The organism is Vibrio pelagius (assembly GCF_024347575.1).
Classification (GTDB): Bacteria; Pseudomonadota; Gammaproteobacteria; order Enterobacterales; family Vibrionaceae; genus Vibrio; species Vibrio pelagius.
In genome coordinates, this window is sequence record NZ_AP025504.1 from 1,326,443 (window position 1) to 1,381,362 (window position 54,920).

Here is a 54,920-nt window from a genome sequence, read left to right on the forward strand (position 1 = left end):
AAGTGTCTGAAGCTGAAGTTTTCGACCAAGAGCGTTGGACAGATGTCGATATGCGATTCCATAGCCTGATCTTTAACGCAACAGGTAATGATTTCTATCTTCCATTCGGCAATATCTTAACAACGATGTTTGTTAACTTTATTGTCCACTCTTCGGAAGAGGGTAGCACTTGTATCAATGAACACCGTCAGATCTACGATGCGATCATGGCTGGTAACAGTGAAAAAGCACGTGCTGCTTCTGCAAATCATCTACAAGAGTCGAAACACAGGTTGCCAGCAGCGAGTTAAGCTTCGTTCCCCACCTAATTAAATACAAATAACAGAGCCAGCATACAATGAATTTTATTCATAATGCTGGCTCTGTTTTTTTGTTTCAAGCTTTATATAGGTGACAAGCTTCGGACAAATTAGAAGCTGTAGCTAACACCAACGCGGCTACGTAGCTGGCGGTCGCTGCCGTCTTGTACGTTACCGAATTCTACATACGGACGCCAATTCCAGTCAGCCTCTTTGTAACCGACTTTGATGTTGTAGTCCCATTCGTAGTCTGCCCCGCCGCCAGCGGTCCATTTATTATTGGCAAAATCTTCTGCGTAGTTTGCTTCAAAGCCAAACTGGAACGCATTCCAGTTGTAATCTAGGTTACCGGTGATTTTACTACGGTTGAGATTCTCTTTTAAGGAATCAGATGTGTAGTCGCGGAACTCATGACGGTAGCGTAGCTTCGCCTTCAAACCCGAATCGAACGAGTATTGAACACGAACTTGAGGTTTATAAGTGATGCTTTCAGAACCAAAAGTTACTGGCATACTTGGTTGGATCATCCATTGATCATTCAATTTGATTTGGTAGCCGTATTCAAACTCATTGTCAGCAGCTTCCCAGTCTGAGAATGGCTTCCCTTTTTGCTTCATTTCAGCGCCGAAGAAGTGGTTGTCTACTGAACCACTCATTTTGATGCGGCTCGCCCACTCTTCTGAACCGTGCTTGTACTCTTGACGAGCATCTAATGAAGCAGCTGAAAGGCTGCCAGCAAAAAGAGTTGCTGTAATCGCTAAAGCAATTTTATTTTTAGAAATCATAATGTTGTTCCACTTAATTCAAGTTGTCATGGGGGGATTCACCCACCGTAGGGGACTTATAGCTTGGGTTTAAAATAATACAAATATGCTATCTCATTATTTTCAATGTGATCTGTGAATTAGATCAACTTGTGATGACAAAATGGGCGGTAACAAACCGTTACACTCTGAAATAAATATGCTAAGCATCTGTTTTATAGGGTGTTGGTGAGTTTGCCAGAAGTTTAATTGGCAAATAGATATTTAAGAATTGTGCGTTCAATCATGGAAATTAGAATAACCGCTTTATTTTTATTTGTAATACATTAATATTATTACAGCTGACGCGGAGAAGCATTTGGCAACGGTATGTTGTAGTTTGATTGATTCGCTTTGGCTATCGGATCTTAGGCATTGATTGAAATGCCTTACACCGGTATTTCAATTCTTGCTCCCAACTATACTAATGACGACTTCTGTTGAACTTTGTTGATATAGAAGAAGGTGGTGGCAATGCTGCCTTTGCGCCCATGTTGATACAGGCTACATGGGCGTTTTTTTTGCTTAATTGAACCCCCTAATTAAGCTAAACACTCCTTAAGTCTTCGTTTTTCAGCTCGTGTATTAAGAAACATCCAGGTGTCAATTGGATACTAATAGACTTATTAGTATTACTTAATCTTGGTCATTATGAGTGGCAGGTTCCTAATGTAATGAATCGATTAGACCGTTTTAGATGAGTAATCTTACTTGATATTTCAAATTCGAATATTGGCTTTCAAGTATGATATCGATATTTTATATGATTTATCTGTGAAGATTCACAATTTTTATCTTCAATTGACATCTGAAAAGCTTTTATTTTCTCTATCGTCTGATGAATTTGAGCTCGATCACTCAACACGTGTTTACTTGTCCAAATTTAAGATTTGAATCACGCATTTGAAGTATTGTAGTACAAATGTTGGTTGTCTATATCTATAGTCGAGGCAACAAAAAAACAAATAGAAGGTCTCCACGATGGAACTCAATACATTAATAGTAGGTATCTACTTTCTCTTCTTAATTGCAATAGGGTGGATGTTTAGAACGTTTACTAGTACGACAAGTGACTACTTCCGAGGAGGGGGTAGCATGCTTTGGTGGATGGTTGGTGCTACTGCTTTCATGACTCAGTTTAGTGCTTGGACCTTTACCGGTGCTGCGGGCAAAGCGTTTACCGATGGCTTTGCTGTTGCGATCATCTTTATCGCTAATGCGTTCGGCTACTTAATGAACTACTTATACTTTGCACCAAAATTCAGACAGTTACGTGTGGTGACTGTTATTGAAGCAATTCGTATGCGTTTTGGTAAGGTCAATGAGCAGGTATTTACTTGGTCTGGTATGCCTAACAGTGTTATCTCTGCCGGTATCTGGTTGAATGGTCTTGCAATCATTGCATCAGGCATCTTCGGTTTCGATATGACAACAACCATCATTCTTACTGGTTTGGTTGTATTGGTGATGTCAGTAACGGGTGGCTCTTGGGCGGTTATCGCATCTGACTTCATGCAGATGGTCATCATTATGGCTGTAACGGTCACTTGTGCTGTTGTTGCAATGTACCACGGTGGTGGTGTAACCAATATCGTTAATAACTTCCCAACGGATTCGTTCATTACCGGTGATAACCTTAACTACCTGAGCATCTTTAGTATTTGGGCTGTGTTCATTTTCCTAAAACAGTTCAGCATTACCAACAACATGTTGAACTCTTACCGTTACCTTGCGGCTAAAGACTCGAACAACGCGCGTAAAGCTGCACTGCTGGCTTGTGTGTTAATGACGCTTGGTCCAATCATCTGGTTCATGCCTTCTTGGTTCATTGCAGGTCAAGGTGTCGATTTAGCATCTCAATACCCAGAAGCAGGTAGCAAAGCGGCTGACTTCGCTTATCTATACTTTGTACAGGAGTACATGCCTGTAGGTATGGTGGGCTTATTGATTGCAGCGATGTTTGCGGCAACTATGTCTTCAATGGACTCTGGTCTAAACCGTAATTCAGGTATTTTTGTTAAGAACTTCTACGAGCCGATTTTACGTCCAAATGCGAATGAAAAAGAGTTGGTGATTGTTTCTAAGCTAACGTCTACTTTCTTCGGTATCTCTATCATCCTTGTTGCTTTGTTCATTAACTCGCTGAAGGGTCTGAGCCTATTCGATACGATGATGTATGTCGGTGCCTTGATTGGCTTCCCTATGACTATTCCAGCATTCTGTGGCTTCTTTATTCGTAAGACACCAGACTGGGCTGGTTGGGGTACATTGGTTGTTGGTGGTTTCGTATCATACTTCGTCGGTTTTGTTATCACAGCGGAGATGATTGAAGGCTGGTTTGGTTTGAACGAACTTACTGGTCGTGAGTGGGCCGATCTTAAAGTGGCTATTGGTCTGATTGGTCACATCGTGTTTACTGCTGGTTTCTTCGTACTATCAACGCTGTTCTACAAGCCTCTTGCTGAACATCGTGAGAAAGACGTAGACAAGTTCTTCGACAACCTAGCAACGCCATTGGTTGCAGAGAGCACTGAGCAGAAGAAACTAGATAATAAACAACGTCGTATGTTGGGTTCACTTATTGCGGTTGCGGGTGTTGGTGTTATGACGATGTTTGTATTGCCAAACCCAATGTGGGGACGTTTAGTCTTCGTACTGTGTGGACTTATCGTTTTCTTAGTAGGCTTACTTCTAGTCAAAGCTGTTGACGACACAGTTGAAAGTGCGCAACAAGAAACCACTGCTTAATACGAGCCAGTAAAATCATCAGGCCGCTCAATTCAAATTGAGCGGCTTTTTTACGTTTCGAAAACGGAGAGGCGCTGGAGTAAATAGCACCAATGACAGGTTCATAAAGGAAGTAACCAGGACTTTGCATCTTTCTAAAAGGCGTCTAAATTGTGACCTGTACTTACTAAATCGCTGGTTGAATTATTTATGAACTTACAAACTGTCGATGAAGGTCTGCTTAATCAGGTCAATCACAGTGTCGTATCGACGTGGTAGGGTACGGTTTCTCTTCTGTACTAAGTAGAGTGCCTCTTCCACTTTGACCTTGGGTGGAACTACGTGCAGTTGATCTTTATGCGGGAAGTTTTCGACTGCGCCTTCAGGCAGCACTGTAAAACCAAGTCCTTTGGAGACGGGTAGTAGAATTTGATGAAGCTGGTTTATGTATCCCGTCTTAGGAAGTTCGTTAATATTGAGCTTTTTCACCGCATCATCACCACATAAATCGAAATACAGAGAGAGATAATGGGTTGAGTCAGGGTGAGCTATTAGGCCCAACTCGTGGAGCTTCTCTGGAGTAATCTCGACGTTTTCCAAGCTCTTGTGAGTAATCAGACACAAGGCTTCCTTACCAATCATTTCTGTTTGATAGACTCGATCGTTCGGTAGTTGAGTCACGATGCCTACATCAATCGTTCCTTGTAACACATCATTGAATATTCGTTGGTTGGGTGAAGCCTCGACGTGAATGCTGAGTTCTGGATGCTCGGCTTGCAGTTCGAGAAAGTCGGGGTAAAGCTGAAGAGCAAGGGTACCAGAGCACGACAGGTTGCATTGGCCTGCGAAAGGATTATCAAACCGCAGAGATTCAAACAACTCTTCTTGTTCCTTGTTTAGCTTAAGCGCGTAGCGATAGATAATTCGACCTTGCTCGGTCAACTCAAAGGTTTTGTTTTCGCGAGAAAGTAGGGAACAGTTGCAGGCTTGTTCTAGCTTCTTTATGTGTTGGCTGACTCCGGGTTGAGTCATATAGAGCTTTTCTGCCGTTTGAGTGAAGTGACCCACTTCCACAAGTGTTTTAAAGGTGTTGAGCCATAGTGGATTAATCATTACCAGCCTATATAACAAATCATTATCACAATCTCTAATTATCATAAGTCATAGTGGTCAGAATTGATAAGGATATCGTTATAAGTGTCAGCGATTAAAGGGTTGCAACTTTGTTGTTGATTTGTTGTAGTTGCCACCTGATGCATAAAAGGTGGCAAAATGAACAGGAACGTTTGGATACTCTCCCTCTGTCAGGCTCTATTGATGACTGGCAATATTCTTCTTATCTCTGTGATTGGTTTGATCGGAAAACAGATCGCGCCGAGTCAAAGTATGATCACTTTGCCTGTGGCACTGCAATTTCTTGGTCTAATGGCGGCGACCATTCCTGCGTCTCTCATCTCTGGGAAGTTGGGGCGCAAGCGAGGCTTTAGTATCGGTAATATAGTCGGTATCTCTGGTGCGAGCTTAGCGACCTTCGCGCTCTCAACTCACCACTTTTACCTGTTCTGCTTTGCGACCTTTTTACTCGGTATAGGGATCGGCTTTGGTACTTTGTATCGATTTGCTGCGATTGAAGTGTGTAGCGAAGATGCGCGCCATCGTGCAATATCCATTTCAATGGCGGGTGGGGTTTTGGCTGCCGTATTGGGGCCTAACTTGGCGGTAATGTCTCAGCAGTGGTCACAAGATGGTCTCTATATTGGTGCTTTCGCATCACTAATCGGGTTGAACGTGCTGGCATTGATTATTCTCCAGACAGTTCAGTTTCCTAAGTTCAACCTAACAACTCAACAAGTTCAGCCAGACCCAGTGCGCACCATGATAAAAGCACCTAACTTCGTTGGCGCTGTGTTTGCTGCTATGGTCTCTTATGCGGTGATGAACATTTTAATGACGGCGACTCCGCTTGCGATGATTGGATGTGGCTTTGATTTTACCAAAGCAGCTGGCGTGATTGAGTGGCATGTATTAGGTATGTTCGTTCCTGCATTCTTTACGGGTGGGCTAATCGAGAAGTTTGGCGCTAAACGTATGATTTTAGCTGGCGCAGTACTGTTTTTATTGTGTATTGCTATCAATATACACGGCGAGTCAATTTGGCACTTCAGATCGGCGCTTGTGTTGCTCGGGGTTGGTTGGAACTTTATGTTTATTGCGGCGACAGGGTTATTTAGCCAATCTTACCAAGCGAAGAATAAATCTAAAGCGCAGGCTTTGAATGAGTTTGTGGTCTTTAGCTGTGTTAGTGTTACGGCACTTCTCTCAGGTTGGCTTGAATCTACGGTTGGTTGGCAAATGCTTAACATCTACGTATTGCCGTTTGTGTTGCTGGTGATCATGGTGTTTGCATTCAGCGCAAAGAAAGCAAGCAGCCCATCAGTAACGCAGTAAACATCAAGCTTTTAAGCGAAGTGCTCACTCGGTTTGGACGAGCACTTTGATTGTGATTTTTTATCGTGACCTATCTGATATAGAGCCAAAAGTTCATAATTTCTACATATTGTATTGGATGTGTAGGTTGCAGTTTCCTATTCGATAGTTTCTTTACATAGCTTTATTCGATATTTACTTTTTTTTCATGAATCGTATGTATAATTACGCTGCTTTTATTCAAGGAGGCGTAATGAAAGTAGTAGATCGTCCAAAGTTAACGTTGTCTTTGTTGTTGCCAAAATATTGGTGTGTCTGGTTTGGTTTTGGCTTTTTAGCTTTATTAGTAAATCTTCTACCTTATCGAGTCTTGGTCTTTATCGGAGAGGGCGTTGGTCAGCTTGCAAGGTTGATTATCAGCAAGCGTGCGAAGGTGGCACGACGTAACTTTGAATTAGCATTTCCTGAGTTGTCTGCTCAAGAAGTTGAGAAATTAGTTCGACGAAACTTTGAATACGCAGGAATGGCTTTGATTGAAACCGGCATGGCTTGGTTCTGGCCTGATTGGCGAGTGAAGCGTCACATGCGTGTAGTGGGGAAAGACCTCATTCTTGAGCAAGAAGAGAATGGGCGCGGTGTGCTGGTGGCATGTGGTCATTTTCTTAATCTAGAAATGACTGCCCGAATTTTTAGCCTATTTGCACCGGGTTACGGTGTATATCGACCGCACAGTAATGCTGCCTATGAGTTTATTCAGCATTATGGTAGAACGCGTAAAGGGCATAAAATGATCGATCGTTCTGATTTAAAAGGTATGCTCAAAGTGCTTAAATCAGGCAATCGCTTATGGTATCTACCTGACCATGATTATGGAGCAAACGCTTCTGTGTTTGTGCCATTCTTTGGTGTCGATAAAGCTTCAACGACAGCGGGCACAGGGTTTTTAATTGATGCAACTAAGTGCGCAGTAATGTCAGGAGTTAGTGTCAGAAAAGGTGGTGTCTATGAGCTACAGATCAGCGAAGATTTCAGCCATAAATTCCCACGTAAGCAGCCAGAAGTTGCAGCGCAAGTTATGAACCAAGAAATCGAACGCATAATCCTAAAAGACATCTGTGCTTGGATGTGGTTACACAGAAGGTACAAGACGCTGCCTGAAGATCATCTTGGTCCTTGTCGTTATGCATAGTCTATTTGTGTAATAAAGTCACAACGCAGAGTCCTATGATCATTTCTATTAAGCCTCGGGTTGAATCTGAGGCTTTGTTGTATTTGTGAGCGATTGCGGTAAGAAACGAATAAAGTCCCGTCATTTATCTAAAATGTGACGTTCATATTTTGTCATAATTTCAATAATTGTTTATATTCGCCTGCTAAAATTATAAATACTAATAAGCAACGGATAATGACTGCCAGCCTCTCTTCTCAACAACGGGAAACACTTTTAAACGATACTGATCAGTTGGTATCGACGACCGACCTAAAAGGCGTGATTACTTATAGCAATGAGGCATTTTGTCGCATTGCAGAATACGAACAAGATGAACTTTTGGGCCAAAATCATAATATTGTTCGTCATGATGAAATGCCCAAAGCCGCGTTTGCCGACATGTGGGTCAACCTTAAACAAGGTAAGGCATGGCGTGGTATTGTTAAGAATAAAACCAAGTCTGGAGGGTATTACTGGGTAGATGCTTACGTAACGCCGATCTACGATGATGGTGTAATTAGTGGTTACCAGTCGGTTCGTGTGAAGCCTAAAGCTCAATGGGTACAAGTTGCAGATAAAGCTTACCAAGGTTTATTAAAGGCTGAGAAGAGTGGTCGCCAGTGGTCATTACAAATCAGTGACAGTGTTCGCTATGCGATTCTTCTAGGCTCGCTTTCGGCTCCAGTACTATCGAACATGATGGAGGATCTAGGTCAGGCAGCACAGTGGTTGTGTAGCTTGCTACCTGTTTCTGCACTCGCATTGTTATTTAGACAAGAACTTATCGATACACCGCGCGAGCTTAAAAAGCTTCAATCTAAGTTTGATAGTGTTAGCCGTTTAGTGTACTCAGGCAATAGCCAGTTTTCGGTTGCCGATTTCCACCTTAAGTTGGCTTCGGCTCGTATCCGTACTGTATTAGGTCGAATGACCGATTCAGCGAAGCCAATTCAAGATTTGGCAGATAACTTGAGCGCGACTTCTTATCAAGTAACGGAAGCGCTTGATCAACAAACCAGAGACATCCTTGAAGTGCGTGAAGCGACGGCCGAAGTAGAAATGACGGCGAATGAAGTGTCATCGACAACTCAAGAAGCGCACCAGATCGTAGATATCACCTTCAAGACATGTGCAAGTGCAAAAGAGAGCATCGACCAAACGCACAGCAACCTTGATAGTTTGAATGTACAGGCTGAAAAGGCGACTCAAACGACTTATCAGTTAAGCGACCAAGCTCAGAACGTCAGTAAAATGATGGAAGAGATTGGTGGTATTGCTGAACAGACTAACTTGTTGGCTTTGAACGCTGCCATTGAAGCGGCGCGTGCGGGCGAGCAGGGGCGTGGTTTCGCTGTGGTAGCCGATGAAGTTCGTGCGCTCTCAGGTCGCACTTCTAAAGCGACGGTACAGATCAAAGAGAGCATTGAAACTATGCTACACACCATTGAAGGGTGGCAGCGTGATATCTTGGATAACCAAGCGCAAACCGCAAAATGTGGTGAATCTGCACAGGTAAGCTCTGAGCGACTCTCTGAGGTTGAGACGTTAATGGGACAGATGAATCAATTGATGCAGTCTGTTGAGAACGCAGCTAACCAACAGCGTCAGCTTACTAGCGATGTGAACCTGCATATTCAGTCTATTGCTTCGACGGCGGAACAAAACCAAGCGGCGACACATTCAGTTAAAGAGAACTCAGATGATCTTAAGAATCAAGTAGGGGAGTTCCACATGCTTGCGCAGCGTTTTGAAGAGAAGTAACAATAGCTCAGTTTGGCATCCATAGAATATCAAGCCCCGCACTCGCGGGGCTTTTCTTTAGTCAGGTCGACTTTTGATTAACTATTGAGGCTCTTGTAGAGATACTTTTCACACGTCAGTGTCGACCAAAACCGTCAAGTTCAGTACTGAAGTCAATGTTGAAGAGATTCAATAAAAAACGCCCCGCTAACTGTAGCGGGGCGTTTTAGTATCCAGATGTAGAGATTAAGCTAGAAGCTCTTTCGCTGTGTTTACTACGTTTTCAGTAGTGAAACCGAACATCTTGAATAGCTCACCTGCTGGTGCAGATTCGCCGAATGTTGTCATACCAATGATCTTGCCACCGAAGCCAACGTACTTGTACCAGAAGTCAGCGATGCCAGCTTCTACAGCGATACGAGCTGTTACGTCAGATGGAAGTACAGATTCACGGTACTGCGCGTCTTGCTTGTCGAATGCGTCAGTTGCAGGCATAGATACTACACGTACCTTCTTACCTTCAGCTGTCAGTTCAGCCGCAGCGTTAACCGCTAGCTCAACTTCAGAACCTGTAGCGATAAGGATAAGCTCTGGCTTGCCTGCACAATCTTTCAGGATGTAACCACCCTTCGCGATGTTAGCTACTTGCTCTTCGCTACGCTCTTGCTGTGCAAGGTTTTGACGAGAGAAGATTAGAGACGTTGGGCCGTCTTTACGCTCGATAGCCAGTTTCCAAGCGACTGCAGACTCAACTTGGTCACATGGGCGCCATGTGCTCATGTTTGGAGTTAGACGTAGAGAAGCCATTTGCTCAACTGGTTGGTGAGTTGGGCCATCTTCGCCAAGACCGATAGAATCGTGCGTGTAAACTTGAATGTTCTGAACTTTCATCAGAGCAGCCATGCGCATTGCGTTACGAGCGTATTCCATGAACATTAGGAAAGTAGCGCCGTATGGTACGAAACCACCGTGCAGAGCGATACCGTTCATGATCGCCGTCATACCGAATTCACGTACACCGTAGTGGATGTAGTTACCCGCTGGATCTTCAGCAGAAACAGACTTAGAACCAGACCACATAGTTAGGTTAGATGGTGCAAGGTCAGCAGAGCCGCCTAGGAATTCAGGTAGCATAGCACCGAACGCTTCTAGTGCGTTTTGAGATGCTTTACGTGATGCGATGTTTGCAGGATTTGCTTGAAGATCAGCAATGATTTGGTTTGCTTTCTCTTCCCACTGTGCTGGAAGTTCACCGTTTACGCGGCGTTTGAATTCAGCTGCCAGCTCAGGGTATGCTGCTTCATAAGCTGCAAGTTTCTCGTTCCACGCTGCTTCCTTAGCTGCGCCTGCTTCTTTCGCATCCCATTCTGCGTAGACTTCCGACGGAATTTCAAAAGGACCGTGCTCCCAACCAAGTTCTTTACGTGTAGCTGCAATTTCTTCAGCGCCTAGTGGTGCACCGTGACAGTCGTGTGAACCAGATTTGTTTGGAGAACCAAAACCGATGATAGTCTTAGTACAGATTAGAGTAGGGCGTGGATCTGCTTTTGCTGCAATGATTGCTGCGTTGATTGCTTCAGCATCGTGGCCATCTACTGCTGGGATTACGTGCCAGCCGTATGCTTCAAAACGCTTAGGTGTATCATCAGAGAACCAGCCTTCAACGTGACCATCGATGGAGATACCGTTGTCATCCCAGAAAGCGATCAGCTTACCAAGACCTAGCGTACCTGCTAGAGAACATGCTTCGTGAGAGATACCTTCCATCAGACAGCCGTCACCCATGAATGCATAAGTGAAGTGGTCAACGATGTCGTGGCCTTCTTTGTTGAATTGTGCTGCTAGAGTTTTCTCAGCAAGCGCCATACCAACAGCGTTAGTGATACCTTGACCTAGAGGGCCAGTAGTTGTTTCGATACCTGGTGCGTAACCGTACTCTGGGTGACCTGGAGTCTTAGAGTGCAGTTGACGGAAGTTCTTAAGATCTTCGATTGATAGCTCGTAGCCTGCTAGGTGAAGCAGAGAGTAAATCAGCATAGAGCCGTGGCCGTTTGAAAGAACGAAACGGTCGCGGTCTGCCCACTCTGGGTTTGATGGGTTGTGGTTTAGGTGATCACGCCAAAGAACTTCAGCAATGTCAGCCATACCCATAGGTGCGCCAGGGTGACCAGAGTTTGCTTGTTGTACGCCGTCCATGCTAAGAGCACGAATAGCATTAGCTAAATGTTTACGATCCATAATAACTACCAGTGTTTAAATATTGAAATTGGAAATTGAAAGGGGAACGCAAACGTTCCCCTTTTTTAATTCTGTGTGATTACAGCTTAGCTGCGATCATGTCTTCAAGTTTGCCTTGGTCAACAGCGAAGTTGCGGATACCTTCTGCAACTTTCTCAACTGCCATAGCGTCTAGGTTGTGCTCCCATAGGAACTCAGCGTGAGTCATTGGAGCTGGACGCTCTTTAGAGCCTTTAGAGTCAACTAGCTTCTCTACAACTTCACCTTCAGCGGCTTCTAGTTCAGCTAGAAGAGCAGGAGCGATAGTTAGACGGTCACAACCAGCAAGTTCTAGGATCTCGCCGATGTTACGGAAGCTTGCGCCCATAACAACAGTGTTGTAGCCGTAGTCTTTGTAGTAGTTGTAGATATCAGTTACTGAGATTACACCTGGATCTTCTTGAGCTTCAAAGTCACGACCTTCTTTCGCTTTGTACCAATCCATGATACGACCAACGAATGGCGAGATTAGGAATACGCCAGCTTCAGCACAAGCACGAGCCTGAGCGAATGAGAATAGAAGAGTAAGGTTACAGTTGATGCCTTCTTTCTCTAGGATTTCAGCAGCGCGGATACCTTCCCAAGTAGAAGCCAGTTTGATTAGGATACGATCGTTAGTGATGCCAGCATCGTTGTACATTTTTACTAGCTGACGAGCTTTCGCTACGCTGCCTTCAGTGTCGTAAGAAAGGCGCGCATCAACTTCTGTAGAGATACGGCCTGGGATTGTTTTCAGGATTTCTTTACCGATGTTTACTGCAAGCATGTCACAAGTGTCTTGAACTTGTTGTGCTTTATCTGAGCTTTGTGCTTTAGCGTATTCAATTGAAGCATCGATAAGCGGTGCATACTCTGCGATTTGAGCCGCTTTAAGAATCAGAGAAGGGTTAGTGGTTGCGTCTTCTGGTTGATACTTTTTGATTGCGTCAATTTCACCAGTGTCTGCTACTACTGTCGTTAGTTTACGAAGTTGCTCTAATTTGTTGCTCATTTTGATCATCCTATCTATCGCATAACATCTCGTGAGAGGGGAGATGTGGGCATTTGCAAGCTAGCTAATAAACGACTCATCACCAAATCATTGGTTCAGTTGTTCATTAATTTTAAAATTTCGAGCTGACGAACATTTGCTTCGAACATATGTTCGTTGGCTGAGTAAATGATGAAGCCATATTTATCCGATCTCGCGCTAAAGTCAATGGGAAGTAGTGCAGTAAAGTGACTTTAATCAAATATAATTTACTCCAATAAACACGGGGTCTGAAAGCAAACGTTTAATGCTTGTGTGTTAAGCCGTTTAATGACTCTTTGATGACAAAGTTCTATGTGATCATTTGTTTTCTACCATTACAAATGTTCATGATGTAAACTGATGCGACAGTTGCTTTGCTATCGGGCATTTGCTGCTTATTTAGGTGAATAAATTGTTAAATACTTGTTGGGTGGTATATGAGTAAGAATATTCAAGATGTGTCGGAAGAAAATACTGATCTTCTCACTGAAGTGGCGGTTGCCTACTATCAAGACGGTGCGACACAAGAAGAGATATCGAAAAAGTTCTCAATCTCTCGTGCAAAGGTTGGTCGAATGCTCAAGCAAGCGCGAGACGAAGGTATCGTAGAAATTACGGTAAAGTACCACCCGGTGTTTAGTGCCAAAATTGAGCAGCGCTTAATTGAGCGCTTTGGTGTTAAGCGCGCACTTGTTGCGCTGGATCAACCGAATGAAGAGCAACAACGACAACAAGTCGCAGGTTTAGTATCTAATTACCTAACCAGTACCTTAAAAAACGGCATGGTAGTGACAGTAGGCCAGGGGCGTAACGTATCGTCTGTGGCGCACTACACTGGTGTAATTACGCCACGTGATTGTAAGTTCGTATGTGGTATCGGAGGTATTCACCCAAGAGGGGGGATGTTTAATGCCGACCACATTTGCCGTCAGCTAGCGAAAAAGTACGGTGGTTCGTCGGAAACCTTGTATGCCCCGGCTTATGCCGAGAATAAAGCGCAAAAAACTGCCTTTATGGAAAATAGTACCGTTAAGCAAACTCTCGACCTTGCCCGAAAAGCTGATGTAGCATTAGTCGGCATTGGTGATATGAGTGAAAACAGCTACATGGTGGATCTAGGCTGGTTTACGGCGGGTGAGGTGGTTCAATCTCGTTTGCTACAAGGTGTCGTTGGTGATTTTGCAGGTTATGATTTCTTCGATGTACACGGTAAAGCAGCTAATACGGTAATGAGTGACCGTGTTATCGGCTTGGGTTTGGAAGAGTTTCGCCCGATTGCTGAGGTGATTGCTATTGCTGCTGAGAATAGTAAGCCGCTTGCACTGCTTGGTGCACTTCGTACTGGGGTTGTGGATGTGATTGCAACCAGCGTAAGCAACGCATTGACTGTTCTCAACTTGGATGAGCAGATGAAATATGCAGAAAAGGGTGGAAGTGCTAAGTAACTCATTTGTGGGTTTATTTAGTTAGCGACATTCGATCAGACTTACTTGGGTAAAATAAACAAAAATGGAAGCGTCGGCTTCCATTTTTTATGCTTCGCACTCTTCCTCAACTGAAGGTGTATATCGCTTTAGGTATTGGCTAAGCTCTTCATATGGTATTGGTTTAGCAAAGTAATAGCCTTGCATTAAGTCACAGTGGCAAGCCTTCAAGACATCGAAGTGCTCTTTGGTCTCGACGCCTTCTGCCAGTACCACCATGCCAAAGTTTTTACCAATAGCGATGATGTTTTGAACCATCGTCAGAGATTGGGTATCGCAGTTAATGTTCTCAATAAAGCTCTTATCGATCTTCAATTCATAGATAGGTAATGCCTTCAACATGCTCAGAGAAGAGTACCCCGTACCAAAATCATCCAGTGAGATCTTAATGCCTTTATCATAGAGTGATTCAAATATAGGGCGTACTTGTTGTACATCTTCTATGAATAAGTTCTCGGTGATCTCCAGCGTGAGATAGTCACTAGGGAACTGGTATTTTTCAAGCGTCGCTAATAGGTGTTCTGTAAATGAAGCGTGCATAAACTGGCGCACAGAAATATTGATTGACAAACCCAGCTTCAACTTTTCGATCCGATGCAGGTGTGCAATCTGCTGAATACTGGATTCAATGATGAACTCACCCAATTTAGGCATTAACCCCGTTTTTTCAGCGATGGGAATGAAGACGTCAGGTGGCACAAATCCTAGCTCATCATCGATCCAGCGCACCAGTGCTTCAACGCCATGAACAGTGCCATCTGCTCGTAGAAGCGGCTGGAACACCATAAAGAGGGTCTGCTTCTCAACAGCAACTCTCAGTTTTTGCTCAACCTTCATTTTGTATAGGTGAGTTTCCTGCATCTCCGCAGTGAACATGCTGTACGAGTTTTGCTGCTGTTTCGCTTTATACATTGAGATATCAGCCGAACGCAGAAGACTATCTAGATCTGTGCCGTGCTGTGGGAACTGAGCGATCCCGATACTGCAACTTAACAGGAACTGTGATTCGTCTACGTCATAAGGTTTCGATAACACCTCAATAATTCGTTCCGCCAAGCGTTGCAACTCTCTCTCATTGGAAAGAGGGGTTAAGAATAAGAACTCATCACTTGCGTCTCTTATTACGAGGCTTAAGCGTGATTGGAAGCGACTAAGGCGTAGGGCGATTTGTTTGAGAATCTTATCGCCGAAATCATGCCCATGCGTGTCATTCACACTCTTAAAATTGTCGATATCGATAAATAGCAAAGTAAACGGATGTTTTTCATCATCAAGCCACTTGCTGATATTTTGACGCATATAGAATCGATTGGGTAAAGAGGTCAGCGGATCGTGATTCGCTTGGTAGATAAGTTGCTTGCGTGTGCGAAGCTCACTCTTTGAAATCGATTTTACCAATACATAAAAGCCAGCGTGTAGCAGCAAGAAAACGGCAATGTAGATACTAAATTCTTCCCAAAATACCAGATCGACATGAGCAAGTTCTGTTGTACCGATAACCCAAAGTTTGTAATCGTTTAGGTACCTCTTGGTTACGATGCTATTGTTGCCTTGTTGCTCCACGATTGTTGAATAAATTTTTCCACTTTCCTTGGCATCTTGGATCGTGATTTTGTGCGACTTGGTAAAGCTATTGTTGATATGCTCGACCATATTCCGATCAACGGGGGTCGAGTAGGGTCTCAGCGAAACCACATCTTTTGAGTAGAATTGTTGATATAGATCGTCACGTAGTAGGCTTAAACTATTGTATTCAGCCGTATTAACGTTCTTTTTAAATAGGATAGTGCTATTGAGCTTTAACCCAGCCGTCATTACCGCGGCTACATCAGTGCCGTTGATGGAAATTGACTTACGAATAGGGATAACCAGCGTACCTAAGGAGTCTTGAAAGTAGGTTCGGCCTAGCACCATTTTTTGGCTTTCAATCGCTTCCAAAAATGAGTCGCGTGTGTAGTCATAGTTGAGAAGATTGGGTTGTTCAGCCAGCAGCAAATTCGAGCTAACGGCTAAATATTCTCCTCGAGGATTGATCAAGCCGAAGGCGGCGATGGCTGGGTGAGTGTCAAGTAGCTTGTCCAAGATAGGACGGATCTGGAGTGCGGCTGTACGAGTAAAATCGGATTGTTGGAGTAGTTGATGGCCGACGACTTCCAGTAGCGCTTCTTGGCTAGTAAGAAGAGATTCGATAGAGTTCGAAAACAGTTCTAGTTGCATATGCTGCTGGCGCGTAAAGTCGTCTCGGTTAGTTTGCCATTTGATAATCCCAAACGCAGAAAAAAGTATCAAAGTCAGCAGTACGATTAATACGTACAACGTCCAGATATTTTTTTTGAATACAGCCATACAACGCCTTTGGATCTAGATAACACTCATGTAACGGCCAATTTTGAGAAACCTTGAATCGAAATTATAAAAAAGAGCACCGTACCTGTTCTGTTGTATAGTAACAAAACACATATTGATTGAGTATAATTTCGATCAAAATCATCTGTTATTTGGTTGAGTAGGATGACCTTTTGAGCTGACGTTTATGATTTGGTCACTTCGATCGGCAGGTTTTCATTGGATCCCCATTCTGTCCATGAACCGTCGTAAACACTCATGGGATTGTGGTATCCCGCCATTTTCGCAGCGAGCAAAATAATACAAGCTGTAACCCCGGAACCACAGCTAAAGACCATGGGTAACTGTTGGTGAATGTCTAAATCGCTGAAGACCGTTTTGAGTTCCTGCTCTGATTTTAAACGCCCTTGCTCCATGACTTGAGAAAATGGGAGACAAACAGAGTGTGGAATGTGACCGCTTCTTAGTCCCGGACGAGGCTCTGGTACTTTTGAGTCGAAACGAGCTTGAGAGCGTGCATCAAGAATATTGGCTTGTTGCGTTTTCGAGTAGTCGTTTACTTGATCAGCATCGATGAAGTACTGTTCGTCTAAGGTGCCTTCAAAGTCACCCAAAGTGTCGGCACTTGTGTAGTTTGAAACGGTCTCGAAGCCGCTCTCTATCCATGCAGGTAAACCACCGTCTAGAATCAGAGTATTGGTATGGCCCATAGCTAAGAACATCCACCAAGCGCGTGGTGAGGCAAACGTACCTGCATTGTCATACACCACAACGGTACTGTTATTGTTTATACCAAGCGCTCGAGCACGTTCGTTGAAGTGTTTCTCGGTAGGGAACATGTGCGGAAGCAAGGTGTGTTTATGACAGAAGTCTTTGTCGTAGTCGAATCTCACTGAGCCCGGAATAAACTGGTCCGTAATTTTTTTTGCTTCGCCTGGGATTTGAAATTCAATACTGGCATCGAGAAGAATAATGTCTTGCTGTTGTAGCAGCTCGTGCAACTGAGCGGGTGTGATCAGAGATTGAGTCATAGTGCTCCACTTCCTGTGTTGTTATTGTTTAATTTGAGATATTTAAAAAAGATGAACTTCGGGCAAGCTATTGGGTGCTGTCTGCGGCGATACAGTGCTGATATTTATAGCTTTGTTGCCCAGTAGCTTGATTCAATAATGCATCAACAATCACTATAGAATCAATGGGGCATTCAAGAGTTGCAGGGACTGACAATCGAAAGCTTGGCTCATCACCAAGTTTTAAGGTTAAGTAACGACGGTGGCCATCAAGCGATTGGGTAAGGGTATTCGCTATGACGATCGCTCGCTTTTCTACAGGAACAGAGGAATGGGCGGTTAACTGAATTAACGCCACTAAAACTACACCCCCCAAACCTAGAATAACAAACGCTAACTTTATCTGTTTCATAGAGTTGTTTGGGTTCCTAGACTATGTGCGGTTAGTTTTAAGATACGCCAATTATACTCAATTACGAACTTCTCCGAGTAAGTTCGTGAGATAACTAACAACAAAAAGCGAGCCCATATGAGCTCGCTCGTATTTGGTTGGGTCTCTACCACGTAACTTGCATCACATCTGATGAAACCACTTGCTGAAGCGGCGCTTGACCATCATAGAACCAGATCTCAATCAGGATGTTCTCCTCGCTGATTGGAGCGGTAAATGAAGAGCTAAATTGTCCGTTGTTTAATGACCCCGCTAGTAATCGGCTTGAATAGTCTGGCTTAAAAGTCGCGTCACTGCGTTCAGAATAGCGGCTGTACACAGATACGAATGAACGGTTCGTCGATATATGACTGATGTCGATATTAAGGTCATGCTGCTCGACTGGGTTGTAGTCAAAACCATCGGGTACGGTTAAGTCGGACATCGTGCTTGCCACTGCCGGAGCGGGTGCAGCCGTTGAACCGCCACCTCCGCCGCCCCCACCTCCACCACAACCAAAGATTAATGTAGTGGTGGCGAGTAGTATTATTAATGATGCTTGTTTAACCATGACTCCGCTTCCTTGTTGTAAATGCTTCTGTTGTGCCGATGAGTTTGTGTTGTTGTCGCTAATATGTGGTTGTGAGGCTTTCATTTGTCTGTTCATCATGATTACTCCTCAGATTTCAAGTCGTAACATTGGTCAGCTTCCGGAGACTGGAACCAGGTTGTCGCCTCTTCGCCGCCAGACTCTGCAAACATCTTGAATTGTGGGTATGCCGTTACGATGTCTACACGTTCTTGTGGCCATTCCCACTCGGCTGTTGACGTAATCATTAATGCCCAAGGGTGGTTCTCTGCAGTTTTGAAGTACTTGCCTTCACTTGGACTGCTGTCATCAACACCTAGGCCAGTTTCGAATAGGTTTGCACTATCGAAGGCTTCGGTGGGTGCTTGGTCAGCTAAGTGAACTTCCCAACTACGACCTGGATGTAAAGGTAAGTTTGGACCATGGTAATGACCGGGAGTCGCGAAGATGAATGGGTCGTATGGCATATCCGTCCAAGCGTTCGCGTCAACGCCTTCTCCTTCTAATGAAATACCAATTTGGAAGGCAAATTGTTCATCGTCTTTACAGCCATTTTGTGTGCGATAGAAATCACAGCTGGTGGCGATTTTTTCAGTCAGGTTCTCAGCGACAACAAAAATGGCTTCACTGCGACCGCTTTCCATATTGAGAGTCGTGAACACACCATTCTCTTTCATGTAAGAGTTACCAGTGCTGACAGAGCTTGGCGCTAAGTTTGGAAGACGTACAGCAAAGCCATTAAGGTAATCCGCCCCGACCGCTACTAAGCGACCATCAATCGTTGATTTGACGACTTTCCCATCTTTTACGATCTCTGTAATGCGATAGCGAAGTACAGCGTCATTCATGTCGTAGTCAGCTTTGTAAGGCCAATTATCTTCATAAGCGAGCGTGGCGTACCCCGATGCACTTGGGAAGTATCGAGCGGTAGCTCCATCATTCAGTACATCGACTTGAATATCAACAACTTCACCGGAAGTAGAGCCACCGTAATACTCTAGGTTGGTCTGTTGGCTGAAACGGAAACGAGCCCATGTCGTACCCGTTAAAGCATTAACATCGACATTTAGGAATAGCTCGTTTTCACCAGCAGAGAGTTGATAGTCAGAGAACACTTTTTCGTTCTCGCCATCAAAGCTGCCATCTTGGTTCCAATCGATCCAAGCGGATAGGTAACCTGTAGTTGACGCTTCAATCATGACTTTGGAATCAAGACCAGCTTCGAGAGCGGTAACAAATCCGATACCGCCGTTAGTCCACTCATCGTCTATGCCGGTTGTTTCATCAGAATGTGGCGATTCGAAACCATCTTGCTCGCCATCTGGGGCTTCGCTACCAAGCCATGTAACACCGTCTAATTCATGTCGCGGTCCATTACTGCTTAGCAGTGTCAAGTAGCTATCTGGTGCATCACCGAAGTCGATATTTGAATCTTCATTGATCACTGGAGCATTGGCACAGCGTGCACCATCATTTTGATTAGAGCTAGGGCCATTTGATACAAACTCAATGGCAGGCACGATACCGGCAGCGATATTGGCAGAGTTATCTGGTGATAGATTTACACGGTAGATTTTGCCGTCTTGGTTACGTGAAACATAGTAGTTACCATTGACATCGAAATAGCCGGCACCAAAGGTTCCTGTTTCTCCGGTATCACCAATTGATATCGTAGCGCCGGTGTTTGGATCGAAGGAGTAGAGCACACCAGAATTGTTGTCGATTCCGTAGAGCTTGCCGTCACTCGGATGAAACGCAAAGTCAGTGAGTTTGACCGTAGCAACATCAGATACTTTCACAACAGGTAGGACTGCGTTGGGGTTTGACGCGAGCGGTGTAAGATCAATCGTGAACAAGCCTTTTCCGGTTCGGTATAGGTAGTAAGTGCTGTTATAAACATCACCGACATAAAAAGTGTGGTCGGTTGGCAGACCGCTGGTGTTAACAACCTCGGCTTGGAAGTCTGAGCCTAACCTAACGATGCGTTTATTGGTCGTGTCATAGCCATAGATATAGCGGTCGTCAAAGCTAAAGCCGACACCATTTATGTTAGCGTTAATACCTGTATCTGACTGTAATAGCGTGGTCGACCCAGTGACTAGGTTAACGCCGTATACTTGAACCGGTGTAGATTGGAAAAGGTATGCCTGACTTGGGCATGTATCGAAAGGCGCAGCTTGGGCTAGAAGCGGTGCACCGAGTAGCAAACTTAACGTTGGAATTCTCATAGCAGCATCCTTGTGATGGAAGATAATTTATGAGTATCAATTCTTATGCCAATTTTAAGTTATTGTATTTATTGAGTTTGTGTTTTCATTTTTTGGCTTTCTCAAAATGAGAATTGAATTGGAGTCGAGATAAGCCAAGTCGCGTAGAGAGTTTTCAAAATGAAAATAAGGGGAAGTGAATAGAATAAGAGCTTCAAATCCAGGGATGAAGCTCTTAATAGGAAGTGCGTTGTAGTGTGATGTTTATTTGGAGACACCACACACGGTACAGGTCGGCATTTTCATCAATTTCATCTCGTGCCAGCTGTGTGACATTGCATCTAAGATAAGCAGCTTCCCTTCTTTTGAAAAGCCAAATTGCGCGATCACTTTAATGGCCTCCAAAGCCTGTGCCGCGCCGACCATACCCACAACCGGTGCCATAACGCCAGCCTCAACGCAGCTAAGCGAAGCCGAGCCGAATAGCGCACTTAAGCATTGATAGCACGGAGCGTTCTCGTTTTGGTAGGTAAATACACTGATTTGACCTTCCATACGAATCGCTGCACCAGAGACCAATGGAACTTTTGCTTGGTAGCACAATCGATTGAGTTGATTACGCGTCTCTACGTTGTCACACGCATCCAGCACTAATGTGTGAGATCGAATCAGGCCATCTAGTTCATCGTCTGACAGACGTCGGTCTACTGTTTCTACCTTCAAATAAGGATTCAGCTGTTTGAGTGATTCCGCTGCCGACTCGACCTTTTTCTTTCCGATGTCAGCATCGGTATGCAACACTTGCCTTTGCAAGTTAGATAGCTCTACTACGTCATCATCGATGAGCGTGAGCTTGCCAATACCCGCTGTAGCCAGATATTGGGACGCTGCACAGCCTAAGCCGCCGGCTCCTAATACTAGAATAGAGCTTTGCTTGAGGGCTTCTTGCCCTTCAAAATCGAACTGTTTAAGAATGATCTGGCGGTTGTAGCGAAGCATCTCCGCATCAGACAGAATTTCCATTAACAAGCCTCGTTAGTAGAGTGTTGAATTAAACAGTTGGATTTGAACAGTTTCACCTGCTTCGACACGACCACGCTCACGTTCAAGTACCACAAAGCAGTTCGCGAGGCTCATTGATCGGAACGCGCCTGAGCTTTGGTTACCTGTTGTTTCGACAACGAACTGACCATTTTCGATGGTGTAGATGCCGCGTTGATAGTCGGTACGCCCCGGCGCTTTTTTAAATGCAGAACGTGTTGTCGCGGGAATCGACTCAGGTGCTTTCCAAGCAGTGTTGCCAGCCAATTTAGCGAGCATCGGTTGTACGAGGACGTACATAGTCAGAACCGCAGATACTGGATTGCCGGGAAGACCACAGAACCAAGCGCTCTCTAGTTCGCCAAATGCAAAAGGTTTACCCGGCTTAATTGCCAATTTCCAAAAACCAATCTGACCAAGTTCTTCAAGGATGTCTTTGGTGTAGTCCGCTTCACCAACACTCACGCCACCAGAAGTCACGACAACATCAGCGAGCTGTTGCGCTTTTTCGAATGTTTGCTTCAGCGTAGTAGGGCAATCAGGAATGATGCCTAAATCAATGGCTTCGCAGCCGAAAGCCTCAATCAGTGGTTTAATACCGTAGCGGTTGCTGTCGTAGATCTGACCATCTTCTAATGGTTGACCTAGAGGTTTAAGCTCGTCACCAGTAGAGAAGAAAGCAACCTTAGGTTTGCGCAACACTTGAATGTGACTAATACCCAGAGACGCGATCATTGGAATATCACGAGGTGTCAGACGTTCGCCTTTACTCAGCACAACGTCACCTTGCTTGATGTCGTCACCCGTTGGACGAATGTTGTTGTTTGGCTTGATGTCAGTCTGTTGAATTTCGATGCCGTTTTCGGTTTCACGCGTATTTTCTTGCATGATGACCGCATCGCAACCTTCTGGAATCTTAGCGCCAGTCATAATGCGCACACAGGTGTTTTGTGGCCATTCACCTTCAAAAGGCTGACCCGCAAATGATTTACCTGCGAGTGGGAGAGTATTGCCATTTTCTAGGTCTGCTAGACGAAGGGCATAACCATCCATTGCTGAGTTATCAAAAGGAGGAACAAAAATAGGTGAGAGAATATCTTCAGCAAGAACGTAACCTAGAGCATCTGCCAATGGCAGTGATAGTGTATCTTGAATTGGGGTAATTGGTGATAGCAGCTTATCAAGTGCTTCTTCAATTGGCATTAAGCCCGGAGCGTCGCAACAGCCCATAATTGAATTCCTTTGATCGTTATTATTTTGATTTGTTTGTTGGTACATCGGTATCAACGAAATTGATGCCACTTTAGCATAGTTTGAGGCCCGTAAATAATGACCTCCCTTAAAATATGGGTGTAATTATTCAAAATTCCGAGTATCCTTGTCTGCCATCCAAAAGGGGTAATAGAAGAGGAAGTTCAATGTCAGGTCTTAGCGAATCAGCGAAGTTGGTTAAAGATGCGCTAGCGAGCCGCGGGTTAGAAACACCAATGAGCCCGAATCAGGTAAGCCGTGAAGAGAAAAAGGAACGAATCGAACACCATATGCGTGAGATTCTGACTCTTCTAGAACTTGATTTAACCGATGATAGCTTGGAAGAAACACCACATCGTATTGCTAAAATGTATGTCGATGAAATCTTCTCTGGTTTGGATTACGCCAACTTCCCTAAAATCACTGTGATCGAAAACAAAATGGGCGTTCGTGAAATGGTACGTGTGAAAGACATCACGGTAACCAGCACGTGTGAACATCATTTAGTGACGATTGATGGCAAAACGGCGGTTGCTTATATTCCTCGTGGAAAAATCATTGGTCTTTCTAAGATCAACCGTATTGTTCGCTTCTTTGCTCAGCGCCCACAAGTTCAAGAGCGCATGACTCAGCAAATTTTAGTTGCACTTCAAACTCTGCTTGAGACCGATGATGTTGCGGTAACAATGGATGCAGTTCACTACTGCGTGAAGTCTCGTGGCGTGATGGATGCAACCAGTGAAACGACCACAACTGCTTTGGGTGGAATTTTCAAGTCAAACCCAGCAACTCGTCATGAGTTCTTACACGGTTTACGCTAATCTACGATTGATTAGATAAGTTTGATTTCACTACTTAAATCGACAAGATAAATCGACAAGAAGTATTCGAAGCCTCGCAGTCTGCGGGGTTTTTTGTATCTGATTCGCACCATTGCCTAACGCGACAGCAAGCGTTACGGGGAGTTTCTTTATGCAAATGTGGTTTTGCGCTGGCGATAGATCCCCGACTCAGTCGTCCCTCCTTCTCGGGGATGACGGTATTTGTAGGCGTTTGAATGAGGAAGTATTTTGAGAAGAGAGGCGGTGTTCTTGTTATTTGTATCTTAGAGTCATTGGGCAACAGGTCGAGGGATGGCAAGAAGATACACTCGTCATTCCCTAAAGCGAGGGACGAGCGTAGTAGGGAATCTTTTACGAAGGCATAGTTTGAAATGAATGCGCTCAACAGGCAGTAAAGCGCATTTTCATTTGAGTTTGAAGCGATTAAGACAGGTTAAACAAGCGCTTAAGATTATGAATTAAACCTGATGGTTTATTCTGAGCTTGATAGATGCTCAACCCATCGTAGAAGCTACCCATAAACGAGACACGAATCTCATCTTCGGTTTGTCTTACGATTCTACAAAGTAGGGCAGCTGTCGCGGCGGCGTGATCGTTCGCTAGGCTGTAATCCATTCCCATACGACCTTGAACAAATAACCAAAGGTGAGTGATGAATTGCAGCTTCTTTGAACTTGAGTGGCTGAATTTCTGACTGTGCTCTTGGCCAACCGTCTCTTCTAGTACCTGCTGCATCGCTTCGCTGGCATCTTTGTCAGAGCTAAATTCATAGCAGGCATCGATGTGCGTTTTCGTCAGCAAGCCAAGTAGGGTTTGAATACTGGAGTTGTCAGGTTTGTTTTCACACGCATGTTTGAACAATGACTGATTGCTCTGGATAAAGTCTTTCGACTCTTGCTCAAACCCAATTTTTAGGGCCTGGATCTGTGCAAAGCCTGCTTCTGATAAACAGTGTTCGAGTTTACTCATCGTACGGGTGCTATTCGTTGCTTTGTAGCTCTTCCCAGGTCACTTCAGCTGACTTGGTATCGCTGTTCACAAAGGCTGAATTGCCCGATAGCATCACTGACAAATCCATCGTACGTTCCGTCATTTCAGCCATTTGCTCTATGCCCTCATTGCTCAGGCGAACAATTTGAGCGTTCAAGTAGCCAAACTTACCTCGGTTTTGCTCCCACCAAACATTCGACTTGGTGTTAAAGCTAAATACTTTAACTGACTTTGCTAAGCGAGTGGCTTTTTTAACGCGTTCAGGATCCGGCTCTCCAACATCGATCCACTCTAAGATCTGATCATCAAGAGACTTTTGCCATAGATCAGGCTCTTCAATGGTCGACAGACCTTTAGTGAATTGAAGCTCTGGTGATGCATTGATACAAAACGCCATGATACGAGCCATCATGCGTTGTTCTGTCTCAGAAGGGTGTTGTGCGATAGTGAGGTTGAACGAGTCGTAGTAGTCTCGATTCATGTCTGTGAGTGAGATACGAAATTTGTAGATTGTAGGTTTAAGAGCCATTAGCAGAGTCTGGTATGATAAATTGGGCTCTATCTTACCTTAACTGAATGAATTTTGGGTAAAAAAATAGCCAGCATTGGCTGGCTATTTTAGGAATGCGTTAAGCGATCAATTAGATTACTTTGATGCTGTCTGCTTGAGGACCTTTTTGACCTTGAGATACTACGAACTCAACTTTTTGGCCTTCAGCAAGAGTTTTGAAGCCTTCACCAACGATTGCAGAGAAGTGTGCAAATACGTCTGGACCGTTTTCTTGTTGGATGAAACCGAAACCTTTAGTTTCGTTGAACCATTTTACTGTACCAGTAACTGTGTTAGACATGATGATATCCTAAATTATTTTTTATTTGAGCCTATTGCGGCACCGATAGCGTGGAAAAGTTTATTGCTATTGCGTACAACACAACGGGGAGTTACTAGTAATCCAACGATATGTTTATATACAAAGAACTTTCTTTCTAGCCGAAATCGAGTCTAAATTAAACAAGGTCTGTGTCAATGGGAACTGTGCTAAAGGTTGCAGAACTTTGGGGGCAGTCAAACTTTCCATTCCTTAGATATCATGGAGTTACAGTGGTATGGTGTTTTGTTGTACTTTTTGTGACAAATAAGTGTGATTTTTGATTAAAAACTGGAGTCATAGCACTAATTCAACAGTTATTTATGTCAATAGTAGTGTTGAAATGTGAGGCGTAAAACAGACCAGAAACGAGAATTATTGGAGTAACTAGACAATTTGCACCTTTATCTAAATGGATCTCCAAGGCAGATATCACATCAAAATGATTACAATATCTTACCCTGGCGACAAACCTAATGGATTATGCGATATAGATTGCCGTTGTCGGTACTAAAGTAGATATCACCCTCTGGTGTGACTTCAATATCGCGAACTCGCTCTCCCATATCTTCAAACAACCGCTCTTCGGCTACGGCCTGGTTGTTCTTATTCAGAGTGACAACATTAATATGAGCGAGCTTCAATGCGCCCGACAATAGCTTGCCATTAAGTTCAGGAAATTTATCACCTCGATAAAGCACTAAACTGCCCGGAGCGATAGAAGGAATATAAACCTTAATAGGTGACTCAATCCCTTTTTTGGTTTTTGCTTCACCAACCTTAATGGGGCCCCAATACTCTTTACCGTGAGATGTGATTGGCCAGCCGTAGTTTGCGCCTTTCTTTATCAGGTTGATCTCGTCACCGCCGCGTGGTCCATGCTCAATCGACCAAAGCTTGTTGGTTTTTTGATCATAGAAAAGACCTTGTGGGTTTCGGTGGCCGTAGCTCCAAATTTCATTCAGTACGTTTTTGTTTTTCACAAAAGGGTTGTTTTTGGGTACCTGTCCGTCAGGGGTTAGCCGCAAAATAGAACCCGCATGGGTTTGCGTGTCTTGGCCGTTGTCCCGATCACCGCGATCACCAATAGAGAAATAGAGACTGTTGCTATCGAAAGTAATGCGGCTGCCAAAGTGACGACCTGTATCTGTTAGGGATTGAGAGACGAACACGTCTTGCCAGTCGGTAATCTGTGTTCCGTTATAGGTCGCACTTGCGAGAGCAGTAACGGCATCACCTTGTTGCTTTTTACTGTAGGTGACATAAATCTTGTCTTTTTCAAAAGGAGATAGAGCAATATCTAAAGCGCCACCTTGACCTTTAGCCCAAACGTCAGGCAGACGAAAAAGCGTTTTTTGCTCGCCGGTACTTAGATTAACTTGTTTAATGACTCCTTCGCGTTCGGTCACTAACATTGTTTTGTCGTCAACATACGCAAGCCCCCAAGGAATCAATAACCCATCGGTGATCTTCTCCACTTGAAGTGCTTGGCTGGGCAACGCAATGGCGAAGCTCAAAGCCGCGGTAATACAATGAGTTAATTTCATACGGTTTCTCCAAATAGTCCCTGTCTTTTAGTGTAGCGTTACTATGGTTTGTGAAAAGTGACTATTTCGAAAATAAATGTAAACAGTATTGTATGAATAAACTCGGTGGCGTATGTTATCTCGTCTTTCCTCACGATGTTTAACAACCATGCTGACACGATGGCTTGTTATGCAAGCATTGTTTCTATCGCTCTAGTTACACTCATCAAAATTAGGTTGCGCAACCATGAAGTCCAGTTTTGAATTTAAAACTATCTTGCTCGCTTGTTTGATCATCAGCGTTGGTCAACTTAGCATGGGCTTGGTGTTTCCATCACTACCTTGGATTGCCAAAGACTTTGATGTGTCACTGGAGCAGGCTCAGTTGTTGGTGAGTGTCTATCTGCTTGGCTTTGGACCTTCACAATTCTTGTATGGCCCAATCTCCGATGCTTTAGGGCGTAAAAAAGTGTTATTGACCGGCCTTCTGATCGCTTTGATGGGACTGCTCGTGATTATTTTCCTGAGTCACTCATTCTCGAATATGGTACTAGGCCGCTTCTTGCAAGGATTAGGAACGGGGTGCTGCGCGGTATTAGCTAGAGCGACAACCCGTGATAGATATTCGGGTTCTGAGTTACCCATAGCAATGTCTTATATTGCTATGGTAGCGTCGATTACACCGTTGATTGCTCCGGTGATTGGTGGATTTATCAATTTCCACTTTGGCTGGAGTATGGTCTTTATCTCGCTGCTTGGCTATGTGAGTTTAGTGTGGTTTGTGATCGCTTTTCGTTTCAAGGAGACGGTCAATCAGTTTTCGAAGATCCCTTCACCGAAGCGTATGGCGATTCAATACAAGGAACTACTGAGTTCCCGATACTTCATCAGCTTTGCCAGTATCGGCTGGCTTAACTTCAGTCTGATGATTACAACCGTTTCAGTGATGCCGTTTATCATGCAGAATCAAATTGGCATGACATCGGATCAATACGCAATGTGGGCTGTGATACCTGCGTTGGGTATGCTAGGAGGCACCAGTCTGTGTAGCCGCATTAGACCTATTTTCGGCAGTAAGAAAACTCTGCTGATTACGCCTGTTCTTCATATCTGCGCGGCTGTTTGGCTGTTTGTGTGCCCTCTAGAGCCTTTATACCTGATGCTTGGACAATTACTGATGATCCTTGGTAACGGTATTGCATTGCCGTGTGCTCAAGCTCTCGTGATGCTTCCATACAAAAAAAATGCGGGTGCGGCGGCAGCGATGTCTGGGGGAGGGCAAATGGTAGTGTCGTCGTTAGTGAGTATGGGATTGGTTAAACTGGGGTTAGGCGAAACTTGGCACCTGTCGATTGTGATTGCTGTGTTTACTTTAATTACACTCTTTAATATCACTCGTGGTTTTAATAGCCCAGAAGCGCAGCAGGTAAATGGATAGAGCCTACTGCCTATCTGATTTCATGAATTACTCATATACGGCGACCATGTTTTACAATGCTGAGAACATCGTGAATCACTTCAACAAAAAAATCTGGAACATAAATAACTTTTGCTAGGGTGACGCTTTACGTCGCTTGTTATTTTGTAGATTTAGCTGCTCGACGCTTATTATCTGGATGTCGAGGGCAATCATCACACAGTTTACGAGAGTCACACTTGTAGACGAGACAACAGCTCGTTCTGATCAACTTCAACATTCCCGTTTCGGGATCGGTTTTAAGGCTGCTTAAATGGCGATCGGGTAGCTCACAAGCCTCTAACCACAGCCTCGCTTGCTCACGTATATATTCGTTGCTGAACTCATTATGGTGACGTTGAACTTTAATGAGTGCCGCTAGAAGATGATCAGCCAGCAAATGCTGTGTAAAGCCCGGACGAATGCGTGTCCAGCTATTAATTTGCTCTCGGTAGAACTCGGATAAAGCCAGTAGCGCTTTACCGGCTTCGGGGATCAAGGTTTCAGGCTTACCATGTTGGTGTGCATCCGTGCTAAAACGGTAGCCAGTGATAAACCCTTTTAAGCGTGATTGACCAATATTCTGGATATCAGGCAGTGAGTGCAACGCATAAATGGAAATAAAGGAGACGTATATAGGTTGCCAGCTGAGTAAATCCCAAGTGCGAGTCAACCAATATGGATTCCCCGCTTCAGGGTGGTTTTTGGCCAAGATATCATAAACACGTTTGATCTCAATGTGACTTTCTGGATTGCTGATCACAATATTCTTGCCGTTAATGGGCCCGAAGCTACCTTTTAAGAAAGGGGTGACTTCTTTTGAAAGGGAGAATACTTTTTGATGAAGAGGCGGGGCTTTTTTACGGGTGACAATGTCGTGAATTTGAGCCAACATAAGAACGCAATAAATGATAATCAATTTCGTTATCATAACCAAACAAAGCGCACTTCACCATACAAATTGGTGCATTGACGTCGTTTGAAATGGATCTTTTGGAATCAGTAACAAACGGTGCGTGACCCGAATCGAGGTTAATGATACTAATATTTGCAAGGCGAATATAACGTGTCGATTTATAACCCACTCAAGACGAAGAAGTATAAACGTTGAATAAGAATACCCCTGCATTTGAGCGAATTAGTAAGGTTCTCGGTTTTATTCACAATAACCTTAGTAGCCCACTCTCTTTAGAAGAGATAGCGACCCAGAGCTGTTGGTCTCGTTGGCAACTGCAGCGCGTCTTTCAGTCAGAGACAGGAATGACCGTAGCGAACTATGTTCGAGAACTTAAGTTGAGCAGAGCCGGCGAAATGTTGTTAGATGAAGACCAAAGAGTCATCGATATCGCGATTGCTCTGGGGTTCAACTCAGAGATTAGCTTCAGCAGAGCGTTTAAGCAGATGTTCGAGATTAGCCCCAGCCAATATCGAAAAAACGGCAAAAGGGTTGGTTTAAAGAAGCCTATTGAGGTGTCGGAGTTCTCTACTGCTTTAGAAAAAGAGAGTTGCGCTCGTTTTGTAGAGGTAAAAATTGATGAGAAGGATGCCTTTCTGATCAAGGGCATGAGTACAGAAATCAGCGGGTTGTTTTCTCTCACGCAGGATTTTTCTCAAAAGGTTCCACAATTGTGGTCACGCCTTGAACAAGAAGTGGTATTGCCTAAACAACAAGACTTGCGTTTTATTGGGGTGGTCGATATCACTCAAGCTAATTTTGACGGCACGAACCTGAAATATTGGGCTGGTGTCGTGTTAGATGAAAATGTCTCTATGCCAACCCTACCGAGTGTCGTTTCAGAAAAACTAGAGATACTCACCGTACCTAAGCAGACTTATGCAGTGGTGAAACATAAAGGACCTATTCAAGGTTTGCCTAATACGTTGTCTTGGTTTGTTCTTAATTGGTTTCCATCTTCAGGGTATCGCGGAATTGACGGCTACGAACTAGAAGTCTATCCAAAGGATTATCAGTCACAGTCACTAGATGCTGAGATGGAGTACTGGGTTCCCATAGTAAAAGCCTAATCAACCTCTGATTTTTTATGGGGAAACCCAAAATTTGACCATGTTTATTGAAGGGTCAATTGCTTTTTACTGAGCAATTGACCTTTTTTATAGATATTTGCACCAAATTGTTAACTATCACGCCTTTAGATACATACAATGCAAATGAGATTTATTATTATTTAACTTAAGCATTGGTATCTGAGGGACTCATGAACACCCACACTCATTTCAAGTATTCCGCATTAACTGTCGCGCTCATTAGTGCTTTATCCGTTCCGGCATATGCAGAAGAGTCGAAAACAAACTCTGAGCAAGATGTAGAAACAGTAACGATCCTCGGCAAGGCGTATCGTAATACTGCGACAAAGTCTGCTTTGGAGCCGGAAGAAACCCCACAAGGTATTACAGTCATCGAAGGAGAGCAGCTTGAGCAGCGTGGTGTAAAGTCACTCAACCAAGCACTGCGTTATGCGCCGGGTGTGGTTACAGAGCAGAAGGGTGCGTCAGTGACGATGTATGACACATTCTCGATTCGAGGTTTTACTAATAATCAAAGCTACTACGATGGTTTAGTATTGCCATTCCTGACGGGTTGGAACTTACAACCACAGATTGATCCCATCGCAATTCAACAAGTAGAAGTGTTTAAGGGGCCAACATCGGTTTTATACGGTGCAATGCCACCTGGCGGAATGGTTAATATGATTACCAAAACGCCACAAAGTGATGCTTCTACTAAGGTTGGTGTTTCGACAGGTTCACGAAGCCTAATGGAAGCGTCGATTGACACAACCGGACAGATTGGTGACGGTGATCTTTCATACCGCTTGATAGCGTTGGCGCGCAAACAAGACAGCCAAGTAGATAACGCTGAAGAAGAGCGTTATGTAATTGCGCCTTCTTTGGATTGGCAAGCATCCGATAACACACTGATTAATTTCAACCTTTATTATCAGAATGATCCTGCAATGGGAACAAACTCTGCGATGCCTTTAGAAGCGATCAAATATCATGATCCATCTGTGTCGATGGGGGATAAAAATTGGAGTACTTTCGAGCGTGAAGTACTTATGGTGGGTTACAAAATCAATCACCAATTTAATGACAATTGGTCGTTCTTGCAAAATGCTCGTTATACCGATGCTTCTCTATATCAAGAGAATACCTATCATCGTTCGACAAATTTTAACCCTGCTACGGGCGCGATGATTCGAAATGTATACAGTACCGATGAAGAGTCACAAAGCTTCGCAATTGATAATCAAGTTTCAGGTACTGTTTTGGCTGGTGGGCTAGAGCATAACCTTCTCTTTGGTGTTGATTACATCAAGTTAGATGGGGACTCTCTCTACAAAGAGTATACCGCTAATGCAGGCTTCTACGGCTTCAATGTGTATAACCCTAACAATGATCTTTTGGATCGTGACAATCTCCAAGAGAGTTATCGTGAAACACATGATATTTCGACAGAGCAGCTAGGTTTCTATTTCCAGGATCAAGTTCGTTACGATGCGCTAGTTTTACTCGCGGGTGGTCGTTATGACATGTTTAAAGCGATGGATGATAAACAAAGTGATTTACCAACCTACGATGGTAAAGATGAAGCCGATCATAATCAGTTTTCTTATCGTGTTGGGGCGCTATATGAGTTAAGCAATGGCTTGTCACCATTTGTAAGTTACGCAACAAGTTTTGAGCCAGCTGCTGGTACAGATATTAATGGTAAATCTCTGAAACCTCAGCTAGGTGAACAAGTAGAAGTCGGTGTGAAATACCTGTCTCCTGATATGGACAAGCAGTTCACTGCATCATATTTCCATATCACTAAACAAGATTCCATTGTTGCTGACCCTTCAGATCCTTCATACAGAGCTAAAATTCAGCTGGGTGAAGTTCGTTCACAAGGTCTGGAACTTGAAGGGCGTTGGTTTGTTACTGAAGAGCTAGATATTCAGGCAAGTTATACCTACTTGGATATGGAAGTGACAGAGGATGTAAATCCAGCTCTTGAAGGTACGACTCCTATTTATGTCCCTGAACACGCAGCCACGTTATGGGGGAACTACAACGTTTATGATGGAGTTTTGTCGGGAACACGCTTTAGTGCTGGTGCCCGATACATGGGCGAGATGCAAATGGATGCTTCGAATACTCAAGGTATGGTGCCATCTTACACTGTTGTTGATATCTCGATTGGTTACGATTTAGGCATGATGTCAGACTCTCTTTCAGGAGCGTCTGCAAACTTCTTAGTCAACAATCTATTTAATGAAGAGTATTACACCTGTTACGACAATAGTAATTGTTGGTTCGGCGAAGAGCAGTCTGTCGAGCTGAGTGTTAACTACGAATTCTAAAGGGTTAAAGTAACCCAAACAATCAAGCAGCCTGAGAAGGCTGCTTTTGTCGTTTAAAACATACAACTAAAACCGATAGAGAACAAAATGAAATTAATAAATAAAGGCTTACGACTTTCCAAAGTAGGAATTGGTTTATCGATTATGGTTTTCCTATGCTCAGGACAAGCATTCGCCAAGTTTGAAGTACAAGATAGTGAAGGCGCTAAAACCTTACCTTCACAACCTGAACGAATTGCCGCACTCAACTGGGATATTGCAGAGCAGGTGATTGAGCTCGGAGTGACACCTATTGCCGTGCCAGATATCGCTGGATACAACGAGTGGGTTGTTCAGCCTCCCATCCCAGAAGGGGTGCAAGATGTTGGGACACGCACAGAACCGAATTTCTCCGTTCTTAAGCAGCTAAAGCCAGATGTGATTTTGATCGCTTCACCGCAGAAAGATCTCGAATCCCGTTTGTCTGAAATTGCGCCTGTTCTCTACTATAAGACATACAGCGAAACACATAATAACGCACACGCTGCGATCGATAACTTCAAGAAAATCAGTCATGTCCTTGGTAAAGAAGAAGTGGCTGATCAAAAACTGCAAGCGATGAATGAAAGAATCGCTGAACTTAAAGGCCTGCTCGATAAAGCATATCCGGCAGACAAACCGAAAGTAACGTCGTTTCGTTTTGCAAGCACCAACTCGGTGTTCATTTACGGTGATAACTCGATCCCTCAATACGCGCTGGAACAGCTTGGCTTTGAAAATGCGATTCAATTGCCAGCCAGCCAATGGGGTATCACTCAGAAACGAATTACAGAGCTTAAGCACGTAAAAGATGGAATTGCACTGTACTTCGAACCTTTCCCTTACACGGCCAAACTCAATCGTTCACCAGTATGGAAGAGCATGCCGTTTGTGAAGAATAACCAAGTAGGGTCTGTTGCGCCGAGTTGGAGTTATGGCGGTGCGATGTCAATTCTTTACAACGCAGAAGCGATAGCTGAATCAATGCTGGAGCTCGCTGAGAAGTAATGAAATATAACGGGTTAATTGTTGTGGCTGTGCTGTTGTTCGCAGCCACTATTCATTTGTGGCTAGGGCAGAGCGATTTTGGGCCCGTATCTTTATTGATGAATGAGGTAGTGGCGGCAGGAAGTTGGTCGGCTCTACAAGACTTATATGCGCAGTCATTTGAGCTGATGGGGTTTATTGATGTCAATTTACCGCGTTTGGTGATGGCGATATTGGTGGGCGGCTCTCTGGGTACCATTGGTAGCCTTTTCCAGCAATTAACTCAAAACAGAATGATGTCACCATTGACGCTGGGTACATCAGCAGGTGCTTGGCTTGGACTTGTGCTGCTGAATGTCTTTGCGCCAATGCTAGTCGGTCAATTTTCGGTCTTTTTTGCTCTATTAGGTGCTTTGGCTGCGATGGGGCTGATTGTCGCGATTGTTGGTCTGAAAAACATGAGCGGCTTGCCGATAGTATTGGCCGGTATGGCCGTCAACTTGCTACTTGGCGCATTTGCGACGGCGATTATTCTGCTCAACGACCAATATGCACAAAATCTATTTATTTGGGGTGCGGGCGATCTCGGCCAGAATGGTTGGGAGCAAGTTGAGTGGCTGCTTCCTAAACTTCTACCTATTGTTGCTATATTCCTATTTGCACCGCGAGTATTGACGTTGTTATCGATCGGAACTGAAGGTGCCGCGGCTCGTGGTTTAAACATCGGTACCACGTTCTTTTTGTTGATGTTTATCGGTGTTTGGCTGGTTTCTGTATCAATTACTACAGTCGGGGTGATCAGTTTTATCGGTTTGATTGCACCAAATATTGCTCGCTACCTTGGTGCTATTAAGGCGAAGCATGAGTTATACGCGAGTGGGTTATTAGGCGCCTTACTTCTGTGCACAACGGATAGTCTTGCTATCTTCATGGGGCAATGGTCATTAGATATTATCCCGACCGGTACAGCGACAGCCGTTATTGGTGCTCCCGCGCTGATTTTAATTGCAAGAAAGCAGCTAACCGCACAAGATCAGATGTTCTTTTCGATGCCGAAAGGAGCAAAGCAAACGGGTGCTAAAGTCTATCTTGCGATAGGTACGGTAATGATAGTGCTGCTTGGATTGAGTTCTTTTTCACATCCGCTATCTAGCGAACACTACTTTCAGGTTCCAGATGCGTTTGAGTGTTCAATTCGTTGGCCACGTATGTTAACGGCTATTTTTGCTGGTGGTGGCTTGGCGGTGGCTGGGGTGATCCTCCAGCGACTGGTTTACAATCCGCTTGCGAGCCCAGATATCCTAGGGGTATCGTCGGGGGCGGTATTAGCGTTGATTTTGAGCAGCTTATTGTTTGGTCATTCAATCCATACATTAAGTCCTTGGGTCGCGTTTTCGGGTAGTTTAGGCGCTCTTGCTCTTTTACTTTTTCTCGGAAAGAAACATCAATACGCGCCTTCCATCTTGATCTTAACCGGGATCTCGTTAACCGCTGTATTAGAGGCTTTGGTTCAGTTTTCATTAACACGAGTGGGAGAGGGTAAATACACTTTGTTGGCGTGGCTTGCTGGCTCGACTTATCGTGTGAAACCTGAGTCTGCGTTAACTCTTGCTTTAGTCATCTCACTGGTCGTTATCGCGGTTTTGTCATTAAGTCGTTGGGTTACTTTAATTGGCTCGGGGCGTCAGTTCGCCTCAGCCCGAGGACTAAATATCTCAACCGCTTACTTAGTGCTGTTGAGTCTGGTCGCGGTGCTGTGCGGTGTGGTGACAACAACAATGGGGCCTGTTGCATTCGTTGGTCTTTTGGGACCGCATATTGCGGCAATTGTTGGCGCTCGAACGGTCAAAGAGCAAATTGTATTGTCTATGTTCATTGGTGCCACCTTGATGTTGTTTGCCGACTGGCTAGGACAAATTGTGGTATTTCCCGCTCAATTGGCTGCAGGGACTTTGGTTTCTGTCATCGGTGGTAGTTACTTTATCTTCCTCTTGTTAAAAGCAAGGCGTGATTAAAGACTCATGTGATTGTGATGATTTAGTACTTAGCAGAACTTAGGTACTGCTTTTTATGTGAATCAACATGAATACGTTGTTTAGGTATCAAATTTACCGATAGATATTTGAGTATGTTAATAAAATGTTTACTCTAAAAGTAAGCCCATGACATCGGATGTCTTACATTATGCCTAATCAAGATCGTGTTACTTGCACTATAGATGACAACAATATCGCGACAGTAACCCTCAATCGACCAGATAAATTGAACGCCATTGACATGGATATGTTTATGGCAGTGAACCACCTCACTCGAGAACTAAAGAAAAATAAAACCCTTCGAGCAGTGATTGTGACTGCTAGCGGAAGTGACTTTTGCTCTGGCCTCGATGTTAAATCACTACTCACGAGTAAAATGGGTGCATTAAAGCTGCTGTTCAAATGGTGGCCTACCCAAGCGAATGCAGCACAACGCTTTTCAACCGGATGGCGAGAGATTCCATGTCCCGTCATTTTCGCTATTCACGGTAAGTGTTGGGGAGGTGGCTTGCAGTTAGCCTGTGGTGGGGACTTCCGTATTGCGAGCTATGATTCAAACTTTTCGATAATGGAAGGTAAGTGGGGATTGATCCCAGACATGGGAGGCTCGCTTGCTTTTCGAGAAGTGATGCGCCAAGACCATACATTGGAAATGGCAATGACGGCAAAGGTGATCGATAGCCAGACAGCGAAAAGCTACGGTTTGGTTACTCACCTTTCATCAGATCCTTACATGGAAGCATACAATTTGGCGTTGGAGTGCGTTAATCGAAGCCCAGACGCAATTGCTGCAAGCAAAAAATTGTACCAGAAAACGTGGTGGACAAGTCCTGGCAAGGCACTCATGCTAGAGACTTGGTATCAGATAAAGGTTGGGATGAGCAAAAACAGAATCATTGCTGGTCAGCGAGAGAGAAACAGAGAAGAACAAAGAGCTTTTGAGGCAAGACAATTTAAGTAGGTCTGGCTCGGCCTTTGTTTATCGACTAGGGGCATTGACTTTAATCTAGATTAAGCTTCTGGTTGGTTGTTATTCAAGTTACTCGCAACTTCGTACGAATTGAATAATGAAGAGCAGCCATCGATTTTTTAACGGTGATTGCTCTTTTTCGTTTGTCGATGCGACTAGAATTTCACTTTTGTTCTTGATATTGAGTTTGTACCTCAAAGCAAGATAGAAGCTTCAAGTACATGGTGCGCTTCGCCGATAAGATCAGGCATATCGGTCATGATCTTTTTCAACTTATCGTCAATAGACTCAGCTTCACTCAATGCCTGGAAGTTACGGATCGCTTGTGTAGGTTGCTGTGCGACGTAACCTTTTAGCGTATCAAGCTCAATCTTGTTCGCATTTTCAACCTTAGTCAGCGCCACTGTAATGGCGTCTACGCTTAACTCTTTATTTTTTAACATTTTTGTTATTACGACATTGCTTTTGATGCGCGAACACTAACACAAGGTTCAAACCGGTAGATTGATTGAGATTATGAAATGCGGCTACAAAGCGGAAATCTGCCAATGTTGCGAGTGTAGTCTTATGTCAATCTGAGGTTAGGATAAAGGCTGTTCTCCGCTGAGATGTGTCTATAAATCAAGAGTAAACCCGGTAAGGCATTGATTTGTAGTTACTTATCATATTAAATCGTTGACACGGCATTAGTTACGGGGGTCAAAGTGGCCAAATAAGCAATAATAGAGGAACCGAGATGGCGATAACTAAGAGCTCTAACGGTAGTCCCAACTTCCAGTAATCGCCAAACTTGAACCCACCTGGACCGAGGATTAGGGTGTTGTTTTGGTGACCGATTGGTGTCAAAAATGCACAAGATGCTCCAATCGCGACAGCCATTAAAAATGAATCAGGACTGACATTCAACGCTGTTGCGGCTCCAATCGCAATTGGACACATTACTGCGGCAGTAGCAGCGTTGTTCATTAGATCAGACAGAAACATCGTCACGATCAAGATTAGAACCAATGTAACGACAGCGTTTCCTTGAGCGATCGTGTCTAGTAAAAAACGAGCGATGATATCCGCCATACCAGAGGTCTGTATTGTAGTGGCAATTGGGATTAGTGACGCGAGAAGTACGATGACAGACCAATCGATGGCATCGTACACCTTTCTGAGCGCAATCGTTTTAAGCGCCAATGAGGCGACGACACCGATTGAGAATGCGACTGTAGCGGGCAATAAACCAATTGCTGCGACTACAATCGAAATCAACATAATTGTACTAGATATCAGCGCATTACGTTTGTTGGGTAATCGCAGGTCTCTGTGTGCTAAAGGAACACATCCGTAATCAGAAGCAAAAGCCATTACAGACTCTTGATTGCCTTGTAAAAGAAGTAGGTCCCCAGATAAGATGGATTGAGCTCTGAGGCGATGTGTCTTTTTGTGTCCTTCACGAGATAACGCAAGTAAATTAACCCCATATTTAGCTTGTAGCTCTAAATCGCCAACACGTCTGTTACAAAGTACAGATGATGGTTTCACAACCAACTCAAACAAACTAACTTCATCTTGTTCACTGTCTGATTTGTCACTATCAGGTTCATTGGTCTCGTTATCATTGTCATCACTAGATGTTTTAGATGTCGTCTTTTGAACAGAATTAGTGAGAACTTCTTCGCCATGTTCCTGTTTGTTTTCAAATTCGTGCAACAGTTTGAGCCCTAAAACTGATAGAAGCTCGTTTAACGAATCAGCTTCGGCCTCAACAATTAAAATATCATCTGACAGTACTCTTCTTCCTGGGTTAGGTGCGATAATTTTTACTTGGTTACGAACTATGCCCGTAACTTGCGCATCTATGTCTTTGATGAGTTCTTTGATCTCTCTTATGGTCAAACGAACCACTTTACTTGTTGACCCTACATGTAACTCAGTCAAGTAGGCACCTGATTCAAATCCATCAGATTCAGCCTTAGCTCTTGCAGGAACAAGACGCCAACCAATTGCCGCGACAAATAAAATTCCAGCGAACGCGACAGAAATCCCGATAGGTGAAAAATCGAACATTGAAAAACTGCCGATCCCGACTTCCTCTCTAAAACCGGCAACGATCAAATTTGGTGGTGTGCCGATCAAAGTAGTCATTCCTCCGAGAATCGTACCAAAGGCGAGAGGCATTAATACTTGGCCTGGGGACATCTGTAGCTTTTGTGACAACTGAATCGCGACCGGCATTAACAAAGCCATCGCGCCGACATTGTTCATAAAACCAGACAAAAAAGCACCTAGGCCCATCAAAACAAAAATACTGACGGTTCTACCTGCATTCTCAGGCAAGATATTACGTGCAAGTATGTCTACCGCCCCGGAGTTTTGTAAGCTTTGACTCAATATTAATATACACGCAACGGTCACAACAGCAGGGTGTCCAAAACCAAGAAAAGCTTGGTCAGGAGCAACCAACCCGAAAATAACAGCGGCTGTTAGTCCTGCAAATGCGACCATGTCGTGACGCCAAGAGCTGAACAAGAACATAGCAACAATGGCCGTGAGAATTAGGGTTAAAATATATTGGTCATTGTTCATCCATGAACTAAACATCTGGATTCCTTATACGAGTTATCAGAGACGGGTAATCGTTCCACCCATATTGAGAAATAGTAGTGTAATACTAGATTGGTCAACAAATTCCGGATGTTATTTATTGGTCTTTTTGGCAATAATTGTCGACAGCCCATCATTTGCTTTATGAGGCCGTTATCTATTTTATTTAGTCATCCATTAAGCAATGGTTGTATGACTTCATGGGCAAAAATAATTGGCTTCCAGACACACAAAAACACGCACTAAAGCGTTTCATTACAAACAGTTAAATTGGGATTTTACTTACAAAGAATTGGAGCGTGCAGCGGGAATCGAACCCGCATCATCAGCTTGGAAGGCTGAGGTAATAGCCATTATACGATGCACGCTTATCGTCTTATTGAGAAAGACTAAGCAGGAGTAAGAGTTGGAGCGTGCAGCGGGAATCGAACCCGCATCATCAGCTTGGAAGGCTGAGGTAATAGCCATTATACGATGCACGCACATCGTCTTAACGAGAATGATAATGCCACATCTGACTGAAAACGAAACCTTTTTTTCCCAATTTTTATGTTAAGTGGTCGCATAATCACCGTTACGCTTTGTTTTTGTCCGTTATGATCTAGTGTGTACACAATTTAGCAAGTAATACCCATTCGAGTCTGTGTTGAAAAAGAGATCAGAAAAGGCTTGAAAACAAGAGGTTCTTATTCGCAAGAGAGTTTTGGTAGTAGTGGTTTTTCAACTCGCAATTTCAACGCAGTTATCAATCATTGTTACAAACTTGGGTGAGCAACTCTTTACTACACTGTAATAGTCTCTCATTTGTTATTAGGGTTTTATTTGGATTGGTTCAGCAAACTATATGGCATTGATATAATTGGTCACCATTTCAGAAGGGGGCTTTGTATAATGTGATTTTTATACTGAGAAAAAGCATAAAAATGAGTGACTAGTGCTACCAAATTGCTCGTCAATTCGACCCACGTTTGTTACATTTGCACCATATTTATTCACCTCGATAACGTTCATGCCTTCCCAGTATCGAATTAACAAAATTGTTGAAATCGGCGACACTCTACATCGCAGTGGCTGTGCTCCTTATAAACTTGAAAAGTACACACAACACTACGCCCAAAAACATGGTGTTGATGTGATGATCCAAGCGACACCAACGGCAATTAACTACCAGTTTCCTGATGATAATAATGCGGTTATTTTGAAGCGTCTTAAACCTGCTTCAATTAACTTGAGCCTGTTAGCGAACACCATCATTCGTATTAACCAACCGAGCAGCGAACCCGTTCCAGAACCCGTAGGCTATTCGAAGTTTGTCACAGCTCTAGCGAACATGGGGATTCCGCCCGCGTACTTAATGTTAGTCGGCAGTACTTTGGAAGCCGTGGGCTTTTCTGTTCTGTTAGGCTTGATGGTGTGGTTGTGTCAGCAAATTTGTCATGGGCGACGCGCCATTGCTGTCGAGTTCATTGCTGCGTTAATTACCGGTATTTTTGTTGCCTTCCTCGCCAGCACTGGACTGCCGATTCCTGTATGGGCTTTGTGTATTGCTTCGATTGTTCTGTTTGTACCGGGATTGTCGATCGCTAACTCATTAGAGTGTTTAGCGTTCAACGATTTGGTCTCGGGGACGAGTTTATTAGGGCAGAGCGCGTTAACCTTGATCAAGCTTTTCGTCGGTATTGTCATGGGGTTAAATATTGGTGAGGCATTATGGGGCCAAGCGGTGTCGATCTCATACATCAACGAAGTGCCCACATGGATGCACATATCCGGTCTGGTGTTAATCTCAGTGTCCATTGGTGTGATGTTCAACGCTCGACCAAAAGATATTCTGCTGGGTTTGCCTGTCGCAGTACTTGGAATGTGGGGACCATTCTACCTAGGCTTCGATAGTGGTTGGGTTGTTGGCACTTGGGTGACGACCGTATTGATCACTCTATATGGTACTTGGATTGCCAAAAAGATGGAGCTCACCGGTTCAATCTATATTGTCCAAGGTATCATCATTCTGGTTCCGGGCAGTCGTGTATTGGTAAGTGCTAGCCAATCGGTCTTTGAGCAGTCCATATTGCCAATTCCGAGCATTGGTTTGTCAGCGCTATTTATGTTCTCGGCTATTGTCGCGGGGCAGATCACCGCCTATTCAATCTACTCCCCAAAAGTGGAAAGATAAGTATCAAAACTCATGGTGCCTGTTTTATACGGGCATTCATGTTTTAATTTTGTCGTTTTTGAATGAGTGTTTACGATGTTCTTGCAGCAATATCATGAGGCGGCATGCCGAAAGTCTTCTTGAACGCGTTAGTGAAATTGGATGGATGCTGATAGCCTGCTTCGTATGCGGCTTCGGTAATTGATACGAGTCCTCTTTCCAGGTGTTGACGCGCGATTTCAAGTCGTCTGAAGCGGATGTATCCGTTGATCGTCATGTTGTAAGACTGCTTGAACCGTCTTTGGATATTAGAAACACTCATTGAGAACTTTTTCGCTAGAGTCTCTAAGCTGAGCTCTTGATCCAAATGAATTTCAATATAGCTGATCATCGCCTCAATACGCTCATCGTTACTTCTGTTTCGTATTGCACTTGAGCTGTTTGCCAAGCCTAATTTCTCTGGACGGTTTTGACAAACTTGGCAGCAGGATAGGGGAAGTTGTGAAAGTGAACTTGCCAACAATTGTTGTGTTAAGGCTTCTATATGCAGCTTCTGGTGGAAATCATCTGGTGTAGAACTTGTGGTTAATGTTTGGGCAAGTTGGAAGATCTGCTCTGTGATTTCTAGAGGGTAGTTTGCCGTATGCGATTTAATAAATTCGCGACTAGTGCAGTCTTCATTCATTCGAGCTTCAAGCCATTGTGGTTTTACTAAGATATTGATCTTATTCAGATGATTATTGGCGACCATGGCACGGCGGAAATTCGCAGGTTTAGCGAGATTTACCACAACACCTTGCGGTTTTTCTGATGCGTCAAGGCTGAACTCCAGATCATCATAACCAAACGATAATTTGCCCTCCAAGAGTATCGTGATCAAGACAGCGGCATGCGCCGTTGAGACGATTTTAGTATCCACGAGCTCTACACAACGCCCTCCATGAACAAAGATCTGGTCATTGTATTGATAAGAAAGAAAGGTCCCTTCAGCAAGTGAAGTCTGCTTAGGTTGGCCCTGTGTGACAATAATCTGCTTTTCTGTTTGCTCTAATTTTTTTGTCAACGTGACTTTGCCAATTCTAGCTCGTTTTGAAACTACTTCACCCATTTGACTTTTCCTCATAACACCTATGCGATTTTGCATAAGTGAATCGTCTGTCCATTTATAAACTCGCCTCATATTATACATGAGAATTATTATCATTTATATCTAGGAAAAGAATTTATGGAAAGCCCAATCCATTTGACCATTAAGCGATCAACATTATGTCTCGCAATCGGCGCGGCTATCGCTAGCCCTGCTTTTGCCGAAGATTCAACATCACACTTTGAAGAGGTGGTTGTGTGGGGAACTAAGGTGTCGAGTAACTCCGAGTCTATGGTGTCTGAAGACATGTCACTCAAACAGGCGGACCATATGTCTGACCTACTGCGTGATATTCCTGGTGTTGATGTTGGGGGCACGCACTCTGTTAATCAACGAATAACGATACGTAGTTTAAGCGAAACGGACCTCGATATTCGTTTAGATGGTGCGTCTCAACATGCGAATATGTTCCACCATATCGGTAACCTCACTCTGAACCCAGATATTCTAAAGTCTGCTGACATTCAGGTGGGTAACAATTCAGTGACGCAAAATGGACTGGGTGGTGCGGTTTACTTTGAAACGAAAGATGCTAAGGACTTGCTTCGTTACGATGAAACCTTTGGCGCTCGCGTTTATGGTGGCTATGCGACAAATGACAGCCAACAAGGTTCATTAACGGTTTATGGCACCCCAACGGATACCATTGATCTGATGTTGTATGGCAACTTTGTAACACGTGATGACTTCGAAGACGGAGACGGCAACAAGACCTTTGGCGCGGCAGGTGATGTCTATAACATTCTAGGTAAAATCGGCTATGAGCCGAGTGATCTACATCGTTTTGAATTAGCTTATGATCTTTATAGAGATAGTGGCGACTATAGCCCGCGTCCTGACATGTCTGGTGGTGCAAACGAAGGCTTGTCGAGCGATAAGCTCATCCCAACGGAATATGATCGTGACACGGTCACGTTGGGCTACGAGTTGCGCGGCGACACGCATCAAGCTGACGTAACACTCTATAACACGATGACAGAGATCGTTCGTGATGAATCCGTTATGGCTCCAGCATGGCCTGGCAACCGTCAATCGAAAAACAAAGCAAAAAACCAGAACTTTGGTTTGACTGCAAAAATTCAATCTGACTTTAGTATCGCAAGCTTCGCCAATACAGTGACTTATGGTTTTGATTACATGGATAAGACGTCAAGCTCTTACTACGGAAGCCGTAAATTCATGGATGAGTCTGCTATTTCCACGGCGCTGTTTGCAGAAGACCAATTTTATTTCACAGACAATTTCTCTGTAACAGCGGGTCTACGTTTTGATGATTATAAACGTAAAGCAGAAACCGGTACTGATAATTTTGATGATGTGACATGGGCGTTGGCAACCGAATGGGGCGTAACACAAGACTGGACCGTATTCGCAAGTGCACGTTCACTGTTTAAAGGCCCAGAGCTGTTAGAGAGCTTTATCGCTTACCAAGATGTGGCGTATCTCGCTGATGATATTAAAGCTGAAACTGGCCTGAACACGCAGGGTGGCGTTCGATTCAGCAAATACATCGAAGATCACTTCTTGGGTGCTAATGTGACGGTATTCCAAACCGATATCGATGACTATATTGCGGAGGCATATCAAGGTGCTACTTCGTCCTACTTAATCTACAACTTGGGCGATGTTGAAATTAAAGGTTTCGAAGCGAGCGTTTCTTATAGTTACGATATGTTCAATAGTAAGCTTTCTTACTCGCGTTCAGATACGAAAAACAAAGAGACAGGTGGCTATGTACCGGGTGGTAATGGCCGAAGCATTGATATGGGTGACAGCATAGCGCTAACGTTGGATTACCAAGCGGATTCCTTAGAGACAATCTTCGGTTGGACGTCGATCCTTGTTAAGGATGAAACAAACGTGGCTGATGGTGCGCCAATCAAAGAAGGTTATGATGTTCACAACCTTTATGCTCAATGGGTGCCAAATAGTGTTGAGGGTTTATCGGTTACGTTCGGTATAGATAATGTGTTCGATGAACTCTACACCTCTCATGCGTCACGTTCAGGTACAGCTCGTGGTTTTGTACTAGACGATTACGAACCGGGTCGTAACTACAAACTGTCTGCCGCGTACCAGTTCTAACGGCGTAGGGTTTTGAAACAGTGCGACCAAAACGAGTCGCGCATAATCAGAAGGATACATGCAAGCAGGTTAACGTTCACTCAATATGATTTATCTCCATAGGAATCACTATTGAGTTGGCTTGGGCGCTAAACGAACGCTAATTTTATTGTGGCAAAATGGCCTCGGGCAATCAGCTTGAGGTCATTTTTTTTACCGATTGAGATAAGCTCGAGAGCGTATTTCTATCCAATTAAACAGGCGAGATAAGGCGAAGCACAAGGCGAAGTAAACTGCGCCAACGATCAGCCATATCTCAAAGATAAGCCCCGATGAATTAGCCATCTCTGTGCCTACAAATGTCATCTCTTGAATAGAAATCAACGAGACAATAGAGGTGTCTTTGACTAGAGATATTGCCTGCCCTGCCAAAGGCGGGGTAATCGCTGTGAGTACTTGTGGTCCAATCACAAAACGGTATTTAGAAAAGCTAGATAGTCCTAGTGAATCCGCTGCTTCCCATTGCCCTTTTGGAACACTTTCCAAACCAGCACGAATCACCTCTGCAATGTAAGCAGAAGACAGCAAGCCAATACAGATAACGCCAGAAGCTAGATTCTCCCATAGGCTAGCAGGGCCGAATAGGAAACTCTGCAGACCGTTAATCTCTCCGTTATGCTCACGCAATAGAGTCTCAAGCCCAAGCAAAGGGATGAGTTGATTAGAGATAAAAAAGTAGAAGATGAACACAAACACCAAGGGTGGAACATTACGAACCAGTTGAATGAACAACAATGCAGGCGTTCGAAACACGGTTATGGATGAGTGACGTGCAACACCGAGCACAATGCCCACAGAGAGTGCTAATACCATACTCCATAGACTCAAGCGTAATGTCGCGATTAAGCCCTGAAAGAAATACGGAATACTTCCTTCAGATGGTGGAATGAAGATGAGATTAAACGCATCTTCCCAGCGCCAGTGATAATTGATGCCAACCGAAGAACGATAATACAGCCAACCAGAAAAAAGGCCGACAAGGAGAAGTAGCACCCCATCGAGAAGAGTAAGGCGTTGGTACCAAGCTTTGCTTTGGGGGCTAGGTTTGGTTGTTATGAGAGTGCTTGTATCCGTCACTGATAACCTATGTGTAGATTCATACATAATAATTTTCGTTTCAAAGTAGGCTCATAGAACCCACTTTGAAACTCAATTATAAAGCGGCCAGCCAGTTAACTGGCCACTGTGTTTGTCTTTTTAGAGCTTAGAGCTTAGAACTGAGAGCTTACTCAGAGCGTTGATTCTGATTACTGACCTTGAGCAATCTGATCTTGCCAGTCTAGAGTCGAGAACCAGTACTCGTAACGCTCTTGTAGCCAGCCATCTTCAGTACGTGCTTGAATCCATTTGTTGAAGAACTCTGCTTTGTCAGTTTCACCTAGGCGTACCGCAAAGGCTTCATTACCTTTTGATAAGCGCTCTGTGAACGGAATGAACAGAGTATCTGAGTTTTTAATGCTCTCGTGCTCAGGTTTAGGGCTCGAAGCAATCACAGCATGTGCGTTACCGTTAAGAACCTCTTGGAATGCTTGAGCATCGTCGTCAAACTGTAGAACTTTTGCTTTCGGGAAGGTTTCACGAGCAACTTGGACGGTGAATGCGCCGCGGCGAGCAGCTATTTTCACGCGACGAGAGTCGAAGTCAGAGATTTCAGTGAAACCTTTCGCCAGTTCTTTGTTCGCTGCAAGCTGAACGCCAGAGTGAGAATAAGGTTCGGTGAAAAGAACACTCTTAGCACGAGCTTCAGTGATCGACATACCACCGATAATCACATCAAATTTCTTAGAAAGTAGAGAAGGAATAATGCCGTCCCAAGCTGTTGGAACAAACTCTACTTTCCAGCCTGAATCTTCTGCTAGGCGTTTCGCAACATCAATCTCAAAACCAACAAGGTCGCCTTGCTTGTTACGCATTGCCCAAGGAACAAAGGTAGACATACCAACACGCAGCGAACCACGTTCGTTAATCTTGTCTAGATTAGGTGTTTCAGAGGCCAAAGTCGGTAAGCTGACGGCTAACGCTAAAAGCGCAGTGATGGCAGATTTAAATAGCTTCATGCTGATATTTCCTTATTGTTTGCGCCAATTAGCGCCGAGCTTGTGCTCGAGCCAAGCAGCGATGGCAGAAAGTGAAAGAGTTAATGCAAGATAAATAAGTGCCACAGAGAACCAAATCTCAAACGGCATGGCAGTTTCAGAGACAATGTTACGCGCCTCTGTTGTGAGATCGAAAATCGCCATCACACTCACGATTGAAGAGTTCTTGATAAGCGAGATCACTTCATTGGTTAGTGGTGGTAAGGTTCTTTGTATGACTTGAGGTAGCACAATATCCCAGAAGGTAAACGTTCTTGAGAGCCCTAATGATTGTGCTGCTTCAAATTGGCCTTTGGCGATACTGTTCAGGCCCGCACGGAAAATTTCTGCGGTGTAAGCGCCCTGAAACAGAGCGAGCGCAAGTACTGCTGTACTAAAACGCTCTAAACCAAGTACCGGTCCAAAAACAAAGTAGAGTAGGTAGATCTGTACTAGAAGTGGTGTATTACGGATTAACTCAACATAGCCACCCGCAATGGCTCTACCCACGATGGAATTTGAGTTACGCAGTAGTGCCGTTGTTAAACCAATCAATAGCGTCGCGACCAAAGCGAGCAAAGATATCTTAATGGTAACGAATAGTCCTTCAATGAGCTCAGCTGGCCACCATTCACCATCTTCATAAAATGCTATGTAGTCAGGAACACGCTCCCATTGCCAACGATAGCCCATGGCTTGTGCGCCTGAGTCTAGAATCCAACTTACTGCAGCAACGAGCACAACGATTTGCAATAAGGCTGAAAGGGTTGGCTTTAAAATTCTGATGATCATCAATAGCTCAGTATTTGATTCAAAAAGGCTTGAGTTCGTTGATGTTTAGGGTTTTCAAAAAGCTCCGTTGGCGTATTTGACTCAACAATCTCTCCCTGATCCATAAAGATGACTCTGTCCGCTACTTTCTTGGCAAACCCCATCTCATGAGTCACACACACCATAGTGATGCCTTCTTCAGCAAGCTCAACCATGACATCGAGCACCTCATTGATCATTTCCGGATCGAGAGCAGAAGTTGGTTCGTCAAACAGCAGTAAGTCTGGCTTCATACATAGCGAACGCGCAATTGCCACACGCTGCTGTTGACCGCCTGAAAGCTGAACAGGGTATTTGTGTGCTTGCTCTGCAATGTGTACGCGTTCCAAGTAGTGCATCGCCAAGGCTTCTGCATCGGTTTTACTCATTTTGAGTGTGCGGATTGGCGACAAGGTGAGGTTTTCGATCACTGTAAGATGTGGAAACAGATGAAAGTGTTGGAAAACCATGCCGACTTGGCCTGGAGTGTTGAATTTACAAGGCAGAGTTTGATTGACGACACTGAGCTCACCAGAGTCAAAAGGCTCTAATTGGTTAATGCAGCGAATCAAAGTTGATTTACCTGAACCAGAAGGGCCGCAAACCACCACGATTTCACCCTGTTGGATACTCAAATCAATGTCTTTTAGGGCATGATAATCACCATACCACTTGTTAAGTGACGTAAACTTAACCATCTGAGAAGTTGCGTTCAATTTGCAGTTCATCTGTAGTTACGGAATGAATTACCTTAACAACATAAAAAAGTGATTGCACATAAAATTAAGAGCTTATGAGAATTTCGTTAGATCGTTCGGCTAAATAAAAAGCAGCGCCCAAATTGGGAGCTGCTTTTCTGAAACGTAAGAAATCTGCGTTTGATTCAGTTTGATTAAAAAACGTTGTCGCGCCTTGTATCAACGAACTCGTTTTTATGAATTAACCCAACGCGTGCGTTAAAATAATAGCCTACACAATCGCTGATTCTAGGATTTCACGCGTTTTCTCAGGAGTAATCGCTTGGTTTTCACCTAGTTTTACATAACCGTGAGACTTTAGTTGAGCGATAACGTTATCAATTGCGCTTTCTTTGCTTGCTTCATAGCCGTCGAACTGAGTTGCGACGTCTAAGCTGTGGTAGAAGGCTTCGATTGCATCAATGGTACGCTCTGCTAGATCTGCGCCAGATTCAAGGCCAAACACGTTACGACCCATTTGTTCCAGCTTGCCACGTTTTACTTCGATCTGGTTACGTAGAAGTGAAGGCTGAACAATGGCTAGTGAGCGCGCGTGGTCTACATGCCAAAGCGCTGTGAACTCGTGGCCGATCATGTGTGTTGCCCAGTCTTGAGGAACGCCAGTACCAATCAGACCGTTCAAGGCTTGGTTTGCTGTCCACATTAGGTTTGCACGCCATGAGTCGTTATCACGCTCATCATATTGCTTACCAAGTACAAGTAGGTTCTTTAGTAGCGTTTCTGCATAGCCGTCTTGAACCATCGCCTCTGTTGGCATCGTAATGTACTGCTCACATACGTGTACCCATGCATCGACCAGGCCGTTGATAAGTTGGCGCTCTGGAAGAGACTTCATGACATCTGGGTCCATTACCGCAAACTTAGGTTGAACAGAAGAGTGCATAAATGACAGTTTTTCTTGCGTTTCTTTGCGAGTAATTACAGCACCCTTGTTAGATTCAGAGCCCGTTGCAGGCAGTGTCAGTACCGCACCGATTGGTGTTGCTTCAGTTACCTGGTGTTTACCCGCTAGGATGTCCCAGCCGTCACCGTCATATTTTGCTGCTGCAGCAACGTATTTAGAGCCATCAATTACTGAGCCGCCGCCGACAGCGACAATGAATTCAACGTTTTGCTCTTTAACGATAGCAACCGCTTTGTCTAGTGTTTCTTTGGTTGGGTTGGCTTCAACGCCAGAAAACTCGATCCAAGAGTGATCTTTTAGAGCGTTCACAACTTGGTCGTAAACGCCATTTTTCTTAATTGAACCGCCACCGTAGATGACAAGTACTTTCTTATCTGTATCAACAGCTTGGCTGATTGCGTTGATCTGGCCTTTACCAAAATGAATCACAGTTGGGTTAACGTATGTAAATTGCATCATTGTGTCCTTGTGTAAATCGGAACTTGTTATTCTGATTGATTGCTCAATTTCTATATTTGCATATTAGTACAGTGAATTAGTGTGATGAAGAGTAGATCCTCCAAATAAATTGCCTATTTCTACAATATTGTTATTCTCTAATTGATATCGGCTCGCAACCAGTACGGGAAATAACCATCTATGAAGACACTCGCTCAGTTACTACAATCCTACGTTGAATATAAAGGTTGGGATGATCTAGAGGGGATCAGAGAAACGGGTATCGAAGGTGTCTGGTTGTACAGAAGTAGTCGTGGTAATCATCGTCAGCCATTCACCTATCAGTCTGGCATCATCATGTTGGGGCAAGGTAAGAAGAATATCTACATAGGTGACAGGCCAGTCACTTATGCAGCAGGCGATTATTTGGTTGTCGGTGTGCCAATGCCGTTAGAGTGTGAAGCACTGCCTGTTGATGATGAACCTTTGTTAGGTTTATCGATTAATATTGACTCTCAAAGGCTGCATAGCTTGGTGAAAAAGCTCGAAGACCAAGGCTTTTTAGAAAGCTACTGCAACAAGCACAAACAAAACGCGAGTGGTTTAGAGTCCACACCAATGGAAGAGGCGATGTTAGAGAGCTTTAAGCGATTGGTGAAAATGCTCCATTGCGACATTGAAGCTAATATTCTTGGTGATGCTATCGTTACCGAGATTGTTTACCGTGCACTCACGGGATCAGAAGGGCGTGTTCTGTTTGATCTTGCTCATCATGATGGACATTACGCTCGTGTGGCTAAAGCTTTGTCTAAGGTACATGAAGAGTACGATCAAACCATTACCGTTCAATCTCTTGCTGAAGAAGCAAACATGAGTGTCTCTGCTTTCCATAGTGCTTTTCGTAGCGTTACTTTTGAATCGCCACTCCAGTACCTTAAGAAAGTGCGACTTAACAAAGCCAAAGAGCTGATTCAACTGGAAGGCGTGCGTATTAGCGATGCGGCTCGTCGAGTCGGTTACTCCAGCCCATCCCAATTCAGTCGTGAATTCAAACGCCACTTTAATACCACGCCAAGAGCAGTATAAATCGTTGTGCAACCCCATTTCTCTCTATACAGCCTCCGTTCTAGGCTGACTTTTTCACGTATAGCGACTGCAAGGTGGGTATCTGTTGTAGATACTCTCTTTTATTTATAATACAAATTAGATGGCTAAGATTTACATGATTAACACTCAAGTTAAGTTATTTAAAAGCCTGTCTTGATAGCTCCTCTCAATTCATTAATAAGCATTTCGCTCTGAGCTAAATGTAAGAAAATGTGTAGTTGAGAGCGCAGTTATTGAGATTTTGCATGTCCTATCACCCATTCAGTTAAGTGGTTTCTGTTGCCGATAATTCAGGTCTCAAACTGTAAGATCGTCGTCACGCATTTGAAGTATTGTAGTACAAATTATTTCGTCATCTATCTATATTGTTCTCAAAAAGAAGCAGTAATAAAAAGCCACAAGAGCAGTGTAATTAGAAGATTTACCCGTCTGGGTGGCGGTTAATTTGTTAATCCATTATTTAATGTGAGAAGTAAGATGAAGAAAAAATTCGTTTCGGTAAGCATTGTTAGCGCGCTTACACTGGCTTTTGCTACGGGCTGTACCACTCAAGAGAACACATCACTAGTGCTGAGTGCAGCAGGTCAATCCGCTCCAGTGATTAATGACATCGATCGAAACTACCTTTTGAACAGTGATCGTTTAGTTGAGGTGAATGGCAACACACTCCCAGTTGCATCAGAAGAGCAAGTCGCTTCCCTACAAGCGCAGTTTGAAAACTTGAAAGATGGTGATGAAGTGGTTATCCCTGATGGGAAGTACACAAATCTGGGTCAAGTGACGATCACTGCAAACAATATTACTATTAGAGCTGAGCAGGCGGGTGCGGCGTGGCTCACTGGTTTGGTTCAATTCGAACTAAAAGGTAATGATATTACCTTAGACGGTTTAGTGTTTACCGAAGGTGGTCCAAATGAGCGCTTTGGTGCGGTTCGTATGATGGGTAATAACAACACCCTTCAAAATTCGACCTTTTACTATTTCAACCATGATTACACGTACGAGCCAGATGAGCGCCGCTCTGAGTACCCTAAATTCTTGTGGGTCTCGCTGTGGGGCAAAGATGGAAAAGTGATCAACAACCGTTTTGAAGGTAAGCAAAAGCGCGGTACATTGATTGGTGTTCAAAAAGATGACACGCCAGACAATCATTTGATTTCGAATAATATTTTCATGGATCAGAAACCGAATCAGTTCAATGAATTCGATATCAAAGAAGCCATTCGTTACAACGGAAATAGCTGGGAAGCGATCCGAATTGGTGACTCTAAGTCTTCACAGTGGGACTCAAGCTCTAAGTTTGTAAACAACCTAATGATTGATATGGATGGTGAGCGCGAGCTTATTTCTATAAAATCGGGTGACAACACAATCGCAGGCAACACCATTTTCCAAAGTACAGCGCTCATTTCACTTCGTCATGGTAAGGGTAATACCGTTGAAAACAACATGATTCTTGGGAACGAAAAGCGCTTAACGGGCGGTGTTCGTATCTACGATGAAGATCATGTGATTCGTAACAATTACATTGCCAATACTCGTGGTCGTGATGGTGTGATTGAGGGCAATGCTGACTTGCGTGGTGGTATTGTAATTAATACGGGCATTATTGATGTAGCGAACGGCGAGCAGCTTGACCAATCGGTGAAAGGTAAGGAACTTAATAAGCAATGGACACCGAAAAATATCACCATTGAAAACAACTCTCTGGTCGATACTGAGTGGGGTATTGTTTATGGAAATCAAAGCCACCGTGTGAGCCTGTTCGACAACGCAGAAGTCGAAGGTATTTATGCTGGTGTTGACATCGCATTCAACAACAACGTGGTTGATAATTCAAAAACACCTGAGTTTGTGAGTGTTCGCGCAACACAAGATTTCCCATTGGTTGGAGCAACTTACAGTGATGAGACGTACGTTGGTCAGGTAACTGAATCTGAATTGATCGGAAGCTACTCAGTTGAACTGCCAAAGGTAACGGTTGAAAACGGCATCAACGCTTACCAAGGTAGAGGCGCGGATGTTTCTAAACTTGCGATTGTGACAGCGGAAACAGCGGGTCCAGATTACGTTCTTACTAATACGACCAAGTAGCTTTTCTTTTAAACAGGTGAGCGACCAATTAACTTCACGTTAGTTGTGCAAATCCCAAAGTTAAAAAAGCCTCAGCAAGGTCAACTTGTTGAGGCTTTCTCGATCTAGCTACAAATTTTTAATGTCTATCAATACGTGCCCATTAAAGAGACGCTCAAGCGCGGAACTCACACTGACTAATCCCTATAGATGGTTAGCATGCGTTGCCGAGGAGAGGATTTAACTATCTGTTATATAGAGAAAATAAAGCTGTTATGAGTTGCATATAAAATTGAGTGGGCTTACTCTGCCTGTTAATCGTGATTCAAATAAGGACAGGACGCAATGATCATCCAAACAGATAGACTCAATATGGCTCAAATTACAACCGAAGACTGGGCTCTTTTTCAGTCTCTAAATCGTGAGCCAGAGGTGATCCGATTGTGTTTCGATGAGCCATCGCCTGCCGATATTAAAGAAGCTTTCGAATCGCGATTGCCTGCTTGGAATAAAGATTCGACACATTGGCTTTGCCTTACTATCACAAACAAAGACAGTGGCGAGAAGATCGGTGTGACGGGCTTTCGTATGGTCGAGGGTGTTGCGGAAGTTGGTTATCTGATTTTGCCGCGGTTTCATGGCTTCGGCTTTGGTACCGAATCTTTAAAGGCTCTCATTAGCTGGGCAACCAAAGAGCAAGGGATTACGTCATTTCAAGCCATTGTAACAGAGGGCAATATTGGGTCTGAGAAAGTGTTACTGAAAAGTGGTTTTTCACTCAAAGAGGTCGTGCCAGACGCTTACACCATTGGTGGCAAGCGCTACGCTGATCATATTTACACCCTTTAAAATCAATGTCTAACCCTCAAAGATGTGTTGTTTCTTTAATCACAACGTGCCGAATCATAGAGTGGTCAGTATTTGCCAAGATGTTCAGGGCTTGGCCATAGTGCCGCAAGGCAATGATATGATTCTTAATGTATGGCATCAATAATGTGAGATATATTGATATTATCCTCTGCTGAGGAAGAGTTGATATGAGTTCACGATTAGCTGCAGAGGAAAAGCGCATTGAAGTCAACGAATAAACTTGTACGTTACCCGCACATTGATGTTGATCGTGCGTTTGAAAAAGAAGATGAGCTATTGCAGCAAATTCAGGTTGGTGAGATTGGACAAGCCTTAATGCTGTGGCAAGCTAAAACACCGACGCTTGTATTACCATCAGGTAAAAAGTGGCCAGTAACGTTAGAGTCTAGAAAACAACTTGAGGCGCAAGGTTGGCAACTCTCTTCGCGAAAAACAGGCGGTGCGCCGGTCCCTCAGTTGCCAGGGATTATTAACCTATCGCATATTTATCATTGGCCTAGTAATGAAGCCTACGACATCAAAAAAGCGTATCTACATCTATGTGATGTTTTAACTCTGTTTTTTAAAGAGTTGGGCGTCGATGTGGATGTTCACGCAACTCCCGGTTCTTATTGTGATGGTGACTACAACCTCAATGTCAACAAACAGAAAATAGTCGGTACGGCTCAGCGTGTTTTGCTTAAACGCGGGGGTGGTCAAATAGTCCTTTCCCAAGCCTGTATTTTGTTAGATGTCGACTTAGAGAGTAGTGTTGCACCCGTTAATTTTTATAACCAAATTTGTGGTAACCCAACTGTTGTAGACCCGCATGTTCATACTCTGTTGTCTGATCATGTGAAGCCTCTGTCTTGTGTCGATTCACTCTTTCAGCGGCTAAGCCAAGCCTTCATTAAGTATGCTTAGTACGAGTTTGGATGTTGAAACAATTGAACAGATAAGATAAAGCCACTCAGGTGAAT

Annotated in this window: 43 protein-coding genes and 2 tRNA genes (1 of these 45 cut by a window edge); 19 read left to right on the forward strand and 26 right to left on the reverse strand. The window is 44.0% G+C overall.

Annotation, left to right across the window (positions count from 1 at the left end):
• Positions 1-290 carry the end of a FadR/GntR family transcriptional regulator gene (locus vsple_RS19940; protein ID WP_255231984.1) on the forward strand. Its footprint begins 430 nt before the window's first position, so the window shows 290 of its 720 coding nt (coding positions 431-720); the start codon falls outside the window, past its left edge; it ends in the stop codon at positions 288-290.
• Between the two features lie 119 nt (positions 291-409).
• Here vsple_RS19940 and vsple_RS19945 read toward each other — a convergent pair whose 3' ends face one another.
• Positions 410-1,084 carry an oligogalacturonate-specific porin KdgM family protein gene (locus vsple_RS19945; protein WP_255231983.1) on the reverse strand — a complete coding sequence of 225 codons (675 nt, stop codon included), beginning with the start codon at positions 1,082-1,084 and terminating at the stop codon, positions 410-412.
• Between the two features lie 999 nt (positions 1,085-2,083).
• Between vsple_RS19945 and vsple_RS19950 the strand changes: the two genes are divergently transcribed.
• Entirely contained in the window at positions 2,084-3,850 is a 1,767-nt protein-coding gene (locus tag vsple_RS19950) for a sodium:solute symporter family transporter (RefSeq protein WP_261883565.1), read from the forward strand.
• A gap of 195 nt (positions 3,851-4,045) precedes the next feature.
• Here the strand turns inward: vsple_RS19950 and vsple_RS19955 are convergent, their stop codons facing one another.
• On the reverse strand, positions 4,046-4,942 hold the full coding sequence (locus vsple_RS19955) for a LysR family transcriptional regulator (protein WP_261883566.1): 897 nt from the start codon (positions 4,940-4,942) through the stop codon (positions 4,046-4,048).
• A 159-nt stretch (positions 4,943-5,101) separates the two neighbouring features.
• Between vsple_RS19955 and vsple_RS19960 the strand changes: the two genes are divergently transcribed.
• From vsple_RS19960 to vsple_RS19970, 3 genes are all read left to right on the forward strand, one after another.
• Positions 5,102-6,277, forward strand: a complete 1,176-nt coding sequence (locus vsple_RS19960) for an MFS transporter (RefSeq protein WP_261883567.1) — start codon at positions 5,102-5,104, stop codon at positions 6,275-6,277.
• Positions 6,278-6,509: 232 nt separating this feature from the next.
• On the forward strand, positions 6,510-7,445 hold the full coding sequence (gene lpxL / locus vsple_RS19965; protein WP_261883568.1) for an LpxL/LpxP family Kdo(2)-lipid IV(A) lauroyl/palmitoleoyl acyltransferase: 936 nt from the start codon (positions 6,510-6,512) through the stop codon (positions 7,443-7,445).
• A gap of 216 nt (positions 7,446-7,661) precedes the next feature.
• Positions 7,662-9,227 (forward strand): methyl-accepting chemotaxis protein, encoded by a 1,566-nt coding sequence (locus vsple_RS19970; RefSeq protein ID WP_261883569.1) that lies wholly within the window; start codon positions 7,662-7,664, stop codon positions 9,225-9,227.
• Between the two features lie 225 nt (positions 9,228-9,452).
• Here the strand turns inward: vsple_RS19970 and tkt are convergent, their stop codons facing one another.
• A complete protein-coding gene (gene tkt / locus vsple_RS19975) occupies positions 9,453-11,444 on the reverse strand; it encodes a transketolase (protein ID WP_261883570.1) in 1,992 nt (663 codons plus the stop codon).
• A gap of 79 nt (positions 11,445-11,523) precedes the next feature.
• Positions 11,524-12,474 carry a transaldolase gene (tal, locus tag vsple_RS19980; protein WP_261883571.1) on the reverse strand — a complete coding sequence of 317 codons (951 nt, stop codon included), beginning with the start codon at positions 12,472-12,474 and terminating at the stop codon, positions 11,524-11,526.
• 458 nt (positions 12,475-12,932) lie between these two features.
• Between tal and vsple_RS19985 the strand changes: the two genes are divergently transcribed.
• Positions 12,933-13,940, forward strand: coding sequence for a sugar-binding transcriptional regulator (locus vsple_RS19985; RefSeq protein ID WP_261883572.1), 1,008 nt, complete (start codon positions 12,933-12,935; stop codon positions 13,938-13,940).
• A gap of 87 nt (positions 13,941-14,027) precedes the next feature.
• Here the strand turns inward: vsple_RS19985 and vsple_RS19990 are convergent, their stop codons facing one another.
• The 7 genes from vsple_RS19990 to moeA all read right to left on the reverse strand — a co-directional run bounded on the left by vsple_RS19990 (position 14,028) and on the right by moeA (position 22,832).
• Positions 14,028-16,325, reverse strand: a complete 2,298-nt coding sequence (locus tag vsple_RS19990; RefSeq protein ID WP_261883573.1) for a putative bifunctional diguanylate cyclase/phosphodiesterase — start codon at positions 16,323-16,325, stop codon at positions 14,028-14,030.
• 185 nt (positions 16,326-16,510) lie between these two features.
• Positions 16,511-17,356 (reverse strand): sulfurtransferase, encoded by an 846-nt coding sequence (locus vsple_RS19995; protein WP_261883574.1) that lies wholly within the window; start codon positions 17,354-17,356, stop codon positions 16,511-16,513.
• Positions 17,357-17,423: 67 nt separating this feature from the next.
• On the reverse strand, positions 17,424-17,747 hold the full coding sequence (locus vsple_RS20000; protein ID WP_261883575.1) for a hypothetical protein: 324 nt from the start codon (positions 17,745-17,747) through the stop codon (positions 17,424-17,426).
• A gap of 145 nt (positions 17,748-17,892) precedes the next feature.
• Positions 17,893-18,432: a hypothetical protein gene (locus vsple_RS20005; RefSeq protein ID WP_261884026.1), complete on the reverse strand. Its 540-nt coding sequence runs from the start codon at positions 18,430-18,432 to the stop codon at positions 17,893-17,895.
• Between the two features lie 5 nt (positions 18,433-18,437).
• Positions 18,438-20,582: an LruC domain-containing protein gene (locus tag vsple_RS20010; protein ID WP_261883576.1), complete on the reverse strand. Its 2,145-nt coding sequence runs from the start codon at positions 20,580-20,582 to the stop codon at positions 18,438-18,440.
• Positions 20,583-20,825: 243 nt separating this feature from the next.
• Positions 20,826-21,584 carry a molybdopterin-synthase adenylyltransferase MoeB gene (moeB, locus tag vsple_RS20015; protein ID WP_261883577.1) on the reverse strand — a complete coding sequence of 253 codons (759 nt, stop codon included), beginning with the start codon at positions 21,582-21,584 and terminating at the stop codon, positions 20,826-20,828.
• 12 nt (positions 21,585-21,596) lie between these two features.
• The gene (gene moeA, locus vsple_RS20020; protein ID WP_261883578.1) at positions 21,597-22,832 is read right to left on the reverse strand and encodes a molybdopterin molybdotransferase MoeA; all 1,236 of its coding nucleotides are present in this window, start codon (positions 22,830-22,832) and stop codon (positions 21,597-21,599) included.
• A gap of 188 nt (positions 22,833-23,020) precedes the next feature.
• Here moeA and folE point away from each other — a divergent pair, with 188 nt between their 5' ends.
• Positions 23,021-23,674: a GTP cyclohydrolase I FolE gene (gene folE, locus vsple_RS20025; RefSeq protein ID WP_150870299.1), complete on the forward strand. Its 654-nt coding sequence runs from the start codon at positions 23,021-23,023 to the stop codon at positions 23,672-23,674.
• 444 nt (positions 23,675-24,118) lie between these two features.
• Here the strand turns inward: folE and vsple_RS20030 are convergent, their stop codons facing one another.
• The 4 genes from vsple_RS20030 to vsple_RS20045 form a co-directional block, all read right to left on the reverse strand.
• Positions 24,119-24,664, reverse strand: coding sequence for a hypothetical protein (locus vsple_RS20030; protein WP_261883579.1), 546 nt, complete (start codon positions 24,662-24,664; stop codon positions 24,119-24,121).
• 10 nt (positions 24,665-24,674) lie between these two features.
• A complete protein-coding gene (locus tag vsple_RS20035) occupies positions 24,675-25,214 on the reverse strand; it encodes a YaeQ family protein (RefSeq protein WP_261883580.1) in 540 nt (179 codons plus the stop codon).
• Between the two features lie 112 nt (positions 25,215-25,326).
• Positions 25,327-25,536, reverse strand: coding sequence for a cold-shock protein (locus vsple_RS20040; protein WP_150896589.1), 210 nt, complete (start codon positions 25,534-25,536; stop codon positions 25,327-25,329).
• Positions 25,537-26,027: 491 nt separating this feature from the next.
• The gene (locus vsple_RS20045) at positions 26,028-27,101 is read right to left on the reverse strand and encodes a PQQ-dependent sugar dehydrogenase (protein WP_261883581.1); all 1,074 of its coding nucleotides are present in this window, start codon (positions 27,099-27,101) and stop codon (positions 26,028-26,030) included.
• A gap of 226 nt (positions 27,102-27,327) precedes the next feature.
• On the opposite strand from vsple_RS20045, the gene vsple_RS20050 reads away from it, so the two are divergent.
• Positions 27,328-28,518, forward strand: a complete 1,191-nt coding sequence (locus vsple_RS20050) for a multidrug effflux MFS transporter (protein ID WP_255231966.1) — start codon at positions 27,328-27,330, stop codon at positions 28,516-28,518.
• Between the two features lie 139 nt (positions 28,519-28,657).
• On the opposite strand, the gene vsple_RS20055 is transcribed toward vsple_RS20050, so the two are convergent.
• Positions 28,658-29,431, reverse strand: a complete 774-nt coding sequence (locus vsple_RS20055) for a siderophore ferric iron reductase (RefSeq protein ID WP_261883582.1) — start codon at positions 29,429-29,431, stop codon at positions 28,658-28,660.
• Positions 29,432-29,643: 212 nt separating this feature from the next.
• Between vsple_RS20055 and vsple_RS20060 the strand changes: the two genes are divergently transcribed.
• From vsple_RS20060 to vsple_RS20080, 5 genes are all read left to right on the forward strand, one after another.
• The gene (locus tag vsple_RS20060) at positions 29,644-30,561 is read left to right on the forward strand and encodes an AraC family transcriptional regulator (RefSeq protein WP_255231965.1); all 918 of its coding nucleotides are present in this window, start codon (positions 29,644-29,646) and stop codon (positions 30,559-30,561) included.
• A 191-nt stretch (positions 30,562-30,752) separates the two neighbouring features.
• Positions 30,753-32,900 (forward strand): TonB-dependent siderophore receptor, encoded by a 2,148-nt coding sequence (locus tag vsple_RS20065; protein WP_261883583.1) that lies wholly within the window; start codon positions 30,753-30,755, stop codon positions 32,898-32,900.
• A gap of 144 nt (positions 32,901-33,044) precedes the next feature.
• Entirely contained in the window at positions 33,045-33,926 is an 882-nt protein-coding gene (locus vsple_RS20070) for an iron-siderophore ABC transporter substrate-binding protein (protein ID WP_420833822.1), read from the forward strand.
• Positions 33,926-35,920: a Fe(3+)-hydroxamate ABC transporter permease FhuB gene (gene fhuB, locus vsple_RS20075; protein WP_261883585.1), complete on the forward strand. Its 1,995-nt coding sequence runs from the start codon at positions 33,926-33,928 to the stop codon at positions 35,918-35,920. Before vsple_RS20070 ends, fhuB begins: the two co-directional genes overlap by 1 nt.
• 169 nt (positions 35,921-36,089) lie before the next feature.
• Complete coding sequence (locus tag vsple_RS20080; protein ID WP_261883586.1) at positions 36,090-36,902, forward strand: crotonase/enoyl-CoA hydratase family protein; 813 nt, start codon at positions 36,090-36,092, stop codon at positions 36,900-36,902.
• A 203-nt stretch (positions 36,903-37,105) separates the two neighbouring features.
• Here the strand turns inward: vsple_RS20080 and vsple_RS20085 are convergent, their stop codons facing one another.
• The 4 genes from vsple_RS20085 to vsple_RS20100 all read right to left on the reverse strand — a co-directional run bounded on the left by vsple_RS20085 (position 37,106) and on the right by vsple_RS20100 (position 39,985).
• The gene (locus vsple_RS20085; protein WP_261883587.1) at positions 37,106-37,354 is read right to left on the reverse strand and encodes a hypothetical protein; all 249 of its coding nucleotides are present in this window, start codon (positions 37,352-37,354) and stop codon (positions 37,106-37,108) included.
• 256 nt (positions 37,355-37,610) lie between these two features.
• Positions 37,611-39,500, reverse strand: a complete 1,890-nt coding sequence (locus vsple_RS20090) for an SLC13 family permease (protein WP_261883588.1) — start codon at positions 39,498-39,500, stop codon at positions 37,611-37,613.
• A 296-nt stretch (positions 39,501-39,796) separates the two neighbouring features.
• A tRNA-Gly gene (locus vsple_RS20095) sits at positions 39,797-39,871 on the reverse strand.
• 39 nt (positions 39,872-39,910) lie between these two features.
• Positions 39,911-39,985 (reverse strand) — tRNA-Gly (locus tag vsple_RS20100).
• A gap of 527 nt (positions 39,986-40,512) precedes the next feature.
• On the opposite strand from vsple_RS20100, the gene vsple_RS20105 reads away from it, so the two are divergent.
• On the forward strand, positions 40,513-41,676 hold the full coding sequence (locus vsple_RS20105) for a threonine/serine exporter family protein (protein WP_255231956.1): 1,164 nt from the start codon (positions 40,513-40,515) through the stop codon (positions 41,674-41,676).
• 70 nt (positions 41,677-41,746) lie between these two features.
• On the opposite strand, the gene vsple_RS20110 is transcribed toward vsple_RS20105, so the two are convergent.
• Entirely contained in the window at positions 41,747-42,859 is a 1,113-nt protein-coding gene (locus vsple_RS20110) for a helix-turn-helix domain-containing protein (protein ID WP_261883589.1), read from the reverse strand.
• Between the two features lie 21 nt (positions 42,860-42,880).
• Between vsple_RS20110 and vsple_RS20115 the strand changes: the two genes are divergently transcribed.
• On the forward strand, positions 42,881-44,887 hold the full coding sequence (locus vsple_RS20115; RefSeq protein ID WP_276540053.1) for a TonB-dependent siderophore receptor: 2,007 nt from the start codon (positions 42,881-42,883) through the stop codon (positions 44,885-44,887).
• Between the two features lie 192 nt (positions 44,888-45,079).
• On the opposite strand, the gene vsple_RS20120 is transcribed toward vsple_RS20115, so the two are convergent.
• From vsple_RS20120 to vsple_RS20140, 5 genes are all read right to left on the reverse strand, one after another.
• Complete coding sequence (locus vsple_RS20120) at positions 45,080-46,030, reverse strand: amino acid ABC transporter permease (RefSeq protein ID WP_420833809.1); 951 nt, start codon at positions 46,028-46,030, stop codon at positions 45,080-45,082.
• Between the two features lie 143 nt (positions 46,031-46,173).
• Positions 46,174-46,983 (reverse strand): transporter substrate-binding domain-containing protein, encoded by an 810-nt coding sequence (locus vsple_RS20125; protein WP_032552714.1) that lies wholly within the window; start codon positions 46,981-46,983, stop codon positions 46,174-46,176.
• A gap of 12 nt (positions 46,984-46,995) precedes the next feature.
• Positions 46,996-47,793: an amino acid ABC transporter permease gene (locus vsple_RS20130; protein WP_261883590.1), complete on the reverse strand. Its 798-nt coding sequence runs from the start codon at positions 47,791-47,793 to the stop codon at positions 46,996-46,998.
• Positions 47,793-48,509, reverse strand: coding sequence for an amino acid ABC transporter ATP-binding protein (locus vsple_RS20135; protein ID WP_261884029.1), 717 nt, complete (start codon positions 48,507-48,509; stop codon positions 47,793-47,795). Before vsple_RS20135 ends, vsple_RS20130 begins: the two co-directional genes overlap by 1 nt.
• 271 nt (positions 48,510-48,780) lie before the next feature.
• A complete protein-coding gene (locus vsple_RS20140; protein WP_261884030.1) occupies positions 48,781-49,929 on the reverse strand; it encodes an iron-containing alcohol dehydrogenase in 1,149 nt (382 codons plus the stop codon).
• Positions 49,930-50,112: 183 nt separating this feature from the next.
• Between vsple_RS20140 and vsple_RS20145 the strand changes: the two genes are divergently transcribed.
• The 4 genes from vsple_RS20145 to vsple_RS20160 all read left to right on the forward strand — a co-directional run bounded on the left by vsple_RS20145 (position 50,113) and on the right by vsple_RS20160 (position 54,864).
• Positions 50,113-50,997: an AraC family transcriptional regulator gene (locus tag vsple_RS20145; protein WP_261883591.1), complete on the forward strand. Its 885-nt coding sequence runs from the start codon at positions 50,113-50,115 to the stop codon at positions 50,995-50,997.
• 498 nt (positions 50,998-51,495) lie between these two features.
• Positions 51,496-53,112 carry a polysaccharide lyase 6 family protein gene (locus vsple_RS20150; protein WP_261883592.1) on the forward strand — a complete coding sequence of 539 codons (1,617 nt, stop codon included), beginning with the start codon at positions 51,496-51,498 and terminating at the stop codon, positions 53,110-53,112.
• Positions 53,113-53,436: 324 nt separating this feature from the next.
• A complete protein-coding gene (locus tag vsple_RS20155) occupies positions 53,437-53,940 on the forward strand; it encodes a GNAT family N-acetyltransferase (protein WP_261883593.1) in 504 nt (167 codons plus the stop codon).
• A 222-nt stretch (positions 53,941-54,162) separates the two neighbouring features.
• Complete coding sequence (locus vsple_RS20160) at positions 54,163-54,864, forward strand: lipoate--protein ligase family protein (RefSeq protein ID WP_261883594.1); 702 nt, start codon at positions 54,163-54,165, stop codon at positions 54,862-54,864.
• The last annotated feature ends 56 nt before the right edge of the window (positions 54,865-54,920 follow it).

Excerpts from the sequence above, each read along its gene's own strand:
- vsple_RS19945 (WP_255231983.1), bottom strand. The coding sequence starts at position 1,084 with ATGATTTCTAAAAATAAAATTGCTTTAGCGATTACAGCAACTCTTTTT.
- vsple_RS19950 (WP_261883565.1), top strand. The coding sequence starts at position 2,084 with ATGGAACTCAATACATTAATAGTAGGTATCTACTTTCTCTTCTTAATT.
- vsple_RS19955 (WP_261883566.1), bottom strand. The coding sequence starts at position 4,942 with ATGATTAATCCACTATGGCTCAACACCTTTAAAACACTTGTGGAAGTG.
- vsple_RS19960 (WP_261883567.1), top strand. The coding sequence starts at position 5,102 with ATGAACAGGAACGTTTGGATACTCTCCCTCTGTCAGGCTCTATTGATG.
- lpxL (WP_261883568.1), top strand. The coding sequence starts at position 6,510 with ATGAAAGTAGTAGATCGTCCAAAGTTAACGTTGTCTTTGTTGTTGCCA.
- vsple_RS19970 (WP_261883569.1), top strand. The coding sequence starts at position 7,662 with ATGACTGCCAGCCTCTCTTCTCAACAACGGGAAACACTTTTAAACGAT.
- tkt (WP_261883570.1), bottom strand. The coding sequence starts at position 11,444 with ATGGATCGTAAACATTTAGCTAATGCTATTCGTGCTCTTAGCATGGAC.
- tal (WP_261883571.1), bottom strand. The coding sequence starts at position 12,474 with ATGAGCAACAAATTAGAGCAACTTCGTAAACTAACGACAGTAGTAGCA.
- vsple_RS19985 (WP_261883572.1), top strand. The coding sequence starts at position 12,933 with ATGAGTAAGAATATTCAAGATGTGTCGGAAGAAAATACTGATCTTCTC.
- vsple_RS19990 (WP_261883573.1), bottom strand. The coding sequence starts at position 16,325 with ATGGCTGTATTCAAAAAAAATATCTGGACGTTGTACGTATTAATCGTA.
- vsple_RS19995 (WP_261883574.1), bottom strand. The coding sequence starts at position 17,356 with ATGACTCAATCTCTGATCACACCCGCTCAGTTGCACGAGCTGCTACAA.
- vsple_RS20000 (WP_261883575.1), bottom strand. The coding sequence starts at position 17,747 with ATGAAACAGATAAAGTTAGCGTTTGTTATTCTAGGTTTGGGGGGTGTA.
- vsple_RS20005 (WP_261884026.1), bottom strand. The coding sequence starts at position 18,432 with ATGAACAGACAAATGAAAGCCTCACAACCACATATTAGCGACAACAAC.
- vsple_RS20010 (WP_261883576.1), bottom strand. The coding sequence starts at position 20,582 with ATGAGAATTCCAACGTTAAGTTTGCTACTCGGTGCACCGCTTCTAGCC.
- moeB (WP_261883577.1), bottom strand. The coding sequence starts at position 21,584 with ATGGAAATTCTGTCTGATGCGGAGATGCTTCGCTACAACCGCCAGATC.
- moeA (WP_261883578.1), bottom strand. The coding sequence starts at position 22,832 with ATGGGCTGTTGCGACGCTCCGGGCTTAATGCCAATTGAAGAAGCACTT.
- folE (WP_150870299.1), top strand. The coding sequence starts at position 23,021 with ATGTCAGGTCTTAGCGAATCAGCGAAGTTGGTTAAAGATGCGCTAGCG.
- vsple_RS20030 (WP_261883579.1), bottom strand. The coding sequence starts at position 24,664 with ATGAGTAAACTCGAACACTGTTTATCAGAAGCAGGCTTTGCACAGATC.
- vsple_RS20035 (WP_261883580.1), bottom strand. The coding sequence starts at position 25,214 with ATGGCTCTTAAACCTACAATCTACAAATTTCGTATCTCACTCACAGAC.
- vsple_RS20040 (WP_150896589.1), bottom strand. The coding sequence starts at position 25,536 with ATGTCTAACACAGTTACTGGTACAGTAAAATGGTTCAACGAAACTAAA.
- vsple_RS20045 (WP_261883581.1), bottom strand. The coding sequence starts at position 27,101 with ATGAAATTAACTCATTGTATTACCGCGGCTTTGAGCTTCGCCATTGCG.
- vsple_RS20050 (WP_255231966.1), top strand. The coding sequence starts at position 27,328 with ATGAAGTCCAGTTTTGAATTTAAAACTATCTTGCTCGCTTGTTTGATC.
- vsple_RS20055 (WP_261883582.1), bottom strand. The coding sequence starts at position 29,431 with ATGTTGGCTCAAATTCACGACATTGTCACCCGTAAAAAAGCCCCGCCT.
- vsple_RS20065 (WP_261883583.1), top strand. The coding sequence starts at position 30,753 with ATGAACACCCACACTCATTTCAAGTATTCCGCATTAACTGTCGCGCTC.
- vsple_RS20070 (WP_420833822.1), top strand. The coding sequence starts at position 33,045 with ATGGTTTTCCTATGCTCAGGACAAGCATTCGCCAAGTTTGAAGTACAA.
- fhuB (WP_261883585.1), top strand. The coding sequence starts at position 33,926 with ATGAAATATAACGGGTTAATTGTTGTGGCTGTGCTGTTGTTCGCAGCC.
- vsple_RS20080 (WP_261883586.1), top strand. The coding sequence starts at position 36,090 with ATGCCTAATCAAGATCGTGTTACTTGCACTATAGATGACAACAATATC.
- vsple_RS20085 (WP_261883587.1), bottom strand. The coding sequence starts at position 37,354 with ATGTTAAAAAATAAAGAGTTAAGCGTAGACGCCATTACAGTGGCGCTG.
- vsple_RS20090 (WP_261883588.1), bottom strand. The coding sequence starts at position 39,500 with ATGTTTAGTTCATGGATGAACAATGACCAATATATTTTAACCCTAATT.
- vsple_RS20105 (WP_255231956.1), top strand. The coding sequence starts at position 40,513 with ATGCCTTCCCAGTATCGAATTAACAAAATTGTTGAAATCGGCGACACT.
- vsple_RS20110 (WP_261883589.1), bottom strand. The coding sequence starts at position 42,859 with ATGATAATAATTCTCATGTATAATATGAGGCGAGTTTATAAATGGACA.
- vsple_RS20115 (WP_276540053.1), top strand. The coding sequence starts at position 42,881 with ATGGAAAGCCCAATCCATTTGACCATTAAGCGATCAACATTATGTCTC.
- vsple_RS20120 (WP_420833809.1), bottom strand. The coding sequence starts at position 46,030 with ATGTATGAATCTACACATAGGTTATCAGTGACGGATACAAGCACTCTC.
- vsple_RS20125 (WP_032552714.1), bottom strand. The coding sequence starts at position 46,983 with ATGAAGCTATTTAAATCTGCCATCACTGCGCTTTTAGCGTTAGCCGTC.
- vsple_RS20130 (WP_261883590.1), bottom strand. The coding sequence starts at position 47,793 with ATGATCATCAGAATTTTAAAGCCAACCCTTTCAGCCTTATTGCAAATC.
- vsple_RS20135 (WP_261884029.1), bottom strand. The coding sequence starts at position 48,509 with ATGGTTAAGTTTACGTCACTTAACAAGTGGTATGGTGATTATCATGCC.
- vsple_RS20140 (WP_261884030.1), bottom strand. The coding sequence starts at position 49,929 with ATGCAATTTACATACGTTAACCCAACTGTGATTCATTTTGGTAAAGGC.
- vsple_RS20145 (WP_261883591.1), top strand. The coding sequence starts at position 50,113 with ATGAAGACACTCGCTCAGTTACTACAATCCTACGTTGAATATAAAGGT.
- vsple_RS20150 (WP_261883592.1), top strand. The coding sequence starts at position 51,496 with ATGAAGAAAAAATTCGTTTCGGTAAGCATTGTTAGCGCGCTTACACTG.
- vsple_RS20155 (WP_261883593.1), top strand. The coding sequence starts at position 53,437 with ATGATCATCCAAACAGATAGACTCAATATGGCTCAAATTACAACCGAA.